Annotated in this window: 49 protein-coding genes, 1 pseudogene and 1 riboswitch (1 of these 51 cut by a window edge); of the genes and pseudogenes, 11 read left to right on the forward strand and 39 right to left on the reverse strand. The window is 41.7% G+C overall.

Annotated features, from left to right (window positions below; translation table 11 throughout):
- Positions 1-112: 112 nt before the first annotated feature.
- Together P2W82_RS08900 and P2W82_RS08905 are read right to left on the reverse strand one after the other, a co-directional pair.
- Positions 113-496, reverse strand: coding sequence for a rhodanese-like domain-containing protein (locus P2W82_RS08900; RefSeq protein ID WP_336515522.1), 384 nt, complete (start codon positions 494-496; stop codon positions 113-115).
- 56 nt (positions 497-552) lie between these two features.
- Positions 553-1,770, reverse strand: coding sequence for an MFS transporter (locus P2W82_RS08905; protein ID WP_336515523.1), 1,218 nt, complete (start codon positions 1,768-1,770; stop codon positions 553-555).
- 83 nt (positions 1,771-1,853) lie between these two features.
- Here P2W82_RS08905 and P2W82_RS08910 point away from each other — a divergent pair, with 83 nt between their 5' ends.
- A complete protein-coding gene (locus P2W82_RS08910; RefSeq protein WP_336515524.1) occupies positions 1,854-4,919 on the forward strand; it encodes a PVC-type heme-binding CxxCH protein in 3,066 nt (1,021 codons plus the stop codon).
- A gap of 423 nt (positions 4,920-5,342) precedes the next feature.
- A complete protein-coding gene (locus P2W82_RS08915; RefSeq protein ID WP_336515525.1) occupies positions 5,343-7,364 on the forward strand; it encodes an FAD-dependent oxidoreductase in 2,022 nt (673 codons plus the stop codon).
- A 77-nt stretch (positions 7,365-7,441) separates the two neighbouring features.
- Here the strand turns inward: P2W82_RS08915 and rbsK are convergent, their stop codons facing one another.
- Positions 7,442-8,362 (reverse strand): ribokinase, encoded by a 921-nt coding sequence (gene rbsK / locus P2W82_RS08920; protein WP_336515526.1) that lies wholly within the window; start codon positions 8,360-8,362, stop codon positions 7,442-7,444.
- 202 nt (positions 8,363-8,564) lie between these two features.
- Here rbsK and P2W82_RS08925 point away from each other — a divergent pair, with 202 nt between their 5' ends.
- Genes P2W82_RS08925 through P2W82_RS08940 form a run of 4 tightly spaced genes read left to right on the forward strand, consistent with a single transcriptional unit; the run spans position 8,565 to position 12,017 of the window.
- Positions 8,565-9,470 (forward strand): ATP-binding cassette domain-containing protein, encoded by a 906-nt coding sequence (locus P2W82_RS08925; protein ID WP_336515527.1) that lies wholly within the window; start codon positions 8,565-8,567, stop codon positions 9,468-9,470.
- Between the two features lie 24 nt (positions 9,471-9,494).
- A complete protein-coding gene (locus tag P2W82_RS08930) occupies positions 9,495-10,265 on the forward strand; it encodes an ABC transporter permease (RefSeq protein WP_336515528.1) in 771 nt (256 codons plus the stop codon).
- 20 nt (positions 10,266-10,285) lie between these two features.
- Positions 10,286-11,365 (forward strand): sensor histidine kinase, encoded by a 1,080-nt coding sequence (locus P2W82_RS08935; protein ID WP_336515529.1) that lies wholly within the window; start codon positions 10,286-10,288, stop codon positions 11,363-11,365.
- Complete coding sequence (locus P2W82_RS08940; protein WP_336515530.1) at positions 11,346-12,017, forward strand: LytR/AlgR family response regulator transcription factor; 672 nt, start codon at positions 11,346-11,348, stop codon at positions 12,015-12,017. The genes P2W82_RS08935 and P2W82_RS08940 overlap by 20 nt, the downstream gene beginning before the upstream one ends.
- A 236-nt stretch (positions 12,018-12,253) precedes the next feature.
- On the opposite strand, the gene P2W82_RS08945 is transcribed toward P2W82_RS08940, so the two are convergent.
- The 7 genes from P2W82_RS08945 to P2W82_RS08975 all read right to left on the reverse strand — a co-directional run bounded on the left by P2W82_RS08945 (position 12,254) and on the right by P2W82_RS08975 (position 18,529).
- Entirely contained in the window at positions 12,254-13,222 is a 969-nt protein-coding gene (locus P2W82_RS08945) for a hypothetical protein (protein ID WP_336515531.1), read from the reverse strand.
- A gap of 313 nt (positions 13,223-13,535) precedes the next feature.
- Positions 13,536-13,631: riboswitch (TPP riboswitch) on the forward strand.
- Between the two features lie 138 nt (positions 13,632-13,769).
- Positions 13,770-14,813, reverse strand: a complete 1,044-nt coding sequence (locus tag P2W82_RS08950; protein WP_336515532.1) for a flavin reductase family protein — start codon at positions 14,811-14,813, stop codon at positions 13,770-13,772.
- Positions 14,814-14,973: 160 nt separating this feature from the next.
- Complete coding sequence (locus tag P2W82_RS08955) at positions 14,974-15,426, reverse strand: hypothetical protein (RefSeq protein WP_336515533.1); 453 nt, start codon at positions 15,424-15,426, stop codon at positions 14,974-14,976.
- A gap of 129 nt (positions 15,427-15,555) precedes the next feature.
- The gene (kdsB, locus tag P2W82_RS08960; RefSeq protein ID WP_336515534.1) at positions 15,556-16,293 is read right to left on the reverse strand and encodes a 3-deoxy-manno-octulosonate cytidylyltransferase; all 738 of its coding nucleotides are present in this window, start codon (positions 16,291-16,293) and stop codon (positions 15,556-15,558) included.
- 112 nt (positions 16,294-16,405) lie between these two features.
- On the reverse strand, positions 16,406-17,020 hold the full coding sequence (locus P2W82_RS08965) for a hypothetical protein (protein WP_336515535.1): 615 nt from the start codon (positions 17,018-17,020) through the stop codon (positions 16,406-16,408).
- Between the two features lie 195 nt (positions 17,021-17,215).
- Entirely contained in the window at positions 17,216-17,464 is a 249-nt protein-coding gene (locus P2W82_RS08970; protein ID WP_336515536.1) for a hypothetical protein, read from the reverse strand.
- Positions 17,465-17,608: 144 nt separating this feature from the next.
- Positions 17,609-18,529 carry a polyketide cyclase gene (locus tag P2W82_RS08975; RefSeq protein WP_336515537.1) on the reverse strand — a complete coding sequence of 307 codons (921 nt, stop codon included), beginning with the start codon at positions 18,527-18,529 and terminating at the stop codon, positions 17,609-17,611.
- A gap of 155 nt (positions 18,530-18,684) precedes the next feature.
- Between P2W82_RS08975 and P2W82_RS08980 the strand changes: the two genes are divergently transcribed.
- Positions 18,685-19,668: an aldo/keto reductase gene (locus tag P2W82_RS08980; RefSeq protein WP_336515538.1), complete on the forward strand. Its 984-nt coding sequence runs from the start codon at positions 18,685-18,687 to the stop codon at positions 19,666-19,668.
- Positions 19,669-19,993: 325 nt separating this feature from the next.
- Here P2W82_RS08980 and P2W82_RS08985 read toward each other — a convergent pair whose 3' ends face one another.
- Together P2W82_RS08985 and P2W82_RS08990 are read right to left on the reverse strand one after the other, a co-directional pair.
- Positions 19,994-20,491 (reverse strand): DUF4251 domain-containing protein, encoded by a 498-nt coding sequence (locus P2W82_RS08985; protein WP_336515539.1) that lies wholly within the window; start codon positions 20,489-20,491, stop codon positions 19,994-19,996.
- 27 nt (positions 20,492-20,518) lie between these two features.
- Entirely contained in the window at positions 20,519-21,721 is a 1,203-nt protein-coding gene (locus P2W82_RS08990) for a formylglycine-generating enzyme family protein (protein WP_336515540.1), read from the reverse strand.
- A 418-nt stretch (positions 21,722-22,139) separates the two neighbouring features.
- On the opposite strand from P2W82_RS08990, the gene P2W82_RS08995 reads away from it, so the two are divergent.
- On the forward strand, positions 22,140-23,999 hold the full coding sequence (locus tag P2W82_RS08995) for a UbiD family decarboxylase (RefSeq protein ID WP_336515541.1): 1,860 nt from the start codon (positions 22,140-22,142) through the stop codon (positions 23,997-23,999).
- A gap of 47 nt (positions 24,000-24,046) precedes the next feature.
- On the opposite strand, the gene P2W82_RS09000 is transcribed toward P2W82_RS08995, so the two are convergent.
- The 6 genes from P2W82_RS09000 to P2W82_RS09025 all read right to left on the reverse strand — a co-directional run bounded on the left by P2W82_RS09000 (position 24,047) and on the right by P2W82_RS09025 (position 32,393).
- A complete protein-coding gene (locus P2W82_RS09000) occupies positions 24,047-26,197 on the reverse strand; it encodes an alpha-amylase family protein (RefSeq protein ID WP_336515542.1) in 2,151 nt (716 codons plus the stop codon).
- Positions 26,198-26,203: 6 nt separating this feature from the next.
- Positions 26,204-27,373, reverse strand: coding sequence for an acetyltransferase domain-containing protein (locus tag P2W82_RS09005; RefSeq protein ID WP_336515543.1), 1,170 nt, complete (start codon positions 27,371-27,373; stop codon positions 26,204-26,206).
- A gap of 228 nt (positions 27,374-27,601) precedes the next feature.
- Entirely contained in the window at positions 27,602-28,189 is a 588-nt protein-coding gene (locus tag P2W82_RS09010) for an NADPH-dependent FMN reductase (RefSeq protein WP_336515544.1), read from the reverse strand.
- A gap of 57 nt (positions 28,190-28,246) precedes the next feature.
- Positions 28,247-29,545, reverse strand: coding sequence for a PQQ-dependent sugar dehydrogenase (locus tag P2W82_RS09015; protein ID WP_336515545.1), 1,299 nt, complete (start codon positions 29,543-29,545; stop codon positions 28,247-28,249).
- 63 nt (positions 29,546-29,608) lie between these two features.
- Positions 29,609-31,210 carry a sensor histidine kinase gene (locus P2W82_RS09020; RefSeq protein WP_336515546.1) on the reverse strand — a complete coding sequence of 534 codons (1,602 nt, stop codon included), beginning with the start codon at positions 31,208-31,210 and terminating at the stop codon, positions 29,609-29,611.
- A 187-nt stretch (positions 31,211-31,397) separates the two neighbouring features.
- Complete coding sequence (locus tag P2W82_RS09025) at positions 31,398-32,393, reverse strand: DUF6242 domain-containing protein (RefSeq protein ID WP_336515547.1); 996 nt, start codon at positions 32,391-32,393, stop codon at positions 31,398-31,400.
- A gap of 257 nt (positions 32,394-32,650) precedes the next feature.
- Here P2W82_RS09025 and P2W82_RS09030 point away from each other — a divergent pair, with 257 nt between their 5' ends.
- Entirely contained in the window at positions 32,651-33,598 is a 948-nt protein-coding gene (locus tag P2W82_RS09030; RefSeq protein WP_336515548.1) for a c-type cytochrome, read from the forward strand.
- 44 nt (positions 33,599-33,642) lie between these two features.
- Here P2W82_RS09030 and P2W82_RS09035 read toward each other — a convergent pair whose 3' ends face one another.
- Together P2W82_RS09035 and P2W82_RS09040 are read right to left on the reverse strand one after the other, a co-directional pair.
- Entirely contained in the window at positions 33,643-35,232 is a 1,590-nt protein-coding gene (locus P2W82_RS09035) for an amidohydrolase (RefSeq protein WP_336515549.1), read from the reverse strand.
- A 75-nt stretch (positions 35,233-35,307) separates the two neighbouring features.
- A complete protein-coding gene (locus P2W82_RS09040) occupies positions 35,308-36,270 on the reverse strand; it encodes an alpha/beta hydrolase (protein WP_336515550.1) in 963 nt (320 codons plus the stop codon).
- A 167-nt stretch (positions 36,271-36,437) separates the two neighbouring features.
- On the opposite strand from P2W82_RS09040, the gene P2W82_RS09045 reads away from it, so the two are divergent.
- Positions 36,438-36,989, forward strand: coding sequence for a DNA-3-methyladenine glycosylase I (locus P2W82_RS09045; RefSeq protein WP_336515551.1), 552 nt, complete (start codon positions 36,438-36,440; stop codon positions 36,987-36,989).
- 398 nt (positions 36,990-37,387) lie between these two features.
- On the opposite strand, the gene P2W82_RS09050 is transcribed toward P2W82_RS09045, so the two are convergent.
- The 17 genes and pseudogenes from P2W82_RS09050 to map form a co-directional block, all read right to left on the reverse strand.
- Positions 37,388-37,870 (reverse strand): SRPBCC family protein, encoded by a 483-nt coding sequence (locus P2W82_RS09050; RefSeq protein ID WP_336515552.1) that lies wholly within the window; start codon positions 37,868-37,870, stop codon positions 37,388-37,390.
- Between the two features lie 15 nt (positions 37,871-37,885).
- Complete coding sequence (locus P2W82_RS09055) at positions 37,886-38,308, reverse strand: energy transducer TonB (protein WP_336515553.1); 423 nt, start codon at positions 38,306-38,308, stop codon at positions 37,886-37,888.
- A gap of 52 nt (positions 38,309-38,360) precedes the next feature.
- Positions 38,361-39,746: pseudogene (locus P2W82_RS09060) on the reverse strand (nicotinate phosphoribosyltransferase); the annotation flags it as partial.
- Positions 39,747-39,817: 71 nt separating this feature from the next.
- On the reverse strand, positions 39,818-40,204 hold the full coding sequence (locus P2W82_RS09065; RefSeq protein ID WP_336515554.1) for a hypothetical protein: 387 nt from the start codon (positions 40,202-40,204) through the stop codon (positions 39,818-39,820).
- Positions 40,188-41,030 carry a ribose-phosphate diphosphokinase gene (gene prs / locus P2W82_RS09070; protein WP_336515555.1) on the reverse strand — a complete coding sequence of 281 codons (843 nt, stop codon included), beginning with the start codon at positions 41,028-41,030 and terminating at the stop codon, positions 40,188-40,190. Before prs ends, P2W82_RS09065 begins: the two co-directional genes overlap by 17 nt.
- Before the next feature lie 74 nt (positions 41,031-41,104).
- Positions 41,105-41,788, reverse strand: coding sequence for an NUDIX hydrolase (locus P2W82_RS09075; RefSeq protein WP_336515556.1), 684 nt, complete (start codon positions 41,786-41,788; stop codon positions 41,105-41,107).
- Positions 41,789-41,911: 123 nt separating this feature from the next.
- Entirely contained in the window at positions 41,912-44,260 is a 2,349-nt protein-coding gene (locus tag P2W82_RS09080) for a DUF2339 domain-containing protein (protein WP_336515557.1), read from the reverse strand.
- Positions 44,261-44,366: 106 nt separating this feature from the next.
- Positions 44,367-44,885: a DinB family protein gene (locus P2W82_RS09085; protein WP_336515558.1), complete on the reverse strand. Its 519-nt coding sequence runs from the start codon at positions 44,883-44,885 to the stop codon at positions 44,367-44,369.
- A 7-nt stretch (positions 44,886-44,892) separates the two neighbouring features.
- Positions 44,893-45,696: a class I SAM-dependent methyltransferase gene (locus P2W82_RS09090; protein ID WP_336515559.1), complete on the reverse strand. Its 804-nt coding sequence runs from the start codon at positions 45,694-45,696 to the stop codon at positions 44,893-44,895.
- Positions 45,697-45,745: 49 nt separating this feature from the next.
- Positions 45,746-49,264 carry a M1 family aminopeptidase gene (locus tag P2W82_RS09095; RefSeq protein ID WP_336515560.1) on the reverse strand — a complete coding sequence of 1,173 codons (3,519 nt, stop codon included), beginning with the start codon at positions 49,262-49,264 and terminating at the stop codon, positions 45,746-45,748.
- A gap of 9 nt (positions 49,265-49,273) precedes the next feature.
- On the reverse strand, positions 49,274-50,137 hold the full coding sequence (locus P2W82_RS09100; protein WP_336515561.1) for an ABC transporter ATP-binding protein: 864 nt from the start codon (positions 50,135-50,137) through the stop codon (positions 49,274-49,276).
- A 366-nt stretch (positions 50,138-50,503) separates the two neighbouring features.
- Entirely contained in the window at positions 50,504-50,707 is a 204-nt protein-coding gene (locus P2W82_RS09105; RefSeq protein WP_336515562.1) for a helix-turn-helix domain-containing protein, read from the reverse strand.
- Positions 50,708-50,709: 2 nt separating this feature from the next.
- On the reverse strand, positions 50,710-51,228 hold the full coding sequence (locus P2W82_RS09110; protein ID WP_336515563.1) for a DUF2975 domain-containing protein: 519 nt from the start codon (positions 51,226-51,228) through the stop codon (positions 50,710-50,712).
- Positions 51,229-51,731: 503 nt separating this feature from the next.
- Positions 51,732-52,121: a hypothetical protein gene (locus tag P2W82_RS09115; protein WP_336515564.1), complete on the reverse strand. Its 390-nt coding sequence runs from the start codon at positions 52,119-52,121 to the stop codon at positions 51,732-51,734.
- Positions 52,122-52,181: 60 nt separating this feature from the next.
- On the reverse strand, positions 52,182-52,754 hold the full coding sequence (locus P2W82_RS09120; protein ID WP_336515565.1) for a hypothetical protein: 573 nt from the start codon (positions 52,752-52,754) through the stop codon (positions 52,182-52,184).
- Positions 52,755-52,937: 183 nt separating this feature from the next.
- Positions 52,938-53,123 (reverse strand): hypothetical protein, encoded by a 186-nt coding sequence (locus P2W82_RS09125; RefSeq protein WP_336515566.1) that lies wholly within the window; start codon positions 53,121-53,123, stop codon positions 52,938-52,940.
- 15 nt (positions 53,124-53,138) lie between these two features.
- Positions 53,139-53,897 carry a type I methionyl aminopeptidase gene (map, locus tag P2W82_RS09130; protein WP_336515567.1) on the reverse strand — a complete coding sequence of 253 codons (759 nt, stop codon included), beginning with the start codon at positions 53,895-53,897 and terminating at the stop codon, positions 53,139-53,141.
- A gap of 210 nt (positions 53,898-54,107) precedes the next feature.
- Between map and P2W82_RS09135 the strand changes: the two genes are divergently transcribed.
- Positions 54,108-54,941, forward strand: a complete 834-nt coding sequence (locus P2W82_RS09135; protein ID WP_336515568.1) for a hypothetical protein — start codon at positions 54,108-54,110, stop codon at positions 54,939-54,941.
- A gap of 408 nt (positions 54,942-55,349) precedes the next feature.
- Here P2W82_RS09135 and P2W82_RS09140 read toward each other — a convergent pair whose 3' ends face one another.
- Both P2W82_RS09140 and P2W82_RS09145 read right to left on the reverse strand, forming a co-directional pair.
- Entirely contained in the window at positions 55,350-57,557 is a 2,208-nt protein-coding gene (locus tag P2W82_RS09140) for a bifunctional SulP family inorganic anion transporter/carbonic anhydrase (RefSeq protein ID WP_336515569.1), read from the reverse strand.
- 61 nt (positions 57,558-57,618) lie between these two features.
- Positions 57,619-57,671 carry the end of a M61 family metallopeptidase gene (locus P2W82_RS09145; RefSeq protein ID WP_336515570.1) on the reverse strand. 1,492 nt of this gene lie beyond the right edge of the window, so 53 of the gene's 1,545 nt are visible here — the last part of the coding sequence; the start codon falls outside the window, past its right edge; it ends in the stop codon at positions 57,619-57,621.

Genomic DNA, 57,671 nt, shown 5'->3' on the forward strand with positions numbered 1-57,671 from the left:
CGTTGAACGTAAAACGCAGAAGCTTTCGCTGCAATGCTATTGACCAATTTTCGGAGATGATGTGGAGCGAGTTCCAGCGTTCAACCTTGAGCGTTAAACGTTAAGCCCTCTCTTAATTCTTCACCACAGGCATTTCCTTCGCCTTCCACTCCTTTATTCCTCCTTCAAGCGAATACACTTCTGTAAAGCCATTTTTTATCATCCATTCAGCTGCTTTACCGCTACGAACACCGGCTAAACAATACACATATACCGGTTTGGTTTTATCGAGCTTTTTGGCTGCTTCCTGGAACTGAGCCTGGTTATTCCAGTCGGCGAGTTTTGCGCCCCTGATAATTCCTTCCTGGTATTCTTCGGGGGTACGCACATCAACAATTTGCACATTCTTTTTCTGCACACCCTCTGCAAATTCCTTTACCCCTACAACTTTTACTGCCTGCGCTTTTGCTGCAACTGAAAAAACAACGAGGAAGCAAATACTGAAAAATGTTTTCATGAGATCATATTTATATGATAAAATTCAGATTAGAATGAACTGCAATTTACGCAGGATTATTCTTCTATAAAGTTAAGATCCCGGCCAAATGTTTCCTTTGTATTTATCGCGGCTATGACTGCAAGCGTCATCAGAATTGCCCCGGTAATCCAGGCGCCGGTGATATAATTGCCGGTCAGGCTACGTAAAAACTGAAACAACAACAGGATAAGTGGCAATGCTCCCCTGACCATATTGGGTATGCTGATCGCCGCACTGGCGCGCAGGTTGGTTCCAAAAAGTTCAGCGCTCCATGTAATATATACTACTGAAAATCCCGTTCCGAAACCAAGCCCGAAACAGATCGCATAAAATGTACTTGCGCTACCTCCCGACTGAAGGAAATAGAGCGTACAGAATACCGTGGTTACTCCATAAAAAATCAACAGCGCCTGTTTCCTGCTTTTCAACAACTGACTGATCAGACCAACAGTCATATCTCCCAATGCTATACCGCAATACTGAAATACAACAGCCCGCGCAGGATCGATGCCCTGTATTCCCAGCATTTTACCAAACTGATCGGAAAACGTAACTAAAACGCCGATCACATACCATGCCGGAATACCAATCAGGATGCATTTGAAATATCTTGTAAACAGTTCCTTTTTTGTAAAAAACATCAGGAAATTTCCCCGGGAGGCATCCGTACTCTTAATCTGTTTATACAATCCACTTTCGCTGAGGGATATTCGTAAAATCAATAACACCAGACCCATACCACCACCAATAAAAAAACAAACGCGCCAGTCGAACAAAGTATTCATAAAAAAAGCAGTCACGGCACCCAGGATCCCAAAGCTGGCGATCATCGCAGAAGCAACTCCTCTTTTTTCTTTTGGTAACAATTCATTCACCAGTGTGATGCCCGCACCAAGTTCGCCCGCCAGTCCAATACCAGCAATGAATCTCAGAAGCACATACTGCGGGATAGTCTGTACAAATCCATTGGCTATATTGGCCAGTGAGTACAAAAGGATCGATCCGAAAAGAACTTTGAGACGGCCTTTTTTATCTCCGAGAATGCCCCAGATGATGCCGCCTAGTACCAAACCCAGCATTTGAGTACTTATAATAAGTTCACCCTTACGAAGGATACCGGCATCGTCAAGGCCAAGTGCAGCAAGACTCGGGCGGCGGATAATGCTGAAAAGCAGGAGATCATAAACATCAACAAAAAAACCAAGTGCACTGACAATTACAGAGATATGGAACAGACCGGGTTTTCTTTGCATAATTCCTTGGCTTACGACAAACATCGATTGATTAAATATAAGTATTTTAGCTACCGTCAAATTTTTTCAACCATTCAGTTCATATGAAAAAAAGTTTTTCCGTTTCCCTTCCGGGAATGAGGCTCGCATTTGTTTTCCTGTCCGCTTTGATCATTTCTTCCTGTGGCAACAATGCCAATGATAACATAGCATCAGCTTCAGACAGTTTAACAGAAGAACAAAAACATCTGCCCGAAAATGCATTAAAGGGTCTGGCATTGTATGATGGACTGGAGATCACGCCGTTCGCTACCGAACCGATGCTGGTCAATCCTACAAATATTGATGTAGATGATAAAGGTCGTGTTTGGGTGCTGGAAGCATACAACTACCGGCCAGCCATAAACGGAAATCCAACGCATACGGAAGGAGATCGTATTGTGATACTACAGGATACCAACGGCGATGGAAAAGCCGATAGTTCAATGGTATTCTACCAGGGACCTGAAATCAATTCACCTCTTGGTATCAGCGTGTTGGGCAACCGGGTAATCGTTTCGCAAAGTCCATACGTCTGGGTTTTTTATGATGATAACAATGATCTGAAAGCCGACAGAAAAGAGATCATGTTCCAGGGCATTGGTGGAGAACAGCATGATCATGGCATGCACAGTTTTGTTTTTGGCCCCGATGGTAAACTTTATTTCAATTTTGGAAATGAAGGGAAGACACTTCTCGATAAAAACGGCAAACCTGTACTCGACCAGGACGGAGAACCGATTGCTCCGCCTAAATACCGCCAGGGTATGGTGTTCCGTGCAGATCCTGATGGATCAAATGTGGAATGTCTCGGAAAAAATTTCAGAAACAATTTTGAAGTCACTGTTGATAGCTATGGAACCCTTTGGCAAAGTGATAATGATGACGATGGCAATAAAGGCGTGCGCATAAATTATGTGATGCCCTATGGCAATTATGGTTACCAGGATGAAATGACAGGTGCGCACTGGAGTGCAAGGCGTACCAATTGGGAAGATAGTATTCCTCAGCGTCACTGGCATCTGAATGATCCGGGCACTATTCCGAATCTTTTGCAGACGGGTGCAGGATCGCCAACAGGAATCATTACTTACGAAGGAAAACTTTTACCAGCTGCATTTCAGAATCAACTCATCCATTGCGACGCTGGTCCGAATGTGGTGAGATCCTATCCGGTAGAAAAAGATGGTGCAGGATATAAAGCAAAGATTGTGAATTTGGTGAAGGGTGAAAATGATCAGTGGTTCCGTCCTGCCGATGTTTGTGTTGCTCCGGATGGTTCGCTGTTCATTGCAGACTGGTATGACCCGGGGGTTGGAGGGCATGCGGCTGGTGATCAGCAACGTGGTAGAATTTACAGAGTTGCTCCGAAAGGGACTGCATATACAGTTCCGGCACAGGATTACAATACCATTCCGGGATTAATTACAGCGTTGCAGAATCCAAATCTCGAAACACGCTTTTTTGCTTTCATCAATCTCAAAGCCAAAGGTGCTGATGCTGTTGCTGAACTTGAAAAATTATGGAAGAGTAGTGCTGAGCCGAGGATGCGCGCAAGAGCATTCTGGGTGCTCGTAAAAATAAAAGGTGGCACAGGTTATATTGACCAGGCCCTTGCAGATCCGAATCCTGATATCCGCATCATGGGTATACGCGCTGCAGCTGAAGAAAAAACAAATCTTATTCCGGTATTAGAAAAAATGGTGAAGGACAGCGATGTTCAGGTTCGTCGTGAATGTGCAATAGCACTGTATCACGTAAAGTCTCCGCAGTCGGCTGCATTGTGGACAACTCTTGCACAGCAATATGATGGCAAAGATCGCTGGTATCTTGAAGCATTGGGCGTTGGGGCAGATCGTCAATGGGATGAGTTTTTCAAAGCATATGAAAAAGCTGTCGGTGATGTTTTAAAAACGCCTGCCGGAAGAGATATCGTTTGGCGAGCGAGAACTGATGTTGCCATTCCATACCTCGCGCAACTGGCCGCAGACAGAACAGTGCCTTTGCAACAACGCCTTCGCTATTTCAGGGCATTTGATTTCAATCCTGGTAAAGCGAAATCTGCATTGCTCTTACAGATGATAGCAAACAATGAAGCCAATGATCCTGAAGTAAACAAGCTGGTATTGAATCACCTGGATGCAAAGACTGTAAAAAATTCTCCGGTCGCAATGAAAGCATTGAAACAGGTAGTACAGTCAGTCAGCGGCACTCCCGAATATATTGATCTTGTACAGAAATATGAATTAAAAGAAGAAAATCCAAAACTGCTGGAACTTGCCATCAGCGATTATACTACACCGGTAGGTCGCGATGCAGCGAGAATATATCTACAACAGGGCAATGTTAACGAGGTTTGGAAAGTGATCAATGGAAAAGATACAGTGCAAAGCAACCATCTGCTGAAATCCATTGGACGTGTAGGTTCGGCGCCCTCGCTGGCCATACTGCAAAAAGTGATAACTACTTCTTCGTATCCCATCGATACCAGGAAAGTTGCAGCCCTGGGCCTTGGCAGAAGCGGAGCCGGTGAAGATGCAGTTATTGCCATGCTGAAATCCAAAAAAGTTCCGGATGAGCTCATTCCTTCTTTGGTCGAAAGTGTGAGTAAATCATGGCGCCGTGCAATCAGAACAGAAGCTGCTTCATTTTTACCAGCATCTGCACAAAAAGAAAAAGCAAAAGTTCCGACACTTGCTGAGTTGAATGCATTGACTGCAAATGTTGCACATGGAAAAGAAGTGTACAAAACTGCCTGCGCTGCCTGTCACCAGGTAAATAATGAAGGAGCCGGTTTCGGTCCGGCCTTAAGTGAAATAGGATCAAAACTACCAAAAGAAGGTTTGCTTGATGCGATAGTTAATCCATCCAAAGGCATCAGTTTTGGTTATGAAGGATGGGAGATAAAAACAAAAGAAGGATCAACTATTCCCGGAATTATTGCCAGCAAAACAGAATCAGATATCACTTTGAAATTCCCTGGCGGAACAACACAGCTGATTAAAAATTCGGATATCGCTTCCCGTAAGCAGATGGAAACATCGATGATGACGGAAGGTTTGTATGAATCTATGAGTACACAGGATTTAGCGGATTTATTGGGATATCTGGAGTCGTTAAAGAAGAAGTAAGTGGTAAGTGGTAAGTAGTAAGTAGGAACAGCCGGCGGATGATTGTGTTAACGACTAATTAAATGCAGGAATAAAAGGAACCATTTCAAAATGTGAAATTTTTCATTCTGATAAATGTTTTCATGTAGAGACAACGCATGTGTTGTCTCTACATTTGTTGGTGTTCCGGGTAGTGTCTTTTCATAGATGGTGCATATCAGGAACACCAACAAATAATTAAAACGCGCAAATCCAAAAGATGATTGATACTACATTCTAATCGCTAATTCTCCTGCCTGCCTACTCCTGCCTTTTGCGATATATTTGTTGGTGTTCAGAATAGCTTATTTTCATAGATCGTTCATGTCAGGAACACCAACAAATAATTCTAAATCTCCTGCCTCCTTACTCCTGCCTTTTGTCTCTTTTTCCTAATTTCCCGTAATGAAAAAATTCTTCCTCTATCTCAATTTCATCGCCCTGATTTTATCCTGTTCCACAACACGTACAAATGCCGCAGAAGAAATCAATACCGATATCTGTATTTATGGGGCTACTTCAGCCGGCGTCATAGCTGCCTATTCAGCAGCGAAGCTGGGGAAGAAAGTTATTTTAATAGATCCCAATTCGCACACGGGAGGGCTAACCTCGGGCGGACTTGGCTATACGGATATAGGAAACAAGTATGCCATCTCAGGATTATCGCTTGATTTTTATCGCAGGCTTGGTAAGCACTATAAAAAATTTGAGCAGTGGATTTTTGAACCACATGTCGCTGAAAATTTATTTAAAGAGTATCTGAATCGTGCAGCGATAAAACCCATGTTTAAAAGCGAACTCACAAAAGTTTCAAAAGAAGGAAACAAAATCAGTTCAGTAACAGTACAACAAAGAAGTGAGGGAGGTAAGAATACAGAGACTGTAATCAATGCGTCTGTCTTTATAGATTGCACATATGAAGGTGATCTGATGGCGATGGCAGGGATCAGTTACTCCGTAGGTCGCGAAGCCAATGTAACTTATAAGGAATCCTACAACGGTGTTCAGCTACTCGACAAACACCAGTTTGCAGATGGCATTGATCCGTTTAAAATCAAAGGAAAACCCGAGTCCGGTTTGCTTTGGGGAATCAGCAATGAACCTGTTGCTCAACAGGGAACTGGTGATAAAAAAGTGCAGGCTTATAATTTTCGCATATGCCTTACGGATAGCCAGGCAAATAGTATTCCTATCACCAGGCCAGACAATTATGACAGCACCAGGTACGAACTCCTGATTCGACTACTGGAGAAAGATCCTGCGACGCCATTCAACAAAATCATGAAACCGGACCTGATGACCAACAGGAAAACAGATATCAACAACAATGGTCCTTTTTCAACAGATATGATCGGAATGAACTATGATTATGCAGAAGGCAACTGGCAGCTGAGAAAAGAAATTCAGAAAGCGCACGAAGATTACAATAAGGGATTTCTGTATTTTATTGGTCATGACCCGAGGATGCCTGAACACTTACGCAAGGAAATGCTACGCTGGGGATATCCGAAAGATGAGTATATAAATAATGGCAACTGGTCACCCCAGATGTATGTACGCGAAGCAAGGCGCATGACAGGTGAATATATTATGACACAGGCCAATTGCGAAGGACGCGAGAAAGTTACCGACGGAGTCGGCATGGCTGCTTACACAATGGATTCACACAATTGCCAGCGTGTCGTCATTGAAAAAAATGGTGTCACTATGGTGAAGAATGAAGGAGATGTTCAGGTTGGTGGATTTCCTCCGTATCCGATTTCTTATCGTTCGATTGTTCCGAAAAAATCGGAATGCAGGAACATATTTGTACCGGTATGTTTATCTGCAACACATATCGCCTATGGCTCAATTCGAATGGAACCGGTATTTATGGTACTGGCACAATCAGCTGCTTATGCTGCAGTAATGGCAATCGATAATAACCAGGATATCCAGGATCTTGATATTGCAAAACTGCAACAACAACTTCGGGAAAACCCCCTCGCGGACAAAAGCACACCGGATATACTTATTGATAATGAAGACTCCCGGGTAAGCGTGAACGGTAACTGGGAAAAAAATACCGATTCGAAAAATGCATATGGTATTTCATCTTACCGGATCAGCAAGTCAGAAGGTGAGGCTTCGATAAAATTCAGTGTAGAAATTCCGGAACGAATGGATTATGATGTATATGTGTACCTGCCAAAGATCAATGGAGCAAGTTCAAAACTCACTGTACATGTCGCCAACGGAATAAAAATAGTTCCCAGGAAAATTAATCTGAAAAACTTCCAGGTTGCGGGTCAGACTTCAGGCGAATGGATTCATGCCGGCACGTATAATTTTAAAGCAGGAAATTATGGATATGTGGAAATTACAAATCGTGATGCAAATGGAATAGTGGTGGCGGATGCGGTGGTGTTGGTACCGAAAAGAAAATAGTTGTTTATACCGGCCGGCCGGATGCAGACCTATTCCATTACGCTGATTTCATATCCTGACTCATTTTATTGAACTCCTTAAATTCCCATGGCGGAATCAACCTCTTTTCGTTTAGGAACGGAGGATTGTGCCCCGTTCCTCGTAACTGAAATAGCAGCAGCTGCACATGCAAATTCCACAGCAGATTCAATACCTCTTCCTTCAGCCAGCGCCACTGCAAGCGCCCCGCTGAAAACATCACCCGCGGCCGTTGTATCCACAGCATCAACTTTTTTTGCTTCCTTCATGGTGAATTTTCCCTTATCACAGATCAAAGCGCCGAGCGATCCTAAAGTGATTACAACAGTTTTTACGCCAAGATCAACAATGGCTTTAGCAGCTCTTTTTGCAGAGTCAATATCAGTCACTTTCATTCCGGCAATTATTCCTGCTTCTGTTTCGTTAGGTGTGAGAATATCGATTTTAGAAAGCCGTTCGTGCGACAGGGCACTCGCAGGTGCGGGATTCAGAATGACCTTTGCATTCCCAGGTGCAGCATAGCCAACAACATACTCCACGGTATCCATCGGAATTTCCAATTGTAACAAAACAATGTCTGCTTGTTCAATTTCTTTCAATGCAAGCGCAATATCTTTTTTTTCCAGGGAAGCATTTGCACCGGGAGCGACTACAATACTATTCTCTCCCGACTTGTCAACAGTGATGAATGCAATACCGGAAGGTATATTTTCATCGAACAGAACATAACCTGTGCCGATGCCTTCATTTGCAAATAATTGTGAAAACTGTTTCCCGAAAAGATCATTACCCAGCTTTGAAACAAAAATCACTTCACCTCCTAACCTTGATACGGCAACTGCCTGGTTGGCCCCTTTGCCGCCGGGGTTCATAAAAAACGAATGAGAAAGAATTGTTTCACCAGGCGCGGGAATATGATCAGTCTTTACAACCATATCCATATTTGAACTACCCACAACTATAATTTTTCCGGATTTCATTTTAGAATTTTTAATGGCGGTATCAATGATTCAAATGTAGTTCATAGTTCATAGTTCATAGTTCATAGGGAAGGTTTCATCGTGATAAATGTCCAGACCAGTCATTCACTCCCCCATTTCGCAGAATACTTCCGGCCTTTCGCAGACAATCGCTTCCGATCATGTCTGACCCGGAATACTTTCGCCTTCACAAGCATAAGTCATGTACTGCATCGAAACAAAAAATCTGGATCACCGGTTTTCATCTGGTCAGCAAGTGCTCAGCAATATCAACCTGAAAATACCATCGGGATCCATCTTCGGATTTTTAGGACCCAACGGCGCCGGTAAGACGACGACACTACGATTGTTATTAGGGCTTCTTAAAAAGCAATCAGGAAAGATTGAATTTTTCGGGGAAGATTTCGAAAAGCAGCGAATACCGATACTGAAGAAAACAGGATCGCTTATTGAATCGCCATCTTTCTATGGGCAGCTTACCGCGGCAGAAAATCTCGAAATCCTTCAGCGGGTCTACTGTATTCCTAAAAAAAGAATCAATGAAGCGTTGCAGATTGTTGGTCTTGCAGACACCGGAAACAAAAAGTCATCGCGATTCTCTTTGGGCATGAAACAACGGTTGAGTATTGCCATGGCCATACTACACAATCCAGATATACTCATCCTCGATGAACCAACGAATGGTCTTGATCCGAATGGGATCATCGAAATACGCGCCTTGCTGAAAAGTTTGAACGAAGACCACAAAATGACCATTCTCATTTCCAGCCATCTGCTTTCTGAAATTGAAAAACTCGTGACCCACACAGGCATCATTCATAAAGGCAAACTCATTTTCCAGGGCACATTGAATCAGCTTCAGCAAAAACAGGAAAGAAACTCTATCACATCATTTGAAACGGATGACAATGAAAAAGCATTCCACATCCTTCAACAAAACAAATTTGAGATTTCCTCAAAAAATGGAAAGATCAACCTGTCAATTCAGGACAAAACCGCAATTGCAGGCATTAACAGAATCTTAGTTGAAAATAAAATCGATGTGTACCAAATCCATTCTTCAAATTCCGATCTCGAATCCATATTCATGGAAATGGTGAGTAAATAACAAACAACCTATTAAAATAGTAACATGGAACTTATCCGTTGCATACAGGCCGAGTGGTTGAAACGCAGGCACAGCCTTGCTTCATGGCTGGTAATCGTGGGAGGATTCTTTACGTCTGTCATCCTTATCATTGCAAAGCTTGTTCATTACGACAAACTCGCTGAAGCCAACAAACAACCCGGGTTCTGGAGACAACACTGGCTGAACTCCTGGGAATCGATGGCTATCCTGCTATTGCCACTGGGGATCATCCTGGCTGTTAGCCTGATCACGCAACTTGAATTCCGGAACAATTGCTGGAAACAGTGGCACACAACACCACAACATTTTACCACCATGTACTTTTCAAAATTGCTGGTATTAATCTTTATGTTACTTCAGCTCTTCTTCTTTTTAAACATCGGCATTTATCTGTCTGCGGTATTGCCGGGACTATTTGTGAAAGGTACTTCCTACCCTGCCGCGGAAATTCCTTTCTCTCTTTTTGCGAAACAAAACCTGATCTTTTTTATCACCAGCCTTCCCGTTGTTTCGCTTCAATTCCTTGCCGGCTTACAATTTAAAAATTTTATGGTTTCACTGGGTTGCGGAATTACGCTCTGGATTGCTTCCATTGCATTACTAACATGGAAATACAGTTACATCCTACCTTACAGCTATTCAAGCCTCTACTTCTTTAATATTGCAGGGAGATTTAAACACCAGATCAATTTCAGTTATTGGTCACTGGGATGGTTTTTCCTTTTTACAGTCGCCGGATATATTTTGTACATTACCAAAAAAGAAAAAGGCTGATCAACATCAGTGCAGAAAGAATGAGTCGATTGTTTATTATCATATTGCATATCCTCTATTGGTTTCTATTTCTGTCGTTGCTTCTTTTGTTTTACACATTCCTGGTACTGATTCCTGGTTTTGAGAAAATGTCGACAAACAAAACCGGATCGTTTGTATTCTGGATTAAACTGATGACCGGATTTGCAGTTATCCCCGCGTTGATCTCGTTTTATACTTTTTACACTGTGCTGTTCACGGGATTGCTCAGCAAACGAAAATTTGTACTCTTTTGTATCGCGGGAATTGCTGTTTCACTACTGGCTGCTATCATTGGAGCACTTGCGGAATCAACAGAATTTCTATTTGGTAAAAATTATTTATTTAATGATGACTATCGATCTGCAATAATAATCATTGCTGTGATGGCTTTCGGTGCGTTTATCAATGGAGTGATTGGTGCAATCATCCGTGGATTTATTACGTGGTACAATGAGATCAGATACAAAGAAGAATTGCAGAGTAAAAATCACCAGATGGAACTTGAGCTGATCAAAGCGCAGGTGAATCCGCACTTTCTTTTCAATACACTAAATAACATAGATGTACTAATAGAACAGGATGCTGAAAAAGCATCGGATTACCTTCGGAAATTATCCGAAATACTCAGGTTCATGCTGTACGAATCCAAGTCGCAGAAAATATCTGCCAGCCGGGAAATTGAATACATCGAAAAATACCTCGCCCTACAGCAGTTGCGAAATTCAAACCCGGCTTTTGTGGATTTTAAAATTGAAGGAAACCCCGCGGAACACGTTACAGAGCCAATGATTTTTATTCCATTTATTGAAAATGCCTTTAAACATGCCAACAATAAAAACATGGTGCATGGTATAAGGATCCATTTTGATTTCAGCGGAACGGACACCAGGTTTCTATGTACAAATGCATATCAGCAGGAGGCTGAAAAAATGTTCCCGGGAGGTTTGGGAAATCCGTTAATCCGGAAAAGACTGAAACTGTTATATCCTGATTCTCATCAATTGACCACCAGTGAAGATGGCGAAATGTATATTATTGAATTAATCATTAACGATACCTATGACCTGCGCGATTATTGAGGACGAACCGTTGGCAAGGGAACGCCTGAAAAATTATATCTCTAAAACGAGTGATTTGAAACTATCATTTATTGCAGAGAATGGTATCGAGGCAACTCAGCTGTTACGTAAGCATTCTGTAGATATTATTTTCCTCGATATCCACATGCCTGGCATTTCAGGCATCGCTTTATTGGAAAAAGGAATTACAACCGCTGCCGTTGTCATCACGACCGCGCATCATGAATTTGCAGTGAAAGGATTTGAACTGGATGTAACAGACTATTTATTGAAACCTTTCGGCTATGATCGTTTTTTGCAGGCGGTGGAAAAAGCGAAATATCCCAGGTTACCAAAGGACCAGCATTTTTTTGTAAAAACGGAATATCGCCTGGAAAAAATTCTTTACAGCGATTTGCTATATATTGAAGGAATGCGTGATTATAGAAAGCTGCATACCAAAACAAAAACGATCATGACGTTGCAGACCTTCCGCGATTTTGAATATGAAATTCCTGCATCAAAGGTTTGCAGGGTTCATAAATCGTTTATGGTGTCAATAGAAAATATCAGCTCCTTCAGCAAGAGTGAAATTATAATCAACAAAGTTTCTATTCCCGTATCAGAAACATACCGGGAAAACTTTTTTAAAAACCTGGGCAGGAAATTCTGAAAAAGAAACAGAGGAGAATCATCGAAGTAAACCATACTCAATTCGTAGTTCAATTCAGGCCTTCCTCCATAACAAAAAGTGCGTGGTTTCATACCCACGCACTTTTTACATGCTCTTTTTGTATTTAAGTCAGATAAGCAAACTTCATACAGTAATTAAGAGTTTTGATTTCTGAATACATATCGGATGCAACAGAACTCTTTAATCTCTTCTTTTTTTTCCGATCAGCAGGACCCTTAATTTTTTGCAGTTTCTTTAGGCTGATCCATTTTGCTGTTATCTGGTGAAATCACCACTTTAATAGCGTCTTTCTGTGAGCCCGAGCTCTTGGTTTTAGTATCTTTTTTCAAAGTTACGCTTACTTCTTCAACACCTTCAGTCAGCAATGTTTTTGCTACATTGGCAGCGCGCTGTGAACGAACAGCCATTGAAGCACCGGTGCTTTTACGTGGTTTTGCCTTGTTTGATACAGTTCTTCCGCCTTCAGAAGTATAGCGTTTTTTAGCCGCATAACTCTTGCCGGATTTTTTCGCAGCAGTAGATTTTTTTGCTGTGCCGGTTGAAGATGAAGCAGTAGCATCATGGTTTGCATTTGCATCAGCACTTACATTGCTGTTGTTCGCTGATGAATTGTTATCCATTGATGCATCAGAAGACTCAGGCATTCCAACTGTAGCAGGCATTACACCAACCTTATAGTCAGCCTGCGATTTTACTGTGCTGGCAATTTGTTTAACGACTTTTTTACCATTGGAGTTCAGTGTAGTTGAACCACCGGAGAAAAATTTCTTTTCATCCAAAGAAACAGAAACAGTTCCGTTAGTGTGTTCAATGTCTGCTGAAGTTAAACCTGCTCCGGAAAGATCGGTAGCCAATGTCTGTTGCATCTGGGTACCTGCTTCCTGGCGTGCTGTGAAATATGCCTGGTAGTCCATATTAGGCTTCTGCTGGCTAATATAATTGTTCAGGCTGTCCAGTGAAGTTTTCATGCTGGAATTCGTTGTTTCCAGGCTCGATACTTTCTGCTGCAGATTTGAAGATTCAGTGGCTAATCGTGCGCTGTCGCTTCTTAATGTTTCAACTGTCGCTCTTGATGTCGCTAACTCACTCTGAGATGTCTTGTATTTTTTACTCGATACGCAACTGGGTAGTACAAAGGCTAAAGAGAGTCCGGCAACCAGTGTGGTTGTGAATAGTCTTTTCATGGTAGTTTTTTTATTGTTCATGTTTTATACCTAAATCATTCTTAAAAAGTATACCAAACCCCGCGCCACTTCTGTTATTTAATTATGATCTCAGAGAAATATTTTTTGTGTAGAAATTTATAACCAAAGTTTTTATCACACTTCACATAATTGCTAAATCGAAAAAGAAGTACTTTGAAAGATATTCCGGAAGGTTGAAAAGAGCTATCAGAAACAAACGATGTAGAAATAATTCCTGCGACCGATTTTATTTCCGGAAGTCTTCAGGCGAAAAAAATCTGGCACGAAAATTTCAGTGTAATTGGTAATTAAGTTTCTTGAATAGAGGTGGTTCTGAAAAGGATCTGAGAACACACTCTTAATACCTGATCTGGGTAATGCCAGCGTAGGAAAAGAAAAGAAACTACGGAGGCTCCGGCACAACAACCGGAGTCTTTTTTTATCACTGATTCTCCCATCTATCCAGTCGTTGATAACCCTGGAAAAATGCCTCTTATAAGAAACCTCACCAATATTGTCCCGGAATCACCGGGACTAATATTTTCAGCTAATCAACTTTAATTATGGCATCTTCAAATACCGGATGTCCCGTGCAGGTAAGTACCAGTCCTTTTAATAAATCTGCATCCGTCAACACCTCGTTATTGCTGTGCCATATTCCACCCTTAATGCAATGTGCAACACAATTTCCGCATCGACCAGTTTCGCAACTGTAAGGTAATACGATTCCTTCCTTTCGCGCAGCTTTCAAAATTGAATCGGGGAAATGGACAGGTACCCTATACCGTGAGTTCGACCTGATGATCTCCACAATATGACTATTTTTATCCGGTGGCTCAGGTGTGACAGATGACGGTAGAGGAATTACAAAATTTTCTTTACGTATCTGGTCAGCAGGAATTCCCTGCTCCTGCAAAATCGTTGTTATTCGGAACATGTAAGATTCCGGCCCGCAGATGTAAAACAGGTTGCTTTCTGCAGGTTCTTCTAACCCGTGCCTTAACAATTTTAATAACTGTTCCCGGTTCAATCTCGATCCGCTGATATCCGCGGCATCACTGAAAAATAATACGAGTTCTACCTGGGGAAAATCTGAATCCAGCGTAAGCAACTCCGAATGAAAAGCTGTTGAACCCAATGACCTGTTGCTGTATAACAATTTTATTTTTGTTTCAGGAAAGCGCAGCAAAGCAGCCCTTATAAGTGAATATATGGGTGTAATGCCGCTTCCCGCGGCAAAGAAAACAAGCTGGTTTATCTTACTTTCTTCGGGAGGCAATACAAACATGCCGGCAGCCCCGATTGTCAGGAGCTGATCACCGGCCGCTGTGTGATCAACCAATATCCGCGATACAATTCCATTGGGTTTTCTCTTTACACCGATCGTCAGCATTTCATCAATGCCAGGTACTGATACGATCGAATACGACCTTCTTATTTCTGCATGTTCATCTTTGAAAACAAGTGTAAGGTACTGACCGGGATGATATTTAATGTGATGGTTCTTCTCAAAACTTACCAGGCAGAAATCCGGTAACAGGTGCCGGACGCCATGTACGGTGAGAGAAATATAATCTGATCCGGGTTTCAATGTTAAGTCTGATTCAGCAGCAATACTAAATCATCCCGGTCAAAAATAAAACAGCCCCGGTTGATGGGAGCTGCCCTGACAGATATCTTACGCTAAAATGAAACTTTTAATCCTTCACGAAAGACTTCTGAATATTCATACATGGTACTTCGCACCTTCCTCAGATTCCCATCGCAGATCTCAGTTCCTTTCCGTTTTCATCGAAGTAGATGTACTTCTTCTCGATACCTCGCTTCGCTTCAATCCGGTAACCTTTTTCATTATACTTATTTTCCACCCAGGCGCTGGACAGATATTCCCAGTCAGCGATCCTGCTCTTTTCATAAGAGGCGAGTACGGCTTTCGGCAGATCTTCCTTATCAATGAATTTCTCAGTATAATGCCAGCTGCCGTTCACATAATAATGAGTCTTGTAAGTTTCGTTATCGATGGTAAACTTAACTGTGTACCTGGCAACATTGTTTGTCCATTCCACATCTGTGGCATCAGGATAGCGGCTTTCAAAATCTGTCCTGGATTTTTCAGGAATATTTACGATCTGTGCGTTGGTAATTGCCGGTACACCAGCTGCAATGAACGCCAACACCAGGATACGAAAGAAATAGCTTTTCATGAATTTATTTTTGAATGGGTTTATAAGTAAGCAAATGATTTGCCGGAACTAACAAAGAAACATAACCGAAATCAAATAATTTCTTAAAATAAATAAGAGAAAATGTTAAATGTGGTGATATGCAAATAATTACTGAAGTGAATTTATATAGTCAATTGCTCTCTCCAGGTCTTCAGGTGCATCGATCTCTACTCCATCATAATGGGTCGGAACCATTTTCAATGGGATGCCATGCTCGAGATAACGGAGGCATTCAATTTTTTCCGCCTGTTCCAGCGGAGTCATTTCCCAGGTAGTAAACTCCAGTAATATCTCTTTCCGATAGGCGTACACGCCGATATGTTTGAAATGTTTCGCGGCCACATTTTTATCGCGCACGTATGGAATCGGCTCTCTTGAAAACAGGAGTGAATTACTATTGAGGTCAACCACCACCTTTACATAGTTGGGATCATCGATGAATTGCTGCTCGTAGATTTCCATCATCAGCGAAGCCACTTTTATTTCTCTGGCATGATCATTTTTGAAAACAGCTATAAGATCACTCAATGATTTCTTTCCGATAAACGGAGCGTCCCCCTGCACGTTGATCACTACATCAACGTCCATATCCCGAACTGCTTCTGCTATCCGATCGCTTCCGCTTTCATGTTCTTTTTTGCTGATGATGGCTTTCCCTCCGTGGCTCACAATTTCATTATAAATTTCTTCACCATCACATACCACAAAAACATCATCAAACAAACCGGTATCAACAGCGGCATCGTAAGTCATTCTGATAACGGACTTACCATGAATTTTTGTCAACAGTTTGCCTGGAAAACGGCTGGACGCCATGCGCCCGGGTATCATAGCAATAATTTTCATAAGCCTTGATGAGTTGTCGCCTTTAAAACCTGTGCAAGATGAATAGAATTTCTCAAAGAAATAAATATGCCTTCAGATATAAAAAAAGCTTTTGTAAAAAACGGTATACAATCTAAGAAAAGATCATAGAAATCAAACCGGTGAGAATAAGAATCAAACCGGTTATTATTCCAGCATTGTGTTCAAGTTTATGCCAATTGTATTTCACCATATTCTTATATGCTAAATGCACCCAGATCAGCATGCCTGCAATCGTCACTACGGCATATATAGCCGCGATCAGCATCACCTGGACACGACCCAATGTACCCGCCAGTAAAAAATAAGGTTCGATTTCCATACACGGTGAAAGAAACATGGCGATCACCAGCGAAAAAATTATTCCGCTTTTGGTTCGCTGCCTGATATCCTGCTCGTGTACATGAAAATGATGATGGCGATAATGCTGGATGATAAAATAAAGGCCGAGTAATACCAGTAAAGAGGGAGCAATGACTTTCGAAAAACGACTGATACTGATACTGAGCTCAGCACCAATAATGCCCAAGAAGATTCCAATGATAATCGTACTGAGCACATGTGCAAGGCCGGAGATCAGCGTGACCTGCAATATATCTCCCCGTGACCACTTCTCTTTTCTTCCGATGGCCAATACAGGCAACCAATGGTTAGGAATTAAAGAATGCAACAAACTGATGAGTAAACTTCCGATCCAGATTGAATTCATAACATTCTGCCCACTCTTTTTTGTACTGCAGGTACTTTAATCCATGTTGCTTTTCAAGAAACACTTATTCCAGTCGGATCTGTACCTGAATTGTAAAATAAGTGAGAACGGCAATGGTAAAAGTAAAGAGATTAGGCAGGATAAGAAAAATTACCCGGACTGTGATGATCATATCCAGGAAAACCGGGTTCCGGCTCACATGGAAAGATGACTTTTGTGACCAGCTTTTTCTTGTTTTTTTTCATCAATTCCACTGCGAAGGGATCTGCTCATTTGTATCTCTGCAATCAATATCCAGTAGAAAGCAATATTAATCAGTACCAGACCCGCAATCACGGCCCGGAACTTCTCAGGAAAGCCTACCGGAACAAGATAACCATGTTGAACATCTGTAAAGCTTGCAAACAAAATAATTGCAGTGAGTGAAATTATAAGAAGCTTCATCACAGAACCCAGGTAGTCGTGTGTGTTATCAGATGTCGGGGTAATGGAATTTTGTTAGTAAGTATGAAGGCCGATTTACGACTGACGTATTGTATAAACCATCCGTAAATATGCTCTTCATAAAATTAAAGCTTTCAGATGAAATTAGTTTCCGCCGAACTTCTTAAGCAGGTCATTGGCAAGATTATCAAGCACGTATCTGTGTTCCTGTTCAATAGCCATTTTTTCCAGGAATTCCCAGTAAAATTCCGGAGAGAGTACAGACGAATAAGTAGTCAATCTTGTGAGTTTACAGCTATCGTTATTCACAGCTTCAAAATAATAGTCAGCCTCTTTAAATCGGATCCACGTGAGGCCTATTTGTGTATCATCAATCACACTCATTCTTAAAATTTCTCCCCTTTTAAATTCTGTAATCTTTTCCGTGATAGCGCCGGAATTAAAATGACATGTTCTTAATCCGCCGATTTCTTCTTTCTCCAATGTACATTTTTCAGGTACAGGTAAACCAATCTTCATTAGAAAAGATTTTTCGGCAACCAGCGTGTCAATTGATTTCAGCATATCGTATACTATCTCTGGAGGAAATCCGTAAATCCTGGTTGTTCTGACTTCTTCATTTCGGGGATGATTCAAAAAAAGAAATTTCTCGATCGGCGCGCCCAACAACACAAACAGTAGCGGAATTAAGGATGCGTTAAGATTCTCCTGCGATTTAGAAATTCTTTTTCTTGTCAGGATTTTGCTGGCAAATGTTCCGAGCCAAACCAGCGGAATTACAATTGGTGTTGCCATAAGCACACAAATCAGTCCTTCCAAGGCACTCGCAATTAACAGACCAAGAAATATCAGGATGCCAACTAAAAAGCCCAGAGCAGCCCACTTTTGTTTTTCCATTTTACCGATAACCAATCCCAGAGTAAAAGGTAGCAGAACAAACAGAATCAATCCATAGTCGGCCAGACCCAGCTTAAGGAATAAAAATCCTACGCCCAAATAAACCAGTGTGAGAATAATCGTCCAGCGAAAACTTCTGTGCCTGATAATTTCAAAAAATTGATTCATATGCAAATATCAATATCGAGATGGTTCCAAAATAGTATTTTTAGACTGATTCATCTTTGAATGGCGCGACATCACGATCATTAATTAAAGACACGAACTCTCAACGATCCTTAACTTTAGGATAAATTCGAATTCTTAACGCTAAAATATACTATATGCAATACCGGCAATTGGGAAATACAGGGGTTCAGCTTTCGGCTATAGGTTTGGGTTGTATGGGTATGAACCATGCTTATGGTCAGCCGGATGATGCCGAATCCATTGCCACACTTGAGCGATCCATTGAACTAGGTATCAATTTCTGGGACACAGCAGATATCTATGCAAACGGAAAAAACGAAGAGCTGGTTGCAAAAGTTTTAAAACCGAATCGCTCAAAAATATTTATAGCAACCAAATTCGGATTTGTGCCGAATACAGATGCAAAACTTACGGGTGTTGACGGATCTCCGGCTTATATAAAAGTTGCAGTGGAAAGAAGCTTGCGCAGATTGAATACCGATGTGATTGATTTGTACTACGCGCATCGAATTGATCCGGCAGTTCCGGTGGAGGAAACTGTCGGCGCAATGGCTGACCTGGTGAAAGAAGGAAAAATTAGATTTCTTGGTCTTTCAGAAGCTTCGGCAGCAAGTCTCGAACGTGCCTGCAAAGTTCACCAGGTACACGCTTTACAGAGTGAGTATTCATTACTCAGCCGCGATATCGAAGCAACTGTCCTTCCCGCCTGCAGAAAATTGAATGTCAGTTTTGTGCCGTTTAGTCCTCTGGCAAGAGGTTTGGTGACAAATACCATTGATACCAGCTTACTGATGCCAAATGATTTTCGTCGTTCGTTACCAAGGTACCAGGGAGCGCATGCTGAAAATAATCAGCATCTCGCAAAAGCATTTGCAGCAATTGCAAATCAGAAAAACTGTACACCCGCACAACTCGCTCTAGCCTGGGTTTTACAACAGGGAGAAGATATCATTCCTATTCCTGGAACAAAGCGCAGAAAATACCTGGAAGAAAATGTTGTAGCTGTTGATATTAAAGTTTCACCGGAAGAAGAAAAAGCGATCGAGACAGTGCTTAAACAATTTCCGAATACCGGGGAAAGGTATACGGCGGAGATGATGAAGATGGTGGATCAGTAAGTTTAAGTAGTAAGTAGTAAGCAGGAGTTGGGAGGCAGGAGGTGATAGATTTTAGGGACAAGCATGAAAATGAGAGAACAGAAACAGAAACTGCGAAAGAAATCAGAAACAGGACGAATGAATTTGTCGTTGTTTAAACCGTAGATACGCCATGCATGGCGTATTTTGAGTTTTAAACGGGTGGTGCTGTCATCAGTTTTCGGGATAGGCTAATGCCCTGAATCAAATTCCTGTTTTTTCCGGGCTGAAGTGCGGGCTATTGAATTCAGGAGAAACTTCACAGTATCTTAAAACGCCAATAAATTTTTTGACTTTTGACTACTGCCTATTGCTTCTTTTCCTTCACCGCTCCGACGGTTCCATTATAAGAAATAGGTTGCCGTTGGTTACTTTGCACCCGCAGGTAGGCGCTGCCGTTATCATATACTGTAAGCTGCATTGTCTGTACTGTATTGACATCCTTCGGCCTGATCTCAATATCCCATCCGCCTTTTTTGCGATCAGTGATTTTATAATCATAGGACGTTGAAATAAAACTCACGCCCGTAGCAGCAGGATCCATCGGAGCTGAATATGCCCGTCCTGCATACGGAAGATCTGAGTTCAATGTATCCGGTTTAACAATCAACGAATAATAAGATGTCAGCTGTCGCATTCTTCCGCTGGTTGGCGTCATCGATTGCGCGATAAACTCAAACTTTTTTGCGTCAATCATTTGTTTTACTTCACTGGTTTTTTCGGCTTTATCCTGAGCAAAAGACTCATCTGAAAAACAGCAGAAAACCAGCATCAGAATCATTGAATTCGTAAAAATGTTTTTCATTATTTATATGATTTGAAAGAATATATTTTATTTCAACGCCAGGTTTTTACCTGATGGTAAATCTTTCACGCATCGGAACCCGACGTGATTGCTTGCCGAACGTGGTTCACCTTTTCCGCGTGTACCCACCATATACCTGGTACAGTATTGATCAGTACACAAAAACGATCCGCCCCGCTGAACTTTTTTTGCAACGCCCGGCTCTGATGGATCAAAAGAGTCATTTGGACCATGAGGATTTTTTGCAAGACCTTCATTGGCTAATTTGGTGTAATAATCAGGACGATACCAGTCTGCGCACCACTCCCAGACATTGCCTGCTATATCATACAGGCCGTAACCGTTCGCAGGGAATTTTTTCACAGGTGCAATTCCTATATAACCATCCAGACCAATATCTTTTACCGGAAATTCACCTTCATAAATATTCGCCATCCATCGGTTTTCCGGTTTCATCAGGTTACCCCATGCATACAGTGTACCGGTGGCCCCTCCTCGGGCTGCAAATTCCCATTCGGCTTCTGTCGGCAAACGTTTTCCCGCCCATTTCGCATAAGCCATCGCATCTTCCCAGGCGATATGTACCACGGGAAAACTATCCATGCCGCGGATATTGCTGTTGGGGCCCGACGGATGCATCCAGCTGGCACCATGGATATAATTCCACCATTGAAAATGATCGTCAAGCGTTACTTTACTGGATGGTGGTGAGAATACCACAGAACCGGCAACCAGGTTTTCTATTGGTGCAGTAGGAAACTCTTCTTTCGTTGGTGTTATTTCTGCCACTGTTTTATATCCTGTCGCCTTTACAAAGGCTGCAAATTCGGCGTTAGTGACTTCAGTGGCATCCATCAGGAACGGATTCACATACACCCGGTGTACAGGCCGCGCATCGTTCATGTTTTCCTTTCCACCATCGAGCATTCCAACGGGGTTAATTCCGCCCATGCTGAACTCTCCACCGGGAATAAAGACCATTCCTGCTGGAATATTCATTGGCACAGCCACCTTCGCCAGAACAGTTTCCCGGAAATCACGTCCACCACCTTTTTCATACAGCAGGCTGTCCACAATTGGTACTCCCATTTTTGTACAGGAGATGGCGGCATCTACTCTCTGGGATGTAATGTCGGCCGCTGGCAGCTGTTTTTCGTTTTCATTATTGCAGGAGGCGATGATGCCTAGCAGACATATAGCGACATAATTATGGAATATTCCTTTGCTCATACGACCGATAATAAATGCTAAAGTTAGGATTTCCGGTATTGCAAATAATTCATAGTTGTTGGGCGCAGAATTAATGAGTGTGATAGCTTTTTTTACGCCTGCGGCGGCACAAACAGCCTTAACGCGGAGGATGCGGAGAAATTCACCCGGAGTGTGCGGAGGAAAGTCCTGCAATCAATTATTAAACAGAGGCAATACTATCCGCGCAAGTCAGAGCTGATCTGCCGGAGAAATTTTCCAAAAACATACCCTTCGATCGTCGCATTTCACGCAGCTTTGCAAGGCATAATCAGATTTGAACAGACCCCTGTCCGGTTAATTTTTCTCCGCATCCTCCGCGTTATAGCAGTTCCCCGGACCGAAGGCTTTTTAATAGAAAATGTCGTTCACTTCGGCCTTCGTACTTCATCTCCTATCTTTGAAAATCCAATTACTTACTATGGCCTATGCTTCGCTGAGAGAATGCCTTGATGACCTGGAGAAAAATAAACTGCTTGTTCGTATCAAAGAGGAAGTCGATCCTCACCTGGAAATGGCCGCAATTCACTTGCGCGTGTATGCAGCGGGCGGCCCGGCATTGCTGTTTGAAAAGGTAAAAGGAAGCAGGTTCGCAGCTGCATCGAATATTTTTGGCACGTTGGATCGCAGCCGTTATATTTTCAGGGATACGATCGACAAAATTAAGGAAATTATTTCCTTAAGAAAAGATCCGCTGTCTGCCATAAAACACCCGATTAAAAACAGCGGAGCTGCCTTCGCAGCTTTGAAAGCATTGCCATTAAAAAATCCTTCGTCAAAACCGGTAATGTACCAACAGGTCCGCATAACCGATCTTCCGCTTGTACAACACTGGCCCAAAGATGGAGGTGCTTTTATCACGCTTCCGCAGGTGTATACGGAAGATATTTCCAATACCGGCATCCAGCATTCTAATCTGGGTATGTACCGGATCCAAATGACCGGCAACGAGTATCAAACGAATGAGGAGCTCGGTCTTCATTACCAGATACACAGGGGCATCGGCGTACACCAGGCAAAAGCAAATGCACTTGGTCAGCCGCTGAAAGTGAGCATTTTCGTTGGCGGCCCACCGGCTCATACAGTAGCGGCGGTAATGCCTTTGCCCGAAGGACTTTCGGAACTGAGCTTTGCAGGTCTTCTCGGTGGACGACGTTTCCGATACACTTACGATGATGGATTTTGTGTGAGCACGGACGCTGATTTTGTGATTACCGGTGAAGTATACCCGAATTCAAATAAACCTGAAGGTCCTTTCGGGGATCACCTGGGATATTACAGTCTGCAACATTCTTTTCCAGTAATGAAAGTGCATAAAGTTTATGCAGGAAAAGATGCCATCTGGCCTTTCACTGTTGTAGGAAGACCACCACAGGAAGACACCAGTTTTGGTGCGCTTATCCATGAACTCACCGGCGAAGCCATTTCGCAGGAAATTCCCGGGTTAAAAGAAGTGCATGCTGTGGATGCCGCCGGCGTACATCCTTTGCTGCTCGCCGTGGGAAGCGAAAGATATACACCTTATCAGCAAACGAAACAACCTGCCGAATTGCTGACCATTGCTAACCGGATATTAGGTACGGGGCAGTTAAGTCTCGCGAAATTTCTTTTTATTGCCGCAGCTGATCAACCCGGACTAACAGCCTATAATATCCGGGAGTTTTTTGATTACGTATTGAGACGAGTTCATCTCCAACGAGATTTTCATTTTTATACCCAAACTACCATTGATACGCTGGATTATTCAGGCACAGGGCTTAACACAGGGAGCAAGGTGGTAATAGCTGCATATGGTGATCCGCTAAGAGATCTTTGTACCGAAACTCCTGCAGAACTTGGTGAGTACAGCTTTTTCGGAAAGATGCGGTTAGTCATGCCCGGTATTGTTGCATTTGAAAGTTCAGCATACACTTCCCCTACGCAGACACAGGCAGACATCAGTGCAATCACCGTTGCATTAACCTACCGCGTTCCTCAACTGCGGAATTTACCTTTGATGATCTGGGTAGATGATGCGGATTTCACCGCCGCAAATCTTAATAATTTTCTTTGGGTAGCATTTACCAGAAGCAATCCTTCACACGATATTCACGGTATCGATGCATTCGTCGAAAACAAACATTGGGGTTCCAACGGCCCGGTCATTATCGATGCGCGAATCAAGCCCCATCACGCACCACCGCTTGAAAAAGATCCGGCAACAGAAGAACGTATTGAGAAAATTTTTGGTAAAAGAGGAAGCTTGTCCGGAATTGGATAAGCATTCAACCTCAGGTTCAACGTTAAACGTTATACGTTGAACGTTACTCACTTCTGTATAATCACCCCTTCATAATCATTCAAATTCGCCAAGATAAAATTGACGCGACCTTGTTGGTAGGTGAAGGCAACTGGCTTCTTATTGCTTAATAATTTGACCGATGATGGTTTAAATTCAGACTGAATACTGAATCGCTGATTGTATACCGGCAATGGATCGAAATAGGTGTTACCACTGAATCCAGTCAGGTTGATACAATGAAGGATCATTCCCTCTGATCCGGCATTTTTAAAATTTGATGGAATATTTCTGCGGTAATTTTTCAATACCAATTCTACTCTTGCTGGCGCAGAACTGATAATCTGATCATCCATCTGCGGATACAGGATCTCAACAAGATCAAGGAACAAATTCTTGTATTGCTCATAACCTGTTTGAAAATAGGCGCGGCCAATGTTGGATGGAAACAACATGGCTCCGGCCTTCGGATATTTTTTCAAACCTACTGCATGAAATCCCATCGGCTCGTGACCCCCGGTAATTTCCGGCGGGCCGGGCCTTCCTTTACTCATCAACGAAAGATAACGTTCATCCATCAACGAAAAATCATACAGTCCCAACCGATACTTCCAGGAAATTAGTTGCTGCTGTTTTAACCTGTCAAAAATTTTGTGGTCATCGACCTGGATATAATTACCCGTTCCATCAAGATCTCCATTAACAACCGAAGCAGAAAACAATTCACTCATTCCTTTCTGATCATCAGAAAGTGTACTATTTGTTGCAAGGATATTTACCCCTTCCTGTGCTGACCGTTTCAAAATCTGAACAGCCGTTGAGTTCAGCGCGGTGATATCCGGGAGAATGATCAGCTTATAATTTTTTAAAACATCAGCACGGTTAATAATCTCTTTCTGCTCAATAATATCATATTGAATATGTGCTTCCTTCAACATGAGCTGAATCCCGCGATACTCCTGCGCAGGCAAACCGGAAGGCCATGAACCAGGCGCAATTACCAGGATTTTTGACACCGAAGAATAGTTGCCATACCATTCTTCATTTTTTTTATGATGCGTGTATATCTTCTTAATGACATCATAATTTCTTTCGTCTTCATATTCTCTTAAATCCCCCATGAGGCTAAGATCGAGGCCAGAGCCACCTGCGATATTTTCATAAAAACGAATAGCAACTTCACCTGGTTCCACTGCGACAAACCGCGATTGAAATGATATCTGTTGAATAGAAGCGTTACTGATCACATGATCAGGATAAGAGCCGATGGCATTGGCAACATTATCAGAAGCGCCGTACGGCCAGTAAGGCAGCGTGGATGACGCCTGCGACTCATGCCGGATGATATCGACGAACTGGTCCGTGTATGTACAAATGGCAATCTGGCTGTTTTTTGCCTTGACAAGCTGGTATAATCTTTCCGACCACCGTTTACCAGTAACCGCTTTGAAGTCAAGATATTTGAGGTACACAGAATCTTTCCGATCCTCCACTTTTGGAAGCTCCCAGCCGCCTGTAAATTCCGCGAAGGCCCTTTTATCAGCTTCATTCTGATCGATGCCATAATATTTTCCTTCGTAGGCATTGTTAACGAGATATCCCGGCATGTTCAGAAAAATTCCATCCACAGGATAACTTTCCAGCATTTCCTGCACAATACGGAAGGCACGATCCTGCACATAAGGCGCATTTATCGACACCACATACATCTCATCGTTAATCATCCGCTCGCCTTTTGGTGAGATATAACACCAGTCTGGATTTTTCTGAAAAATCGATTGGTGTATTCTTGAAAAATCAAATCGCACAATCACTTTAATCCCGGCAGTGTGGCATTTTGCAACAACATCACCCAACATATTGGGACGCATATAAGGATTTTTATAGTGAAAATCCAGCTTAGTCGGGTAATAAGCCATTATACCCCCGGCATTGATGATTAATGTGTTGGCAGAAAAATATTTAAGATCTTTTACGAGTGAGTCTGCGTCGAGTTTTACAGCTTCATAATCCGGAAGATTTACCTGTATTACGCGAAGATTATTCCGCTTCCACCAGGGAAATTTATTCCATTCATCGATGCCGGTTACCTGCGCCGCTGCCGTTACACAACAACAGCTTACAAAAAAGGTAATCCAGAACGACTTTGATCTTTTCAACAAATTAAAAATCATCAGCATAAATCTTTAAATGTATTTCAGCCACCACTGTGTATGCGTCTGTTTATACCTGTAAAACCACCGGCACGGAAAGTACATAGCAGTAACCACCAATACCCAGATCAGGTATACTACCGGAAGACTATAACCGAATTCTTCCGGTCGGAACAGCATAAAACTTTCAGTCGCCTTTGATAGCGGCAGGCCTGATACAAAAAACATGATCATACAAAGGAAATGCAGCAGATAAAAATGAACGATGAAATAAAAAAGAGGTGCCCTGCCGTAAACTTGTACAATCCTACCCCAACCGGACTTCACATTTTCAAACACTGACAGAAGCAAAAGAGAGGGACCCAGGGTCATTCCGAGAAACTGCAGCGAAGGTGGATACTTTTCTGTGTTCAGGAAAGACAAAATCGGGTGCTCTCCATTTTCCCAGGGAACCGGGTTGCCGTACATGTTAGTTGCGCGAAGAATGATATACATTACCAACAATGCAGCACCAAGTAAACGCAGATTTTTTATCCTCTTTGCAGGCGGATATCCATTCACAAACCATTGACCTATTGAGTAGCCCATAAACATTACTCCCGTCCATGGCAATATGGCATATAAAATAAGTATCAATCTACCAGGAGCATAGGAAATAACAGAGCCTTTTGCCAGAAAAAAGATATTCCATAGCGCACCGCTCACACCATCACTCGAAATAGAAAGATAATCGAGAATGTTATGTCCGAAAAATAGAATAATTCCAACGCCGAGTACAAATCTGTCTGATACTTTCATGCATAGTGCGAGCAAAATAAGACTCACGCCTATCGCCCAGATCACTTCGAGAAAAATAAAATTATACAGCGGATTGAAACTGAGTCCAAGACTGAAAAAAATAATCTCCACGAAAACCAGGAAAAGGCCGCGTTTCACCAGCATTGCAATAGCATCTTTTAAACTCCTTCTTTGCGAAGCGAGATATGCTGAAACTCCGGAAAGAAAAACAAAGGTCGGTGCACACAGGTGTGTGATCCATCTTGTAAAGAAAAAGAAAGGCGTTGTGGTGGCCGGATTCAGCATATCAGTGGTAGAAACTGACTGATGAAAAAAATCGCGGGTGTGATCCAGCGCCATGATGATCATCACAAAACCGCGAAGTAAGTCAATTCCTGTATTTCGGGAAGCAGTAAGTTTTTGCACCCGCTAAAGTTAAGCACGCACAACGATATCAGCAATCAGTGAGAATATTGTCTGTATTTTACTCTTTCGGAATCAGAAAAAACTATCTATAAAAAGTTTTTTTCACTTGTTTTCCTCAATGATACTCTCGAAATTCGTGAAACCTCCCAGGTATCCGATACTTGCAAGTATCGGATACCTGGCGGGTTTCGGCAAAAATGTATTTTCCACGACAGGGAGGAGAAAAATTCATTTGTGTTCCGGATGCAATCTGGCCTTCCGCATCGGCGCAAGAGTTTCGGTCCACTTTTCAAGTGAGAACAGTAAATTCTGTGCAGCATGATTTTGTTCTTCAGTAGCAACAAAATGATTATCTGCATTAATGTATTTTGTAAAGAATGGAATATTTACAGACTCCATTAATGGCACCATCTGCAAAGCCGTGAGCACCTGTTTCAATGCCTGTATTGAACGCGTGCCAGCTGCAATACCACCATAAGAAACGAACCCTACCGGCTTGTACAACCATTCCTGGTGGAGATAATCAATTGCATTTTTGATTGTTGCCGGATAACCATAATTGTATTCCGGCAGTACCATAATGAATGCATCAGCTTCATCAATGATCCGGCTCCAGTCCCAGGTATGTTTCTTTGTATATTTTTTCAGACGAGGATGATTGGGTTCATCCATGAAAGGAAGATTAACTTCTTTCAGGTCGATAACTTCAACGATGAAGTGTTTATTTGCCTTCGCCAGTGGAATAAACCAGTCTGCAACTATCGGTCCTTTTCTTCCTTCCCGGGTACTGCAGATGATTACTATAAGTTTGTACAATTCGGATTATTTAGCTGTGTAAGGTACGTTTTTCGTTGTTCGTTTTTCGTTGTTCGTTCAACGTGTTGCAACGCTGCTTCCTTTGTACGCCACTCTCCAGATACGATTGCATCTGTCATCGGTAATCACAAGAGATCCATCATGCATTTCATTTACACATACCGGTCTTCCATGAACCTTGTCTTTTTTCAGATCCTGCACGAAGCCTGTGAGAAAATCCTGCATTTCGCCTGCCGGTTTCCCGTCTTTAAAAGGAACAAAAACAAGTTTATACCCGGAAAGGACCGAGCGATTCCAGGATCCGTGCTGCGCTACAAATGCTCCGCCGCGATATTTTTCCGGGAAATTTTTTCCACGATAGAAATGCAGGCCCAGTGAAGCTGTATGAGAGCCCAGCTGAACATCCGGCACGATAGTTTTCTCCACCATAGCCAGATTCTGCGTTACACGAGGATCGGGATGTTTGCCGAAATAAACATATGGCCATCCATAGAAACCATTTTCCTTAACACTCGTGAGATAATCAGGCACGAGATCATCACCCAGCAAATCCCTTTCATTTACAGATGTATATAACTGCTCAGTACCGGGAGCGAAGTCCATACCCACCGGGTTGCGAAGCCCGGAAGCATATACTCTCATTGCGCTTCCGTCGGGATTAATTTCGAGTATGCATGCCCGGTTGACTTCTGCCTCCATTCCTTTTTCACCGTGATTATCACCAGATCCAACTGCTATGTATATTTTTTTACCATCAGGAGAAGCAATAATATTTCTCGTCCAGTGCCTGTTGATTTTACTTGCGGGCAGGTCAATTATTTTCTCACCCTTGCCAGTGATTTTTGTATCTCCTGATTTATAAGGAAACCGGATTACTGCATCGGTATTGGCAACATAGAGATATTCGTTCATCACCAGCATACCAAACGGTTGATTCAGTTTTTCAACCATCACAAAACGTTCATCCGCAATGCCATCTTTGTTTTTATCCCGGATAAGGGTAATGCGGTCTGCGCTTTTTCTCATTTGATTTGATCTGTGTGCACCAACAAAAAAACCGCCGATCCTTTTAAATAAACCAAAATGGGAGTTCGATTCAGCAACCAGCATATCTCCGTTGGGCGCAATGTATATCCAGCGGGGATTTTTCAGGTCTTTCGCATATTCAGTTACCTCAAACCCTTCAGGTGCGACAGGCTTTGCACCATTCTTCCAACCTACCACTTTACTGAAATTCATTTTGGATTTCGTGGCGTATGGAGCCGGAAGTTTTTCAGAATTTTTACTGTCACCCGTTTGTGCAGACACACTGATACAGGCAACGACACATAGGGCAAATAGCATTCCTGGTTTCATAAAAACAGCATTATCCAGGAAAGATTAAAAAATTATGCCATTGAAACAGGAGGGGTAATATAACTATCTTTCTGATTCGGGCGACAGCCGAATGGGCAGATAAACATAGAAGCTGGCTCCATTGCCAGGAGCGCTTTCGGCACGAATAAATCCGTGATGATTTTCGACGATCTTTTTACATAATGCCAGTCCTATTCCACTTCCCGCATAACGTTGACCATGAAGACGCATAAAGACGGTAAAAATCTTTGCGGCTTCCTCACTGTCGAACCCAATCCCATTATCGGAAAAAATAATCTCGACGTATTTCATTTCGGGATCAAACTGGAAATAATCATTGGTTCCAGATCCCGCGATGATAGATGACCGAATGGTGATCATCGGCTTTTTTTCCGTAAACTTCAGGGAATTGCTGATGATGTTATAAAACAGTTGATGCATCTGCGACTCAACAGCTACGAGCACGGGCAATTCGTCTGACACTATTATTGCTTCTGTCTCATCGATTACCAATTCCAGGTCACTCTTTACGGAATGTAGTACAAGATTCAGATCTACAGAAGTAAACTCTTTTTCTGAAGGCGAAAGCCTGCTGTATTTTAAAATTGACTCGATCAGATCAGACATGCGCTGGGCTGAACCGACAATTTTTTCAAAGTATTTTTCCGCCTGTTCTTTGTCATCGAGGTTCTTTTTCAACAGACCTGTAAATACCTGGATCTTTCGAAGCGGCTCCTGCAAATCATGAGAAGCTACATATGCAAATTGCTCCAACTCCTTATTACGCACTTCCAGTTCTTCCGTATATCTTTTGAGTTTGTCTTCTGCATTTTTTTTATCTGTCAGATCGCGGGTCACTTTAGAAAAAGAAATCACTTCCCCTGCCTGGTTATGTAATGCCGTTATTACCACACTACCCCAGAATCTGGTTCCGTCTTTTCTAACGCGGTATCCTTCATGCGCAGCTCTTCCTTCAGTCCTTGCCAGGTTGATTAATTTTTCCGGTAATCCTTGTTCCTGGTCACCCGGCAAATAGAATATCCTGAAATTTTTCCCCAGGATTTCAGACTCGCTATAGCCTTTAATATTTGCGGCACCCTGGTTCCAGTTGATGATCGTGCCATCGAGGTCAAGTAAAATGAAAGCGTAATCCTTTACTTCGGCGATCATCCTGAGGTATCGTTCTTCACTCCGGTGCAGTTCCTGATCAAGCTTATTGATGAAACGGGAACCTTCTTCCAGCTTTTTCGACTGTACGGAAATAGCCATACGCTGCTCTGTAATATCGATCGCAGTGCCAAACAGACGAACTGGTATTTTTTCTTTATTGTAAGTAACCGTTCCGCTGAAACGTAACCAATGTACAGAGCCATCTTTCCATCGAAAGCGGGCTTCATAGGCGAGATGTCCTGTTTCTTTGCTGATCCTATGCGCCTCATCTCTGATGGCAGTGTCCTCAGGCAATAACAGTGAAAGAAAATTTTCAAACTTAAGATGATTACCACTAAGGCCGAAACAAGCGGCAAACTGGTGAGAGTAATTGATCTCATTCGACAGGAGATCCACTTCGTAAATTCCAATATTTGCAGAATCAACTACACTGCGATACCATTCAGCAGAACCGAACTTAACTTCTTTTGGAACGCCTGTATCCTGTTTCGACATATCGAATATTAGATATCCTGAAACCCGGAATCAATTTTTAAGATTATCGGGCTCAAGCGAACAGTAAATATACGTCATAACATCATTTTTATTTCTGATGCAATGAAAGATAGACACTATTATGAATCGGTGAGATTAACTAATGAGTGATTCAAAATTCATACCATGGTCCGGGAAATTGCATAAATCAGTTCTTTGCAACAGGCCTGTTACCAATATCTGCGACCGAAACCTTTTCCATACTCCATACATCATTACTGTATTCAAATGCCGGATGAGATATATCCTGCCCGCCATATTTTCCTCCCGTCATAATGACCCTGCCTCGATGTACACATGCAGCAATGCCTCCACGTGGACTCCAGGGCGCATCCGATTCTGTCCAGTTTTTTCCATCGCTGCTGCTCAATACTTTACTATTGAATTTTCCATTACGGTTGCATCCCAGCAGCCATATCCTGTCATCATATACCACGGGCGCATAACCGAATATTTCTTCTCCTTTTACCATTTCAGCAGTCTCCCGGATCCAATCGATCCCATTCTCTGAAGACCAGACATCATTATTCAGAAGAAAAAGTCTGTTCTTAAAAAATATGATGTTGCTCTGATCTCTTTTTCCGAAAGGCAGATTGTCTTTAACCTTGGTCCAGTGAATTGCATCCTGTGAATTCCATATATCCGAAAAGGACATATCCTTATTCATCCCGCCAATGATCCAGAGTTTGTTTTGAAAATCAAAAGGATGATAAAAGAATCGATCCGGCAGATTGCTTTTTGTTGTAAGTGTTTGCCAGCTTTTCAGATCAGTCGTCCTGGTAATCTGTGGAGTAAAACTGAATTTTTCAATATTGCCTTCGAAATGACCCAATCCATATACAGCATTCCTGAAAATTACATAGTCAAGAAAAGCAAGATTATATATACTGTTGGATAAAGCTGACTTTTTCCAGACGCTTCCGTCAATGGAATAAAAATTTCCTTCCGGATGAAAAGCCCACAGCGTATCCCTTATCGAGAAAAGCTGAAAATTATAACTCTTGGAAAACAGTGCACTATCGGTGAGTTTAACCCATTGATATTGCTCGGTGACCGGTACAATAGCTACAGATGAATTCCGGTCAGGATTCGCGCAGGATGTAAACAGGATCGAATACAACAGCATTTTGCCTAAGTGTGACATAATCATCTGTTTTAGCCGATTTCCGCCAGGTATCCGATACTTGCAAGTATCGGATACCTGGTGACTTTCACAAAGTTTGAAGTTAAATCTTTAAAAAACAAGTGCTTTTTCCCGTGGCAGGATGTTTTTTTCTTCTCGCGCTGCCGCATTTCATACACTCATATTACCATTTCATTCCTTATCACATTTTACTTACGGATAAGCATGATCAATTTTACATCAGCAGGAAAAAGAACCAAAACTGTAATAATAAGATCATGAAAAAGATTATCAGAATAGTAAAATGGACAGGACTTAGTCTGCTGCTCATTATATGTGCCATATGTATTGCTGTACCTCTGAGACAACACCTGAAATTTGATGCGCCATATCCTGATATCCATGCCTCGAAAGACAGTGCTGTTATTGCACGTGGAAGACACCTGGTGATCAGCGCTGCGCATTGCGTCGATTGTCATGGAAACGGCAACCAGGATTCGATGATGAAACTGGGAAAAGATGTTCCACTGAGCGGAGGATATGCGTTTGAACTTCCACTCGGCAACGTGTATGCGAAAAACATCACACCTGATATCGAAACAGGAATTGGCAAAAGAACCGATCCGGAACTGGCGCGTGTGCTTCGTTATGGTGTACATGCCAATGGTGATGCTGTTTTCAATTTCATGCCTTTCCAACATACGAGTGATGAAGATCTTCGGGCGATCATTTCCTACCTGAGATCAACCGCACCTGTAAAAAATCAGGTTCCCGATCACCAGTTAAATGCATTAGGACAATCAATCAGGGCGTTCATGGTAAAACCTGTTGGGCCGACAGAACCTGTCCCTGTTTCTGTAAAACCAGATACAACAGCAGCCTATGGCAAGTATCTTGTTTTCAGTGTAGCGAATTGCCGCGGCTGTCATACTCAACGTCAATTGTCCGGAGAATATACAGGCCCATTACTTGCCGGTGGAAATCCGATGGGCGAAAAAGAGCTGGAGCTCGCACCTCCTAACCTGACAACGGACAGCAGTAGCCGAATTTTCGGATGGTCAAAAGAAAAATTCATTGGTCGTTTCAGGGAAGGAAAGAAAATTGAATTCTCACATATGCCCTGGGAATCTTATAACAGGATGACAAACGATGAACTTACAGCAATATATAATTACCTGCAAACAGTACCTGCTGCAAAAATTGTAACTCCGGCAAAAGGAAAATAAAAATCAGTTGAGGAACGAAACGATAAGCGCTGGACGATCTCCGTTCAGCGTTTGTCGTAAACGATTTTTCCGCCCACCATCGTTAGCACACTGTTCGTTACAGGAAGTTTATCTTTCGGAATTGTAAAGATGTCCTGTGACAGTACAGCCAGGTCCGCCAGTTTTCCGGGCATAAGTGTGCCTTTTTTGTTTTCCATGAATTCAGCCCATGCATTGTTTCGCGTATAAGCAATCACGGCTTCTTCAATGCTGACATTTTCATCTGGATTCACCATTTGATTTGTAATCATCATTACATCAACAAAAGGATTATCTGTACCATCCGGCGATATGGATACGGTTATTCCTTTGCTCATGAGAGATTTTAATTTTGAAGAATGATTGTACTTCGGGGTATGGGCAATGATGATTCCCATTTCACTGATCATACGGATATCTTCATCTGTAGCATCAGAAGTGGAATTATGTTCAAACCGGATTCTTTTTGTACGCCATACTTCATCTTTTCCGATCCCTTTCATCATCTTTAAGACGATATGCATTGTACTGTCACCAACAATATGCATCAGCAGTTGTTCATCACTATTATAGGCAGTTTGCAGAATTTGTTTCATCGTGTCGATCGGGAAATTCAAACGGCCAAACCAGTTATTGTTTCCCGGATAAGGTTTTCTGTTCATCGCCGATTGCTCAAAAGGTGTTCCGTCCAGAATATATTTCACACCTGACACATAGATGTTTGGCGCCGGATTACGATTGACGTGCTGCCAGGGTGATAAGTCTCTCGCTCCATTTTTGTGCCCGGGAAATGGAATGATCCTGATGCGTTGTAAAAGCTTTGCTTTTGAAAATGCATCAGATCCACTTCCTGGAAAATCAAAACTCATGTATTGCACAGAGGTTATTCCTTTTGATAACTGCAAATCGGATAACCCTGATAAACTCTTGATGACACCTTCATGATTCACTTTACTTATCAACTGCCATGCCGGCCATTGTGCATATTCATAAAGAGCACCTGTTAGTTTTCCCGAAATCCTGTCACGGACATACCATCCGCCTAAAGGATCCGGATCACCATCACTAATGCCCAGTTTTTTCATGGCGCTACTGTTCACGACAGCACCATGGCCCCACAATGCCTGCAACTGAACCAGGTTTTCAGGACAAAGACTATCCAATGATTTTCTTATTGTAACATCATATAAAACATTCAATCCAATTCCACCGGTGATCCATTCCCCGGGTTTTGCATGCTGCATAATCCGCGCTATGGAATCCAGTACGGATTTTTTATCCGGGCCCGGAACTGTAAACTCCACCACGTATGCGTTTGCTGAAGGAGGCATCCATCCGGGATGATCATGCGCGTCGTTAAACCCTGGGACGACGGTTTTTCCATCGAGATCAATCTTCTTTGTTTCTGTTGAAGCGAGCTTCTCTATTTCGGCATTTGTTCCTACGGCAATGATAGAATCCCCTTGAATTGCAATGGCCTCTACATATAACTGATTAGTATCCGAAGTAAATATTTTTCCGTTGGTCATTATAATATCGGCCTTATGGGCTGAGCAGGAAATAAATATTGGAGGAACCGATATAATAACCACTAGAAATAACAGAAAGCTTTTCATAGATCAGTGATTGTGATGATCAGAAATTCATAGTTAAAACAAAATCAATTGCTGTAAAAGTTGAAACATTTTATATCAGATCGCGTTTTTTGAAAACGCTCTTTTCAGCGCATCGATTCTTGCAGATATAAAATCGATAGAAGCTTCAGAATGAGGTACCAGCGAATCAAAAACATGTACCATGCCTGGATACAAATGCAGTTCCGTTCTAACGCCGGCGGCTACCAGTTTTTGTGCATACTCAATCGTTTCATCGCGCATTACATCCATCGTTCCCACCGCAAGAAAGGCTGGAGCCAATCCTGATAAATCCTTTGCCAATGCTGGTACTGCGAGATCAGGAATATCTCCTGTTACATCTCTCAGGTAAGCCTGCCATGCGAAGATATTCATATCCCTGTCCCAGACACCGATATTCAAAATCTGCTTACTGCTATCCGTTTCATTTCGATTATCGAGCATGGGGTAGGCGAGAGACTGATGGACAATATTTGGCTTTCCCATATTTCTCGCCATCATTGCGCAGGAAGTAGCCAGTAACCCGCCTGCACTGCTTCCGCCGACTGCGATTCTCTTTGGATCAATACTGAATTTTTCTGCATTATTGGCGATGTACTTCAACCCCTCAAAACAATCATTTAATGGAACAGGATACGGATGTTCGGGAGCAAGCCGATAATTAACGGAAATCACCACACAGTTCACAGATTGAACAATATCGTGCATTGCGGGATCATTCTGCTCAGGTAACCCGCTGATCGTTCCACCGCCATGCATCCAGTAAAGGCAGGGACGTGCGCCAGCAGAAACTTCCGGACTATAAACACGAAGCTGAATTTCCTGGCCATTGGTATCGATAACATATTCATCACGTACACGTACAACCGAATCTGATTGAATTTTATTTCGCTGTGCACTGGCGAGCATTTGCGCACGAAAGACATCCTGCAAAGGAGTTCCGGGCGCAGGCCTGGGCCGGCTATTGAATTGTTCGAGAACCGGAACGAGTTCGTCTGCGATCTTGTAAGGGAAATTCATATTGTTTTCTAAGCGGGTAAATGTAATTCAGTTTGAATTAAAAACATTGGGGATGCCGAAGTAAAATAATTCAAAAAATGACGATTGGAAAGATCAGGGATGATGCTGATGGAATGTTTCGTTATCTTTCAACTCCATTTTTTGAAAACAAAAACTGAATTGTAAAAATGTCTTACTGCAGAGCAATACTTACGATGAATGATGAAAGAAAAGCCTTACACAAAGCCTATCATGACAAGTTGTATGGCTTTCCGATTCATGACGACAATGAATTGTTTGGAAGACTGATTCTTGAAATCAACCAAGCCGGATTAAGTTGGGAAACCATTTTAAAAAAAGAAGCGTCCTTCAGGAAGGCCTATCACCATTTCGATATAAAAAAAGTTGCGGGATACAGTGAAAAAGATCGAGGACGTTTGATGGAAGATGCAGGTATCATCAGGAACAGGTTGAAAATAAATGCTGCGATTGAAAATGCAAAGACAATTTTAGCCATACAGAAAGAATCCGGATCGTTTCAACAATGGCTTCAACAGCATCATCCGAAAACAAAAGAGGAATGGGTGAAATTATTTAAGAAGACGTTCCGGTTTACCGGTGGTGAGATTGTGAATGAGTTTCTCATGAGTGCAGGGTATCTTCCCGGCGCACATGATGAAGACTGCCCGGTGTATAAGAAAGTGCTGAAGGAAAAACCTTTTTGGAGGGTGAACGGTTGAAAGTTGAAGGTTCTAAGATCCAAGTTCATCCTCCTCCGCGTGTATTTCTCCGCGCACTCTGCGTTAAGGCTGTTAAAGCAAGCCGAAGGCTTTTCTTGTCAAAGATGAAGAGAGAGTGTTAGAAAAAAGCATTCATGAAATTCCTTTAAAATTAACTATCAATAACGTTCTCCGCGACCTCCGCGTGTATTTCTCCGCGCACTCCGCGTTATGGCTGTTTACCAAAGCCGAAGGCTTTTCTTGTCAAAGTTGAAGAGAGAATGTTTGGAAAAAGCATTCATGAAATTCTTTTAAAATTAACTATCAATAACGTTCTCCGCGACCTCCGCGTGTATTTCTCCGCGCACTCCGCGTTATGGCTGTTCACCAAAGCCGAAGGCTTTTTTCTCAATCCTCAATTAATCATCTGCGCCCTCTTCAAGTCCGAAGGCCTGATTTTCTGCAGCCTCTTTTATAAATTTATTCCTCTCCATCAACAACTTCCTCATATACTTTTCCAGAAACACCCTATCCGCCAACCTACCCAACACTCCTAACGGCGAAACATAATTAAACTCATCACGCATGATTGTATATCCATTTTCTTCCTGAAAAAAATGTTTGTGATGCATGGAAGCAAAAGCACCTTTCAGCATCATATCTTCAAAGAAGTGGGGAAAATCAACAGACAGAACTTTTACAGTCAACCGCTGCCGGGTTCCGAAATGCACTGCTTCCCACGTTATGGTGTCACCAGCTTCACAGATGTCGGACAACCGCCCTCCCACTATTTTTTCATCGGTATGTTTCATAGAACCCGTGTGGACACTGACGTCCAGGGAAAGATTGAAACAGGGTTCGATTGGTGCATTGATTTTAGTGTCCAGTTGTATTAAAGGCATATATAATTTTCCGGATCAGAGTTTCAAAAATAGCCTGAAACGCCGTGAGGTAAAAACCAAAGGTAGCCGGATTGTTTGCGAAACCTTCTTCAGGCAAGCAGTAGCTGAAATCCATGAACCTGATGATCGGATCAATCGAATTGCTTCGTAATCTATTTCATCACTTGCAGAATTAACAACGGTAACCTCATTAACAGTTCCGGAACTGTCAACATTGATTTTTAATAATACCCTGAACGTTTTATTCCTGCTATAAGCAACCGGCCTTATATTTTTATGGATAAATTTTTTGAAATTTTTAATACCACCCGGGTACCCGACAGGTGTCTCCATGCAGCATGGTAAAAAATTCATTTCGGATGAATCTGTTTGAGCAATTACTTCATGCGGGAAATATACCAAAATCGATAAAAAGTAGATGATCAGAATTTGTCTCATATCTGTTTGATATGATCTCCTCCTGGTCAATTTCCATAAAAACAAAAGATTCTCAAATCAAAATTCTTTTTCTTATTTCAGAAAGAGATTGATCAATTAAAAGCTTACCGTCACGGAAAACTTCTTTCAAATTTCCACCTGCCTCTTCAGCCCAGCTCACCTGGTCGGTTAATGAATATATTCCATTTACTTTTTCAACTTTCATTAAACCTTTTGCAGACTTTTTTGTGCCGTCGTCCGTCACAGGGTCCTTAAAAATTTCACGCCCCTCACCATCTACTTCGCCATATGTTGCTTTCATTGCAAACCCGAAAGTATCCCTCGTATTGTATTGATATGTATACGATCCTATCCCCAGTACAATGTTTGTTGAAGCAAATCCTTTTTGTTTCAGACGTTCACATATTTGTTCTGCCCTCGTTGTTGTGATACTGTCACCATATATCGCACCAATATGTGGATCAAGTTCTTTAAATCCTTTTGAATTAACCTTGCCTCCAAAGCAGTCCCACAATAGTTCCACAACACCTTTCTTTTCTGATATTGTTCTTCCGTTTTCGTTACCACAAATAATATCAACAGGGTCGCCACTGTCAGGTCTGACTACAAGCTTGCCTTCGCGTGTAAGGATTTTATCTTTCAGTGCGGGCAAGTACCTATTGAGCACTTGCCATAGGTCCCATGTATCTGAAACCACAGACACGATTCCCCTCGGATAGACTTTTGTAATTAATCGCTCAAATGTTTTCTGCTCGCCTTCGGTCGTACCCATACACATTACGGAGTGTTCTGTTGCCGCAACAGAACCACCGATCAGTTCCTTGTCAGAATCCGCATTGTAATATTGCTCAAGGAAATCAATAGCAGGTATAGAATCTGTTCCTGTAAAACTCAACAGGTGTCCCATCCCCGATGTCACAGCAGCTTCTATACCTCCCATCCCCCGCATCGAAAAATCATGACCCTGCCAGTTCACAAACTCAGGAAGGGTTGAAGTTTCTGCAGCATATTTGTCCAGCAGCTTCCGGTATTGTTTTGCAATTGTTGCAGATGTGCATGGCATCCAGATCACGGCAGACAGCAATGTCTCAAAATAATTAGTCAACCAGAAAAACTCCGGCAACGTGTTGAACATTGTAAACATAGGCACGCGAACAGGAACGGAATCACCTTCAGGTATGGCTTTGAAAACCATGGGTACATAGCCAAGATCATGCAACGCCGAGATGTGATCAGTTCCAACGTTATTAGGTCCAAGGTAATTATCGATCCTTCTTTTGTAAGCCTTCACCACGTCTTTTTGGGGTCTGTCAAAGAAATATTTGTGAAAATCATGCATTACATACTTCTTCAAAAAATACTGCAAACCAAAAAAAACGACTTCATCCACGCCATCTATTCTGCTTCGGCGTGGCGTCCAGTTTGAATAAACCAGGGTCGTTCCATCAGGTTACTGTCGGCGATGATCAACTTTATATCCATCGGTTAAAAGAAGTGGATTCATATATTTTAATTAATTGTGTTAAGAAGTTTTATAAGATCCCGATACACCTGTGAAAGACCGGCCCTGTCATCCAGATATGCATTCGCATACACCTTACGGTTTTCGGATTTGTAAAAAGGTGGATTCTCATTGATACTATCAAATGGAATTTTGTTTTCAAGAAGATAACCCCTGACGAAGTCAACATTTTCCTGACCTGTCCAGCAAATGAGGTAGCATTTTGCTTTCTTAAGATTACGCAATAGCCCGATAACCACTTCATATTTTCTCCCCTGCTTATGAAAATCGAATACGGTGTCATCAAAATCAAAAGCTATAACAAGTGATCCGTATTTTCTATATTCGTTCAGCAGTCTTTGATAACTGTTTTCCGGTTCAAGAAAATAGTCCATCTGAAAGTTTTAATTGTTGAACACGAGGGTGAATAATTTCTCTAATGGAATCTGTGGTAAAAATGATGTCAAAATGATTTAACAACCCGTCAAATCCACGACTGAAAATACCATGACTTACTGCCAGAAATAAGCGTCCAGCATTTTTATTCTTCAACTCCGCTGCCAGTCCGGTGAAAGTTGCACCTCCATCACAGATATCATCTACAATCAAACAATCAGCACCTTTCAGATCATTGCTATACACTTTAAATCCGGTAAGTGAACCGGTTTTGATATCCCTGCTCTTACTGCATTCGACGACCTCGGCTCCTCCCAGGAATTCGGATAACTTATAAATTTTCTTTAACGCGCCGCCGTCGGGAGATATCAATAAGGGTTGAACATTCAGCAACTCTATCATCTTTTTAATAAACTTGTGATTAGGTATAGAAACTGAATTGTTCAAAACTGCAGATGTTACTTCTGAATGGGGGTCAAAAACAAAAACTTTTGCTGCTTTGAAACAGTTGATAATATCAGCATAAACTTTTACAGAAAGGGGTTCGCCTGTGACCATTACTCTATCCTGGCGGGCTCCGGGAAAACAGGGTATGTACAACTCTTCGATTGTCGCTCCCATCCTTTTGAGAGCATCGACAGCCATACAAAGCATTCCAAGTTCATTGAAAGAATTAATCCTTTGCGTCAATGCTATCGGCTGGTTTGTATCGATGCCGGCATTTATTTTTACGTGCGGTTCTCCGCCTGAAAAAGTAAAACTTTCATAACTGATTTGCTCATCGGATCTGAATTTGAAATTCCGATCCAGATTAAGTGCGTACATATTTTGCGTATTTATTACGCAAATATCACTCAAGTCGGCAATAATTCCAAATTTTTGCGTCCATTTTACGCAAATTAAATTTCGAAGTGAAAACCGTCTCTAACCAATCGATTGTATTTCTGCCTGTTGAAGCGAAAAAGCTTTGCCGGACGGCCGGGTTTTCCCTCAGCAAATTTGTCTGTCTCTTCTATCATTTCAAAGCCGAGAATCTTTTTCCTGAAATTCCTGCGATCAATCTCTCTGTCCAGGATAGTACTATATAGATTTTCCAGATCCGAGAATAAAAACTCTTTGGGCAAAAGGTCGAATCCGATGGGCTGATAGGTCAGTTTTGCGCGCAATCTGTTCATTGCAACTTCATATATTTTCTGATGATCATACGCCAGTTGCGGTAGTTCATCTATATTAAACCATCGAGCATCCTCTGCATCGGTATCTGCTTTCAGATCAACAGATTCATTTTTAATCAAAGCGAAGTATGCCACTGAGATCACACGCATACGCGGATCGCGTTTGATATCATCACCAAATGTGTAAAGCTGCTCGAGGAAGTTTACCACTATTCCTGCCTCTTCTTTTAACTCGCGGTGGATGGCGTCAATCAAAGATTCACTGGTTTTTACAAATCCACCCACCAGGGCCCAACGCCCTCGCATAGGACCATATTTTTGCTTAATCAGGAGCACATGAAGTTTGCCTTCTGTATATCCGAAAACAATTGCATCGACAGCAACCTTTATATTTTGCTCCACATTCATCGGGTAATAGTGTAATTTTTACGTTAAATGTAAAACTAGACAATGAATCATTTGCAAAACGTACAAAAACAAGCCAGGTAGCATAATTCAAGAATCACGCTTATTCGAAGGCGGGAAATCACTTTAAACCACGACCTCATCTCCAATCTTCGACCTAAATCTGTTATACAGATATGAGATTAATAGCAAAAGAACTCCCAGGCTTATGAACAATATCGTTTTTGAAATACTGCCCATCTGGGCAAGATCATAAAAGAAAAGTTTGCACAATGTAAACCCGAATAAAAAGAATGCACTTATCCTGAGATACACCTTGCTTCGCTTTATTCCAAGGACCACCAGCATCACTGCATATGCTCCCCAGAGAATGCTCAAGCCTAATTTGTATGTCTGATCAGAATGTAAAAGATCGAGCATGCTTATCAATTCACTGCTGATGATCCAAAGAAATGTCAAATGAAAAAGGATGTCGCCCGCCGCCTTGCTTTCCACCTGAGTCAGCACTTTACTTCTTATCTGGTAGATTGAATACAACGCCAATGCAACGAATGGATAAGTCAGGTACCTCACCCAGAAATTCAACAAGGTATTGGAGAAATATCGATTGAGATCCGGATGAATGTAACGGTCCCGCAAATCGCCAAGCAAATACAGTCCCGTCACAAGAAATACAAACACCGCAGTAAGTATCGAAAAAATATTAAACCATGCGACATTCTTACTCTTCCATCGATAGTTGTTGAGAAAACTCAAAGCCGTTAAAAACACAAGAGTGTAGATGATCTCTGTCAATACTTTAAAATCCGGAATATTCTTATTATAAAATATATCCTTTAATTCTCCATTCGCAATTGTGATTGCAGATCCGCTGTACAGGCGTTGCCAAAAGGCAGAGATCTCCAGGAGAACCGAAATGTAACATACAAGTACAACCATTACCGGCAAGACCGACCTGACAACCGGCAGGAATGAAGCATTTAATTTTTCAGCCGAAGCATCTGATTTTCGGGAAGCTTTGATTGTCCATAAACATGTAATTGTATAAAACACGGAAGTCAAAAATCCCTGATTCAGAAATATTTTCATAGTCTGATCCACCTGCCCCACGCCTAAAAAATTATAAATCTGTTGCCAATCCTGCACCAGGCTTAAAAATCCAAGCCCGAGCAGAAAACAGGATATATATTCATAGAAGGTTGAATGTTTTTTCTTTGCTAAAAAGAACATAATTGCCGCCTGTGCCGACCACAATATAGTCACCCAAAATCCATCTAACTGAACGGGCACTGCAAGAATCAAGAAGCCGATACCCAACCCGGCGAAGAGATAATATAGATTATCTGACTTCTTGTGATGAAAAGTAAAATGAGCAGCAATGAGATGAATAAGAGCATTCGCAACTGCAAACAGACCCTTCAAATGGTTTGTTGATGCATATCCGTTTACTATTTCAAAGCCGATGCCGAATAATATAAATGAATTCATGAACAACAGAAGAATGTCCAATGCATTCGTTGGTTCCTTCTGTTTCAATGCATAAGCTAACAATGTGATATAAAAAGTAAGAAAATTTATTGAAAGAAAAATCAACGCCAAACCAAAATCAATATTCTGTTCATATCTGGTAGTGAACCATGCGGAAAAAATCAACCATGTAACACAGCAGGCCAGCAGGTATAAACCTTTCCAGGACTTGTGGAACGCTACCACAAGTATCCCCAGATTGATTATTGCTGTATAGGTAAATAATATTTCAACTTTGCCTGACCCATCACTTAATAAAAAGGGTATCGCATACGCGCAGACCATCCCTATATGTGCTATGATTTGTCTGTTATATCTTAAAGCTGCGATTACAGTAAACACTGTAAATAACACCATCAATAAAAATGCAGCCGGTCGTGGCAGAAGATCAAACATATTATACGCTGCATATGTTACGAGATACATTGTAGCCATGGACCCGCTCACAAGCAATGCACTGTAATTTTCATACCTTTCCCTTAACCGAAAACCGGTAATCAACATGCCTGCACCCAGCAGATATCCGAAAATAATCCGGACTAAAGGACTGACCAGGTTATGATCTATGGAATATTTTGTTCCGATTCCTACGCCAATAATTGTAATGAGTATCCCGATTTTTCCTGCAAGGTTTTCACCAATAAATTTTTCCAGTCCGGGAGAGACTTTCACTTCTTCAAATACTTCTGACAGGACGGATGCTCCCTCTTTGATCTCTTTGAAATTAACAACATTGGTTACGACAGGCAAAGTAACCGGTTGTTCAGAAACAACTTTTTCTTCATGATCATACGCCTCGTTCGCTTTTTCTGCATTTGCTGTTTTTTGTTTGAGATTTTCAAGATCAATCTTCACAAGGAGAATTTCTTTCGCAATTTTTCTTTGGTGATCTGTTATTGAAGTCAGCCTGGATGTGAGATCATTCACATAATTCTGATGTTCAGTCATATCGGAGAGTTAGGGTTGAAAAATCCAGCAGAACATACTACTGTTTCAGCTCTAAAGTAAAATGCAGGGTTGACTTCGCTTTTGACTTTCGTCAAAAAAATGAACATCAGGTTTGTTGTGAGATGAACTCATCAATCCTTTCTTTCTGCTTCATATGATGCCGTAAATGCATACCGGCAAACTGCAGCCATTCTTTTGCGGTAAAGTAACCAAGCCCGGGATGTTGTGATTTTCCCTGTACTGCAGACGCTTCGATCTTCACAGCCATCTCATTTAATCTTCCTTTCAATTCGATCATCGAATCAAATATATACTGTTTCGATACTGGTTGGGGAATTGATGCATTTGACGGGTGCCCTTCCAATCTTATATCTGGGAACGCATTTTCATCGAGCATCTTTCTACCATCAACCGTTGTGTCTTTCGTTTGGTTATATTTATCCGCCAGTGCCAGCTCAGCCTGGTCAAGGTAAAATAAAGTATCGTTCAACAGGTGCTGATACATTTGTCCGATCGACCAGGAATCAGGGGAAGGCTTGAGAAACAGCATTTCAAAACTGTAATTATTCAGTGCATTGATCCAGAAATCCACACTCCTATTGACTTCATCAATAATCATCTTCATTCAAGATTTAAGCTGGTCTTCTGCAACGAAAATGAAGAAAGTAGGCAACGATCTGCGAGTCCTGCAAAGCTGGATATTTCTCTAACGTTTCGTCATCAATACCAGGCTCATGAAGAGCCTCAAGAATAAAATCTGCTGAAGTTATTATTTCGACCCATTCACTCAACGTCCGGTTAAATACCGGCACCTGGAATTTTCTAAGCGGCAGATTTTCATTTTCCGCTCTCCGGAAAATCCATTCCTCTATTTTACCATTTTGCTTCTGAAAATAATTGCCTACTTCAATTGCATAGGTTATTCCTCGCTCATTTCTGAGATTTCGTCGATGTGGAGTATTAAAACAAGGATGTGTAATTGAAAACTGAAAAAATCCTCCTGGCTTAAGCACACGAAATGCTTCGGCCAGCGCTTTATCAGGTTCAGGCAAATCCATCATACACATCTGCGAAACTATAAAATCAAAATGCTGATCAGGAAATGGCAGTTGAGTTGCACTGGCGACAGCATAACGGATTCCCAATGGTTCGGCAAGTTCCTGCTCTTTGGCGAACCCGATAAACATGGGAGAGATATCAATGGCGTCAACAGCTTTCGCCTTAGATGCAAGTATCCGTGTATTGTACCCCTCACCACAACCGATGTCCAATCCTGTCTTCCCGGATACATCAGGAAGAAACCGAAAAAATCCAGGTGTATTGACATGATCGCGATATACATCGTATCCTTCCCGTGCAAGCTTCGTCCAGACATTTGCATTTCTATTCCAATATTCCCCGGCTTCTGATTCACTCAGCAATACAGAATTTTCCATTACTGTCAGATTAAATAATTAAACAAACAACTTTGAAGATAATAAAAACTCATTTGTCGCTCTTTATCTGCCATACTTTAGATTCATCATCGCGCGTAAGCAATAATAAATCGGGATCAGCAATCACGTGTTCAGGTACGTCTGCAGTTTCGGCAACCAATGAAAATCTTCCGTCAGTTACTGGAATTCTAAATCTCTTCTTCTTACCGGATTTATAAAAAAGATCCACAGAAAGAGAATCGTTAAATAGAGTCAGCTGACACTCCCCTTTTCCATCTTCATCGTACCGAACTACCCTACCAGACAGCGATAGACTGAAATTTTTACCATCAGTTTTACTTACTACAGCTTTCTCTAATTGTATATCGTAAGTAACGATGCTTTTAAACCATTCATCGATTTTAATCTTTTGTTCAGGTGATGAAACTGCGTATAACTCTTCCACCACATCTGTAGAAATGGGAGGCTTGTTTGGATACGAAAACTTTCTGTAAAATTGACGAAGTGCGAGATTTACTTTTTCTTCTCCCAGAAGTTTATACAGCTGATACATAATAACCATTCCCTTATCGTAACTCAGGTGTGATTTTGCAGGATCCAGGCGATACAATGGTTCTTCATTCGAAGATGCCCTGCTGCTGAGATAAATATTCTTATGCACGTTGACCCTTTCCACGAGCACATCTTCCCCATAGATTTTTTTATAAATCATCAGTTCCGAATACATCGCCAGTGTTTCCGTTAACATGCTGCTACCCTCTCGTTCATCAGGAGCAATACCGGTACTCCCCCACCAGGCATGCGAAATTTCATGACTCACCATTTCATTCAGGATATCTTTTGCAGGATTGACTTCCAGCAGATGCTGATATCCAACATCTTCACTGATAAACAAAGAGGCAGGATAAGCAGTTCCCGCAAACCCTTTTGTAATGGACGAGATTTCCACCATTCTTAGTTGAGAAAAGGGATAAGGCCCGAAACTTGTTTCAAAATAATTCAGACTTTCTTTCGCAACATTCAGTAAGTGCTTAATATTTTTTCCGTGTGATGAAGCATAGTACACTTCTACAGCTGTTCCGCCAATTCTTTCAGTCAACACGGAATATTTTCCAGAGCTTACAGCAAACCTGAAAGGAACAGATGTATGGGTTACAAACCTGGAAAAGCTGCGTCCATCTTTCTGCCAGCGGTTATGTAATTCTCCAACTCCGACAGCCAGCTGATCAACGTTTGTTGAAATCGTCATATCCAGTTGAATGAACTCCTTTTCTGTTCTTACAGAATCCTCCAGTGTTCTTAAAGTGACAGGTGGCAATGCTCTCTTTTTTCTTTCATCGGCATCCTCTATCACTTCTTCATAATTAAATCCAGGCGAAGGAAAAAATCTGCTGATCCTGATAAAAGATCCGTTATCGACAATCGTATTAAAACCTGCAGCTTTGTTAAATGTTGATCCATTGTATTCGAATTCAAAGTCCAAATGGGCAGAATCTCCGGGAATAAGCGACTTATTCATCCTGAAAATATACACGCCATTTTTTTCGTCAGTAATGATTCTTTTTCCACCTTTAAGCAGCAGGTTCTTCCATTGCATCGACCTGTGCCCATTTATATATACGCTATCGATACTAGTTGATGAATTATTTACCATCCTGTAAAATCCCCTCACACTGTATTTGTTTTCACCAGGGAAGAGATCGATTTCGGCGGTTACTGCAGTTATGGTCAACCGGGGTTTTGATTTCAGAAAATGATATCGCCTTTCATAAGTTTCCATCCGGCTATTTATTCCACTTCGTGAATCTATTTTTGTTTCACGAAAAATATACGCTCCTGAAATCAAAGAAATAATTACTGCAACACCCCCAAAAGCAAGACCAGTTCTTGAAAAAGAAACACGCCGGGTATGTACACGCTCTTTCAAGCCCGATGCAAGAAGAAAAAGAACAATTGTAATTGCCGACCAGAATAGCATATAAAATCCAAATGCTGAAAGTTCATTTCCGAATCCATTCATCGAGCTATAATCACCTGAATATGCATTTGCAAATTTCAACAGCGGATGATTCAAGTGAATAATTTTTCCAGCAGAGGTATGCATCGTGAGCATGATTGTTCCGGACACTATCATTCCTGTCCACCTGTTTTTAAACAGGGATTGAATACAGATGATAAGACCTGCATTTAAAAAAAGAGGAAATCCAAGCAAATAAAACAACTCTGCATACAATGGCCACTCTACAGATGCTGTGTTTTTGATAAGCTGAATAGTAAGTCCGGAAAGGATGCTTGCCAATATCAAAAGCCAGCCTATCACTGCCACTGATAGCCATTGAGAAAGCAATACAACTGTACTTTTCACAGGAGTAGCATTTTCCAGCTGATTAAACCGGGTACTACTGCTGCGCCAGTGAATTTCATTCGCAAAGAACAAAAGAATCATCACGGAAATCAATGGTAATCCTGAAAAAATATTTTCCACGATAATTCCTGATGTTGCAAACTTCTCAGGCATACGTGCATTTCCTTCGATATCACTGAAAGCTTCCATCATGAAAAATCCTACCCACCCTGCTAAAAGTATCCAGATCGGAATAGAGCTGAGAACATTCTTCAACTCAATTCTAACAAAACTTACAAGCGACTTCGCATTATACTTCAATCCTGTAGTAATTGTGTCAGCGACTTTGTAATACTGATCATTTGCAACCGTCAAAAAATCTGCTTTTCGCTTTTTTGTATTCTCCTTTTTTAATACAAAATCGAACCTGAAGTAGGCGATTGTAAGCAGCAGAATTGAAACAAATAAATAAAGCAGGCGATTGATCAGAAAATTTCCTTTCAACTCAAGCAATTGACCATTTCTTTGTGAAGCGGACCAGTAATAAGACTGTTCAAGAAATGACGCAACACCAAAGGGATCCAGAATTGCAGCAAGCTGCATCGACTCTGCACTGACGGGCGTACTGTTGGCAATCAATGGTGAGTTAGTATAAAATGAAACGCCCCAGTAGATAAAATAAATAAACACACCGGAAACATAGACCAGCATTTTATTTTTCGTAAGCAAACCAAAACAACATGCCACGGCTGTACAAAAAAGAATATTGGGAAGTAGAAATACAACATACGGTTGAAAATAATTGCTGAGATGAAAAGGCCCGAAATATGCGTTACCTGAAGATCTCACCAATTGACCCATGTACAAGCCCACGATGAACAGAAAATAAGCAGCTGCATTGATAAAAAATATGATAGTGAACCGACTGGCGACATAGGGCAATTTCAGTACCGGAGCAGCAAAGAGAATACTATCAAATCGGGAATCCTTCTCCCTGAAGAGCGTTTGAGCTGCAAGTAATGTTGTCGAGAAGATGCAAACTAACGATGTAATTCCTATAATATAATTGAGTACAAAACTTCCATTGTAAAAAGTATTCGGGAAAGGGAAATTAGCAGCAAGGCCCATCAGTATGCCCAGCGAAATATAAAATACCAGGATTGCATAGAATGATCTGTTTCTGTTGATGAATTGCCATTCAAAACTCAGCAGGTTTGCGTACATGGGCAGCAATTAAAATTGTGAAAAATAAACATCCTCCAGGTCAGCCTGTTTTATCTGAAAACCATCACCTGGTATTCCATCTGCATAAACATTGATGTGCAATTTTCCGGAAACGAAATGGGATGAAATCACGCGATAGGCTGATCTATATTTCCCCAATTCAGATTTGCTGATGGCTTTTGTCCAGATTCTGCCATCGATACTCTTTACAAAAACATCAGGCTGGCCAACAGATACCAACTGACCATTGTTCATGATGGCCATATATGTACAAAGATTTCTCACATCTTCTACAAGGTGTGTTGAAAGAATGATGATAACCTCTTCTCCTATCTCGCTGAGCAAATTGTTGAAACGATTTCTTTCCTCGGGATCAAGACCGGCAGTGGGTTCGTCTACTATAATGATTTGTGGATTTCCCAGCAAGGCTTGCGCAATCCCGAATCGTTGTCTCATACCGCCGGAAAAAGTACTTACTGATTTGTTCCGATGCTGATACAGATTTGTTTTATGCAGTAATGCATCGATCTGCTTTTTTCTTTCTGCTTTTGATGCAATTCCTTTCAGGACCGCGAGATGGTTGAGTAAATGAAAAGCAGAAATTTTCGGATATACGCCGAAGTCCTGGGGCAGATACCCCAGTTGTTTTTTTATAACAAAAGGATCTGCAATCACATTGGTGCCATTAAAAATCAAATCGCCCGAATCCGGCGCCTGCAATCCCGCTATCGTTCGCATCAGCGAAGATTTACCCGCGCCGTTTGGTCCCAACAATCCAAAAATTCCATTCTTTAATTCCAGCGTAATATTATTCATCGCAACAACTCCATTGGAGTATGTTTTGGTAAGTCTTTCAATTCTTAACGTATTCATATTTTCACCAGTTTCTTCATTTATAAAATGTTTACAGTCTCTATTACAAACGGCCGTATCTGACATAGCAATGAGTTTTGGATTTTGTCACAATCAAAGAGGCATTGACACCTGCGGAGGTTAATCTATACTTTAACTCCTTTAACCTTCAACTCAACTCTTCCCCGGCCTTCGGGCGGCTATATACAGGATGCTCCTAAGGGAGCATGAACATTGCATCTGGTCGCAATCACAAATGAATTGGCACCCGCAGAAGTTAACTTATAACTTAACACTTATAACGTTCAACCTAAATCTCACTTCAAAAAAATCCCCTTCCCTCACGGCCTTTCACCACGTTTAACTATAACCGATATCTTATTCTGATTACTCTACATATTCCAAAATGTCACCGGGTTGACATTTCAACGCCTTGCATATCGCTTCCAGAGAATCGAAGCGGATACCTTTTGCTTTTCCTGTCTTAAGAATAGATAAATTGGCAGGTGTTACATCCAGTATTTCTGCCAATTCTTTCGACTGCATCTTGCGCTTCGCAAGCATCACATCAAGATTTACTACAATTGGCATATTTAAAAAATTAGATCCTGTTCGTTTTGTAACTGAAGACCACGACTAAAAATAACCGCCATAAAATAAGCAAACACTCCGAGCACAGCATGCAGTGCCGTTAATATGATCAGTAGTCCAACTTCATATGAAAGTACTATATGTCCTATAAGGAATGGAAGTGGTACCAGCAGGTTAGTCATGTAAAACCATTTCAGTCTGCGGACTCCTTTTTCGGTAAATAGTTTTTTCTCCCTGAAAATGTTGAACACATTGCTGAGCAACCATAAAAACACTCCGTAAAGACCGATAAAAGCGATCATTTCAAATACATACCCAAAACTATAATCATCACCTATCAGAAACCGGCTGTTCGTGAATGGGTAATTGATAACGAATCGTTTTCCCTCATCAAATGGATGAACCATTGAGTGCCGGAACATGAAACTGATGATACAGTAGAGAGCGGTTGCCAGGTAGGGTATGGCCAGGATCCTGGACAGATAAAACAGAAAACTTGCCAGCAAACGGACATTTCGCATTGTTCGATTATTTCTGCAAACATATAATTAATTATCGTTTTACAATAATTAATTTCCTTTTTGTTGTAATTGGTAAAATTTGGGTAGCGACTGGTATACGAGGTTTTTGATGTTGAAAGGGATAACATGCAGGTATTCGGTTGTTTGAATTTATTGAAACAGCAGCCAGTACAACTCCGTGCCGGGAAATGTTGTATGGAAACTCAGATGAAAATAATTACGACTTGCTGATTAAGTGAGGGCAGGCGGCGTTTTTCGCCTGCCTGCCCTGCCTACCGGACAGGCAGGCGGCAAGGGCAGGTTTTTCGTTCATCGTTGTTTGTTAAGAGGTGAGAGTGGTAGAAATGCAGAATAAAAAAATTCGAAGTATAAATCTGATGTGGGGGGCAACCAGTTGCAAAGGGGTTCACACTTTGACTTTTACATCCATGCAGACGCTGCCATCAAAATTCTTTTGTAATTCAATACACACCTGGATTTGCACAACAAACAGCAGGCCCAGATTAAATGGCGCCGCCGGGTTTATCATTCGCAATATCCGGACGTGATCTGATCGGCGTCAATTCAAGAATGCCATAGTGCAACAGACTTTCAATTTCATTGATAATGGTCTTATCCAGTAGGTCAGGAACGGTGCCCTCATATTTCTCTGCTGCATAATGAATATATTCGGCTACTGTTTTCTGGCCATCTGCAGATAAAAAAATCATTTCAGGCCATGGATCGAGTGTAAGCAGGCGAGGTTGTTTGGGGTCAATCACAACAACTTCATTGTCAGTGGCAATATCCCATACTGCAATCCTTCTGAAATAAAAATCGCGTGCTGAATATTGCTGAAGGTATAGAAACGGCGGTATCTTCTTTAACGGACGAAAAAGACTGAATAATTTCATGACTTAGGGGTCGGGAATCTACAAACCAATCCGGGAACAAAATAGAAACTAAATTTTAAATTACACAGCTTCTTTCCTGCAATAAGCATCAGAATTTTCGAGGGTATACTTCTTCTCAATGTCGACATCGTTATAGCTCTTCATTCCACCCCAGGCAAAAATCTTTTCAAAAAAAGGCAGGTACCTGCTGTCTCTGATTTTTCGCAGAAAATAAATCTCATGTTCTTTTTCTTTCATTCCCATTTCATATAAAACCTGATCATGATCTTTGATTCCCAGGTCATGGAAATAATGCATCATCCTGAAATATTCGCAGACATTTCCGCTTTCAAGTCGTCCGGCAAAATAGAATGGCATAAACCACCCAATGACGTAACAGGAGGCCGAAATGATTTTTCCAATGACATGAAACCTGAACTCATAATACTTTGAAACTGAAACCCCATAATGATTCATCAGTTCCAAAACTTCACGTCGGTGATTCCACTCGTCAATTTCAATCTGCCTGATGTTCTTAACTTCTTCGGAATTCTTAAGAGAACCAGCATGACCCTGGTATGCAAACGCTGCAGCCTTCTCAGCAGAATAAGCTTTTTGAAGAAGGTCCACCAGTTTTTTATGTTGGAGTATCATGTACGAATTTTACTACAAAGCTACTGCAGAGCTGTTGTGATATACATATTACCCGAAAGATGTTGCTTTCGATTTCAGGAAAAAATGTGTCTGTTTTCAAGTAATACTGAATATTGAAATGTAAATCAATAATATATCTCCAAACAATGTCACGGTTAAAAAAAGTTATCCGGGAACCAGGATTTACTTGATTTTCTCAAGAGATTTGTGTACCATATCACGCAGCTTTCCGAAGTGATCAACCGGTAAATTACAAAAGGCAGTTGCAAGCGCAGACTTTGCAGGATCAAAATAAATATATGGGTATACACCACCAGATCCACCAATATAGGTCTGACGATTCTTTCGCAGGAAATAGCTGCTATTCAAAAAGCGATAGAATCGCTAGATTCCGTTCGCAGCAGTTAATATCAGTGCTTCCTGTTCTGTGACCAGGATCGTGTGCTCATGTTGAGCGACGTAACTGCTATCACCGGTGATAAAGGTCCAGCCATCACCTGCATCTTTCGCGTAACCGGCACCGGTAGAAATAAAAGTTTCGATGGCGACGGTAGTATTTTTCCGGAAACGTGTTTTCAATGTACGATCGTAGTAGTTTGGAATTTCTGTCGGTTCTTCATGCAGGCTGCGACCAACACCATGTCCAACAAGATTTCTGATCACACGATACCCTTTTTTAGCGGCTTCTTTTTCAATCAGCTTTCCGATTTCTGCAATCTTCACTCCGCCTTTGATCTGACTGATTGCAAGGTTGAGGATTTTTTTTGACGCCTCCACGAGCGCCAGGTGGCCTTTCACATCTTTGCCCAATACAAATGAACCTCCATTGTCTGACCAGAAACCATTTAACTCAGCAGATACATCGATATTAACCAGGTCGCCTTCCTGCATAATTTTATTGGAAGAAGGGATGCCATGGGCAATTTCATGGTTAAGGCTGATGCAAGTCCAGCCAGGGAAACCGTAGGTTTCTCTTGGAGCTGATTTCGCACCGAATGCAGTTAACAGTTTCCCGCCAAATGCATCCAGTTCCGCGGTGTTCATTCCAGGCTGCGCATACTCGCGCATTTGTCGCAACGTTTCTGCAACAGCATCGCTGACCTTCTGCATACCTGTCAATTCCAAATCTGACGTAATCGACATGTTCCTGATTTGTTTCAAATTTAAACAATAGTGATGATTAGAGGCGTTGGATTTTAAAAACAGGTGGACCAGGCATGCCTTTTCACGTCTCAGTTCATACCCTACCTCCAAAGCAACGATTCATCACCTCCGATTGTCATTCCGTACATTATTACCTGTTCCTGTACGCCTGTGAACTTTATTTTTATTTTTCAAAAAATGAAAGGATAGATGAAAAACACGTTGACTTTGAGCCTGGCTCCGGCTGTACTGATAGGCTTTATTCTGATGACGGGCTCCTGCCGCAAAGACGATGATCAGGGCCAGGCTCCGCCGCCACCAAAGGTTGGTCAACCTTTACTCAAAGAAATTATCATCCAGAATTTACCATCACCCTATTTCAGGTTTGATTACAACAGCGACAGTTCAGCAAAAGAAATATCTTTTGCATCCGGCCTTTCAACATGGTCAGTTGAATATGATAACAAGAAAATAAAATCGTTGACGAATCTAAAACAGCCTTCAAAATTGTTTTACTTCTACTCAGGATCTAATGTAACCCGCATCAGAACAGACAACGTACTGAGCGGAAAAACCGAATGGGCAAATCATTTCCAGTACGACAATTTCAACAGGCTGATAAAAATCACCTGGTATCAATATGCTTCAAACGGAACCGACAGCGTTAAATTCCGTGAAACGAAATTTAATTATACTAAAGACTTTAATCTTTCCGGTTATGAACAGTTCGGCAGACAGGATAACGGAAGCTTTGTATTAGTGGCTACAGCATCGTACACCAACTACGACGCCGGAAACAATGTTGATGGATTTGTGATCTACAAACAATTTTTCGAAGATTTTCTTTATCTGCCGAATGTGCGACTACAATTGAATAATCCCCGAAAACAGTTTTTAAAAACGGGGGTGAATGAATACCAGGTAGAGTACACCTATCAATACAACAATGATAACCCCCGTACGAAGAGAACAAAGATCACACAGACAAAGGGAAGCCAGGCGGGAACGACGACAGAGAGTCTGACGCAATATTCTTATTATTGAATACAGTTCATAGTTCATGTAAGGAGAAAGAAACTTCGCGGTGTGGATGTTTTTCATTATCGGACCTACTCCGCTCGAACTAATGCGGCTTTCCGAAACTCACTAACACCTCATAGGCTGGCTGTCTCCTAATCCCTATTGCATCCTTTCTATTGCCTTTTTTGTTTTCGGTCTATTTTTCCAGCTGATCAGCGTTTAATTACTAGACGCGGATGATCGGAGATATTCTTCCGCGGAACAGCGTGTATCTGATCTGCGAACATCTTCGGGAGACAGGTTGATGTCATCATTCGAAGTTTGACCTACTGGCTACTTATTTCGTCGTTCTTCATTGAATTACACGTTAGCAGTTTTCCGTTTTCAGTTCCGTTTTTCTTCTGCCCACTGCCTTCTGCCCACTGCCCATAACTAACTGAAGTGATCCGCTTTTATTGACTTCGCTTTTTTGAGCTCACCGAAGCTCACTTTCCCCGAAGCAGTATCATAAAAAGCAGCAACAACTCCAATATCGCCACTTCCGACCATTTCATTCAGGTAACTGCTTTCGGACAAAATTTCACTGATAGAACTTTCTGCATTCATCCAGGTGATCTTATTCATCTGTGAAACATCTTTCAGATCCACTTTTTCCGGATCGATATTATGCAAACTGATGCCCGATTGAATTTTTTCTGTAACCAGATAGATGTGATCGTCAGTCGTATTCTGCAATGCTGCATTGATAGCACCACAGTTCGAATGTCCCATTACAACCACCAGCTTTGCGCCAATCTTTTTTACTGACAGTTCAATACTTCCAATGATTGCAGGGCTTGCAATATTACCGGCGATACGCACGATCAGCAAATCACCGATACCGGAATCAAAAACGATCTCCGGAGATGTTCCTGAATCTATACAACAAACAATTACAGCCATCGGATGCTGTACATCAGCAGTTGCGGAGACCTGCGATTGAAAATATTTGTCCGTGGATTCTCCCTTGAGAAATCGTTCGTTGCCGGCCTTGAGCAACTTCATGATCGCGTCAGGAGTGAGTTTCTGTTGTGTTTTTCTGTCGAGTACATTCAGAAATTGCAGGTTGTCCTGGATTTCATATTTCTCACGAATACCGATCACATTCAACTGTATGTTTTTCTCGGGTGCCACAGTGGATTTGAAATCTTCCAGCACTTCCAGTACATCTTCATCAATAAAACCCGAACGGCTTCCGTCAATTATCACTTTCGATTTTTCTGGTATATTCCAGAGTGTCTCTTTTATTGAAGCTTTATTCAGAAATGAAACTTCATCAGACAATTCCAGTTTGACCACTTCACCAATCGCAAGTTTTTCTTTCCCGATTTTAAATGGATTTCTGAAATTACTCCTCAGCAAATAAAACACAGATATTGCAAGACCGATCAATACCCCAATCAGCAAATCAGTAAATACAATGGCAAGGATGGTTGCAACAAAAGGAATGAACTGGTGCCATCCTTTTCTGTACATCTTTTTGAAAAGCTCCACCTTGGCGAGTTTATACCCGGTAATCAAAAGGATCGCTGCGAGTGAAGCAAGAGGTATTAAATTCAAAAGGCTTCCCAGTGCCAGAACACTGATCAGCATAAATACTCCGTGAAGTATTGCTGATAATTTTGTTGAATTACCTGAGTTGATGTTCACTGAGCTTCGAACGATGACGCTTGTAACGGGAATGCCGCCAAACAATCCGGCAGTAATATTTCCCACACCCTGCGCAATCAGTTCACGATTGGGTGGTGATTCTCTTTTATGTGGATCAAGCTTATCGACCGCCTCAATATTCAGCAATGTTTCCAGTGATGCAACAATAGCAATAGTAAACGCAACAGTGTACACTTTAACATTGGAAAAAGATTCAAGCGTCGGCAAATGCAGATATCCTGAAAGATTATTGGTATCAATCACGGGAATGTTCACCAGGTGGGAAGATTCCAGCGCTATGCCAGGAAAATATTTTTTAAAGATGATGTTCAGTACAACACCAAGAATCACCACAAACAGTGATGCGGGAAAAAATCTGAACTTTTTCATAGGGCTTTTATCCCAGAAGATCATCACCAGAATGGAGATCATCGAAATAATAAATGCGCCAGGAAGAATAAAATTCAGCATGTGGTACAAAGCTGAAAATGTATTTTCTCCATCGCGTTGAAAAAAAGACAGGTCATCAAATGCATCGGGGTCATATCCCAGGGCGTGAGGGATTTGTTTCAGAATGAGCAATATGCCGATCGCTGCAAGGAGACCTTTAATCACGTTAGAAGGAACATAATTAGCGATGATGCCGGCTTTAAGAAAGCCCATCAGCAACTGTATACATCCAGCAATGAATACAGCTGTAAGAAAGATTTCAAAATCACCAAGACTTGTGATAGCGGCAAACACGACTGCTGCCAGACCTGCAGCGGGCCCGCTCACACTCGTGTTGGATCGGCTGAGTATACCAACAATAATTCCACCGATGATTCCGGAAATAATTCCTGATAAAAGCGGAGCCCCCGACGCAAGAGCAACTCCTAAACAAAGTGGCAGGGCTACTAAAAAAACTACAATACTCGCAGGGACATCATTCTTCAATTCAGAGGCCTTCATATAAAGATTCGTTTTTATGGTCCGGATCAGCCGGAGCGGGAAAATAACGAATCTGCGACACTCAATTTCCTCCTAACCATTGCCTTCGAAGCAAACGCTGTGATGCTGAAGCAT

Source organism: Pollutibacter soli (assembly GCA_029269725.1).
Taxonomy (GTDB): Bacteria; Bacteroidota; Bacteroidia; order Chitinophagales; family Chitinophagaceae; genus Pollutibacter; species Pollutibacter soli.

What these genes read in the sequence shown, in the direction of transcription:
- P2W82_RS08900 (WP_336515522.1), bottom strand. Translation starts at nt 496, where the DNA reads ATGAAAACATTTTTCAGTATTTGCTTCCTCGTTGTTTTTTCAGTTGCA.
- P2W82_RS08905 (WP_336515523.1), bottom strand. Translation starts at nt 1,770, where the DNA reads ATGCAAAGAAAACCCGGTCTGTTCCATATCTCTGTAATTGTCAGTGCA.
- P2W82_RS08910 (WP_336515524.1), top strand. Translation starts at nt 1,854, where the DNA reads ATGAAAAAAAGTTTTTCCGTTTCCCTTCCGGGAATGAGGCTCGCATTT.
- P2W82_RS08915 (WP_336515525.1), top strand. Translation starts at nt 5,343, where the DNA reads ATGAAAAAATTCTTCCTCTATCTCAATTTCATCGCCCTGATTTTATCC.
- rbsK (WP_336515526.1), bottom strand. Translation starts at nt 8,362, where the DNA reads ATGAAATCCGGAAAAATTATAGTTGTGGGTAGTTCAAATATGGATATG.
- P2W82_RS08925 (WP_336515527.1), top strand. Translation starts at nt 8,565, where the DNA reads ATGTACTGCATCGAAACAAAAAATCTGGATCACCGGTTTTCATCTGGT.
- P2W82_RS08930 (WP_336515528.1), top strand. Translation starts at nt 9,495, where the DNA reads ATGGAACTTATCCGTTGCATACAGGCCGAGTGGTTGAAACGCAGGCAC.
- P2W82_RS08935 (WP_336515529.1), top strand. Translation starts at nt 10,286, where the DNA reads ATGAGTCGATTGTTTATTATCATATTGCATATCCTCTATTGGTTTCTA.
- P2W82_RS08940 (WP_336515530.1), top strand. Translation starts at nt 11,346, where the DNA reads ATGACCTGCGCGATTATTGAGGACGAACCGTTGGCAAGGGAACGCCTG.
- P2W82_RS08945 (WP_336515531.1), bottom strand. Translation starts at nt 13,222, where the DNA reads ATGAAAAGACTATTCACAACCACACTGGTTGCCGGACTCTCTTTAGCC.
- P2W82_RS08955 (WP_336515533.1), bottom strand. Translation starts at nt 15,426, where the DNA reads ATGAAAAGCTATTTCTTTCGTATCCTGGTGTTGGCGTTCATTGCAGCT.
- kdsB (WP_336515534.1), bottom strand. Translation starts at nt 16,293, where the DNA reads ATGAAAATTATTGCTATGATACCCGGGCGCATGGCGTCCAGCCGTTTT.
- P2W82_RS08965 (WP_336515535.1), bottom strand. Translation starts at nt 17,020, where the DNA reads ATGAATTCAATCTGGATCGGAAGTTTACTCATCAGTTTGTTGCATTCT.
- P2W82_RS08970 (WP_336515536.1), bottom strand. Translation starts at nt 17,464, where the DNA reads ATGAAGCTTCTTATAATTTCACTCACTGCAATTATTTTGTTTGCAAGC.
- P2W82_RS08975 (WP_336515537.1), bottom strand. Translation starts at nt 18,529, where the DNA reads ATGAATCAATTTTTTGAAATTATCAGGCACAGAAGTTTTCGCTGGACG.
- P2W82_RS08980 (WP_336515538.1), top strand. Translation starts at nt 18,685, where the DNA reads ATGCAATACCGGCAATTGGGAAATACAGGGGTTCAGCTTTCGGCTATA.
- P2W82_RS08985 (WP_336515539.1), bottom strand. Translation starts at nt 20,491, where the DNA reads ATGAAAAACATTTTTACGAATTCAATGATTCTGATGCTGGTTTTCTGC.
- P2W82_RS08990 (WP_336515540.1), bottom strand. Translation starts at nt 21,721, where the DNA reads ATGAGCAAAGGAATATTCCATAATTATGTCGCTATATGTCTGCTAGGC.
- P2W82_RS09000 (WP_336515542.1), bottom strand. Translation starts at nt 26,197, where the DNA reads ATGCTGATGATTTTTAATTTGTTGAAAAGATCAAAGTCGTTCTGGATT.
- P2W82_RS09015 (WP_336515545.1), bottom strand. Translation starts at nt 29,545, where the DNA reads ATGAAACCAGGAATGCTATTTGCCCTATGTGTCGTTGCCTGTATCAGT.
- P2W82_RS09020 (WP_336515546.1), bottom strand. Translation starts at nt 31,210, where the DNA reads ATGTCGAAACAGGATACAGGCGTTCCAAAAGAAGTTAAGTTCGGTTCT.
- P2W82_RS09025 (WP_336515547.1), bottom strand. Translation starts at nt 32,393, where the DNA reads ATGTCACACTTAGGCAAAATGCTGTTGTATTCGATCCTGTTTACATCC.
- P2W82_RS09030 (WP_336515548.1), top strand. Translation starts at nt 32,651, where the DNA reads ATGAAAAAGATTATCAGAATAGTAAAATGGACAGGACTTAGTCTGCTG.
- P2W82_RS09035 (WP_336515549.1), bottom strand. Translation starts at nt 35,232, where the DNA reads ATGAAAAGCTTTCTGTTATTTCTAGTGGTTATTATATCGGTTCCTCCA.
- P2W82_RS09040 (WP_336515550.1), bottom strand. Translation starts at nt 36,270, where the DNA reads ATGAATTTCCCTTACAAGATCGCAGACGAACTCGTTCCGGTTCTCGAA.
- P2W82_RS09045 (WP_336515551.1), top strand. Translation starts at nt 36,438, where the DNA reads ATGTCTTACTGCAGAGCAATACTTACGATGAATGATGAAAGAAAAGCC.
- P2W82_RS09050 (WP_336515552.1), bottom strand. Translation starts at nt 37,870, where the DNA reads ATGCCTTTAATACAACTGGACACTAAAATCAATGCACCAATCGAACCC.
- P2W82_RS09055 (WP_336515553.1), bottom strand. Translation starts at nt 38,308, where the DNA reads ATGAGACAAATTCTGATCATCTACTTTTTATCGATTTTGGTATATTTC.
- P2W82_RS09065 (WP_336515554.1), bottom strand. Translation starts at nt 40,204, where the DNA reads ATGGACTATTTTCTTGAACCGGAAAACAGTTATCAAAGACTGCTGAAC.
- prs (WP_336515555.1), bottom strand. Translation starts at nt 41,030, where the DNA reads ATGTACGCACTTAATCTGGATCGGAATTTCAAATTCAGATCCGATGAG.
- P2W82_RS09075 (WP_336515556.1), bottom strand. Translation starts at nt 41,788, where the DNA reads ATGAATGTGGAGCAAAATATAAAGGTTGCTGTCGATGCAATTGTTTTC.
- P2W82_RS09080 (WP_336515557.1), bottom strand. Translation starts at nt 44,260, where the DNA reads ATGACTGAACATCAGAATTATGTGAATGATCTCACATCCAGGCTGACT.
- P2W82_RS09085 (WP_336515558.1), bottom strand. Translation starts at nt 44,885, where the DNA reads ATGAAGATGATTATTGATGAAGTCAATAGGAGTGTGGATTTCTGGATC.
- P2W82_RS09090 (WP_336515559.1), bottom strand. Translation starts at nt 45,696, where the DNA reads ATGGAAAATTCTGTATTGCTGAGTGAATCAGAAGCCGGGGAATATTGG.
- P2W82_RS09095 (WP_336515560.1), bottom strand. Translation starts at nt 49,264, where the DNA reads ATGTACGCAAACCTGCTGAGTTTTGAATGGCAATTCATCAACAGAAAC.
- P2W82_RS09100 (WP_336515561.1), bottom strand. Translation starts at nt 50,137, where the DNA reads ATGAATACGTTAAGAATTGAAAGACTTACCAAAACATACTCCAATGGA.
- P2W82_RS09105 (WP_336515562.1), bottom strand. Translation starts at nt 50,707, where the DNA reads ATGCCAATTGTAGTAAATCTTGATGTGATGCTTGCGAAGCGCAAGATG.
- P2W82_RS09110 (WP_336515563.1), bottom strand. Translation starts at nt 51,228, where the DNA reads ATGCGAAATGTCCGTTTGCTGGCAAGTTTTCTGTTTTATCTGTCCAGG.
- P2W82_RS09115 (WP_336515564.1), bottom strand. Translation starts at nt 52,121, where the DNA reads ATGAAATTATTCAGTCTTTTTCGTCCGTTAAAGAAGATACCGCCGTTT.
- P2W82_RS09120 (WP_336515565.1), bottom strand. Translation starts at nt 52,754, where the DNA reads ATGATACTCCAACATAAAAAACTGGTGGACCTTCTTCAAAAAGCTTAT.
- map (WP_336515567.1), bottom strand. Translation starts at nt 53,897, where the DNA reads ATGTCGATTACGTCAGATTTGGAATTGACAGGTATGCAGAAGGTCAGC.
- P2W82_RS09135 (WP_336515568.1), top strand. Translation starts at nt 54,108, where the DNA reads ATGAAAAACACGTTGACTTTGAGCCTGGCTCCGGCTGTACTGATAGGC.
- P2W82_RS09140 (WP_336515569.1), bottom strand. Translation starts at nt 57,557, where the DNA reads ATGAAGGCCTCTGAATTGAAGAATGATGTCCCTGCGAGTATTGTAGTT.